The organism is Acidobacteriota bacterium (assembly GCA_016703965.1).
In the GTDB taxonomy this organism is placed as follows: domain Bacteria; phylum Acidobacteriota; class Blastocatellia; order Pyrinomonadales; family Pyrinomonadaceae; genus OLB17.
Genome location: JADJBB010000021.1, coordinates 1,038,090 through 1,095,760, shown reverse-complemented (window position 1 = coordinate 1,095,760; position 57,671 = coordinate 1,038,090). Strand labels below are relative to the sequence as shown.

Genomic DNA, 57,671 nt, shown 5'->3' with positions numbered 1-57,671 from the left:
CCGTAGTCGATTGCCGTCTTGCCCTCGGCCTTTTTGTGCCACGCATCGACGCCCGCAGTCATCGATTCCCCCTTCGTCTGCACCGCAAAATCAATGATCGTCGTCGTCCCCCCAAACGCCGCCGCCCGCGTCCCGGTAAAAAAATCGTCCGATGAGTGCGTCCCGCCAAACGGCAGCTCCATATGCGTATGCGGATCGATCCCGCCGGGAATAACGAGTTTGCCAGCGGCGTCGATGACAACATCCGCCTCCATATCCAGCCGCTTGCCGATAGTCGTCACAGTCTCGCCGTCAATAAAAATATCCGCGTGATAATCGTCAACAGCGGTGACGACTCGGCCGTTTTTTATTAGTGTTTTCATTGCATTAATCTGTTCCCAGCTCTATTTTAGTAATTTTTCATCGTAAGCTATTTTCCCGCCGATAAAAGTAAGTATACTGTGCGTTTTCGGAAGTTCAGGCACGGGAGCGGTGAAGATATCCTGTGAAAGTACAGATAGATCCGCCAGTTTCCCTCTAATCAAACTCCCTTTGTCTTTCTCGGCAAACTCGGCAAACGCCGCAACCTTTGTATATGCAACCACGGCTTGCTCGCGTGTAATTGCTTCGGTTGGCCTCGAAGGATGAATTGAGGAAAACATAATGTTCAGATATGGGTTCATCGGGCCATCTGAACCAAGTGCGAAATGCATTCCGCCATCAATGAGCGAGCGAGACTGCATGAAATCCATCTTGGGCGAATATCGGCTGTAGAGCATTTCGACAAACGACAAATGAGTGGGATTTTGCACAACGATCACGCCCAGCTTTCTGCCGCGTTCGATCAGATCGCCACTAACTCCGTCCCCGTGTTCGATTCGGACCCGCTTTTGGTTCCAATCAATTTTGATCTTTTCCATTGCATCAAAAACGGACGCGACGCATTGATCTCCGGAACAATGAAAGAGGATCTGTTGATTGAATTTCAGCGATTCCTTGAGCATTTTAGAGATCTCGGCTTCCGGAAAATTCATTTTACCTCTGGAACTAGGCATGTCCATGTAGGGCTGACGTGTAGCCGCACCGCGTTCGAAAGGCGTCCCATCCAAGATCCATTTAATGCCGCTTGTCTTAACTTTTGACTTTGGAAAATTGAGTTTTGACAACATCTGAAATTCAGACAAATCGCGCCTGTTTTCAAAAGTGAGGGCAAACGGAATGGCACGGACCCGAATTGGCAGATCAGCCTTGACCAATAGTTTCGCAAACCGGTCAATACTCAAAGTTGACATAACTTGCATCGAAGTAACGCCAAATCGAACAGCTTCGTCCGACATCTTTTTCAGTTCTGCGATGGCAATTTCATCCGAAACTTGCTCGGCCAAGACCCTTGCTGGTCGCCACTGAGCATATTCCCAAGATCTGCCATTAATTTTCTGCGAATTTGAAACCCGTTCAAAATATCCGCCCAGCACGTCGGGAGCGTCATCGGCAATTTTCAAAAGCGGCATAGCTTTTGAATTGACGATATCTCCGTGTCCGTAAAAAGCACCTAGTAAGATCGGATTGTCAGGCGAAATTTGGTCAAGAGCAAAACGGTCAGCCGTCTTTTCAGACAAAACCTTGTAACCGATAGTACCGAAGATCCATTTTCCCTTCGGCGCAGTTTTGACCGCCCTTTTTATGGCCTCGACAGTTTCCGCCCAAGTTGGCTCCATACTGTCAAATGTTAATTGAATGCCCTCAGGAAAAGGCGTGAAATGAAAATGCGCATCGTTGATCCCGGGAATGACAGTTTTGCCCTGCAGATCGATCAAACGAGTTTTGTTATCGGCGAGTCGTTTGATCTCATCATTTGATCCGACGGCCAGGATCCTTTCGCCGCGAATCGCAAGGGCTTCGACGGTCAATTGATTAGATTCAGCAGTAAATATTTTCCCATTAAACAAGATCAGTTCGGGCGAACCGCCCTGTGCGAATGCAAAAAGACCTGTCAGAAGTACAAGTGAGAGTGTCACAAAGATTTTCTTCATACTATTTCCTCAAATGGGCGTGATAATGGCGAACAGCCCGCTGGAAATCACGAACTAGCTCGCGGCGCCGGTAACATCATCCACCGACATATCAAGCCGCTTGCCGATAGTCGTCCACAGCAGTAACGACCGGGACATCTTTGATAAGTGTCGCTGGACAAACGGTGTCTATTTCTTCGCCCGTTCAATCAATGCCTTGAATTCACTTCCCGCCTTCCACTCGGGTCGTTTCGCTGCCTGGGCAATTTTGTATCCGGCGATCAGCAGCCATTGAGCATCTTCGGCTGCTCCGGAGAGGTCCCAGTCCGGCCCGATCTCATCCGACACCTTATGGTAATCCTTATCGGCGTACCCGTTCCATTTGTTCCCGCCAAAGTCTGCAGGCCGGCCTGTGTATTCGAAACCGCCAAATGCAAAAAACGCCGGAACACCGCCTCGCGCAAATTCGACGTTGTCCGAGCCAAAATACAGGCCGTTGTTATCCATCGACTCTTTGGGAAATGTTCGCCCCTGCAATTGAGCGGCCGCCTCGAAATACTCATCCAGCGTCGTGTACCCATAGCCGCTGCTGTTCACGTCCTTTGTCCGGCCCCAGACGTTGCCGCCGTCAAGATTGATATCAGCGATCGTTTTTGAGAGCGGATAGAGCGGATTCTGTACGTAATATCGTGAGCCGAGCCAGCCTTTTTCCTCAGCGGTGGTGGCAATGAACAGGATCGAGCGTTTCGGGGCCCGCGGGAGTCTGGCTAAGCCGCGAGCTATCGCCAGCATTTCTGCAGTGCCTATGGCATTGTCGATCGCACCGTTGTATATCTGATCGCCTTTTAGGTTCTTGTCCATGCCAAGATGATCCCAATGGGCCGTGTAGACCAGATATTCATCCTTCAGTCTTGGGTCCGAACCCTCGATCCGTGCAACGACGTTCTGGCTCTTTACCCGTCGAAGCTTACTGATCACGGAGATGTTAGCTCTGGCATTGGTCGAAACGGGTTTGAAGTCCTTTGTCTGGGCGGAACTTTGTAATGCGTCGAGGTCCTGGCCGGCAGCCGCAAACAACCGCCGGGCCGCACTGATCGTTACAAGCCCTGTCACCGCCAAAGCCTTATTCGCCGGCCCTCTCGGCTCTAAGGCGAACCCTCCGAGCAAGGCAAATGTCTTAAAGATCGAGTAATTAGGCGACTTTTCCGGATCAGTGATGAAAAGTACGGCTGCGGCTCCCTTCTCGGCAGCTAGCTCTTTCTTGTACTCCATGGTGGAGTAGAACGTTCTCAGATCACCCTTGAAAAAAGTGCTGTCCATTTTTGTGGGATCGTTCTTATCCTGGATCGACGGCTCGCCGCCAAGAAAAATAACAAGCTTATTCCGAACGTCAATCCCTTTGTAATCATCCCAGCCATATTCAGGGGCAACAATGCCGTATCCGCCAAATACAACCTCTGCGTCATTGATGGACACTTGTGGCTGCAGACGTGGAAACTCGTGAACAAAATCGTCCGGAAAGTTTAACGACGCCTTAATGCCCTTGGCGTCCAGTTCGATCCGCGGCTGCGTGCGATATCCGACAAGCGGCACGTTTTGGACGTAAGTCCCATCAGGATTTCCCGGCTTCAGACCGGCTCTTTTGAATTCGCTGACGAGATGATCGACGGTTAGCGCCTCGCCCGCTGTTCCAACGTTTCGGCCTTCGAATCTATCCGACGCGAGCACCTTAATGCTGTCAAAGATCCGGTCAGCACGAATGCTCTCCAGAGCAGGTTTGAGAGTGGTCAAAATGTCGCTTGAAACGCCTGATTCCTGACTCCTGACAGGCAAAATGCCAACGAGCAGCGAAACCAGAAGAACGACGACACGAGTTCGATTAGGGATCATAAACCTCCGCAATTTAATGCAACACCATCCTGTATCGACGTCAACATCCGTCAACATATCGAGCGTTTTACCGATAGTCCTGACGGTCTAACCATCAATGAAAATATCTGCGTGATTGTCGTCAACAGCGGTGACGACACGTCCGTTTTTTATTAGAGTTTTCACATCTTCTAGCGGTGGTTCAGTTATTCGTCGCCGAGGCCTCGACCGTTTTTAGCATTTTGTCGAGGTCGGCTCTATCCAACAGCTTTCCGTTAACCATGACGGCAGCGATCTTTCGTGTGTTTCTTATGTCCGAAAGTGGATCTGCGTCGAGCAGGATGATATCCGCAATTTTTCCCTTTTCGGTCGAGCCATTAGATCGCGTCAATCCAAGATATCTGGCTGGAACGATCGTCGCACTTTGCAACGCTTGGATCGGGGTCAGGCCAGCCCTGACAAACAATTCTAATTCGGAGTGCAATGCAAAACCCGGAACGACGTAAGGGTTATTATTGTCAGTTCCCGTCATGATCGGAACGCCCGCACGATACATTGTTCCGATCATATCGAGAAGCCAATTATATCGCTCCTTACGGGTTTTGAGATCATGATCTCTGTCGAGCTGCGGCGACTCGGACCATTCTTTCATCATACTCTTTGGCACGTATTTGAAGCTCGGATCATCAAGAAAGCCGGGCTCATCATAAAGAGCCATACCGCGGTGAAGTATCGCAGTCGGAACATGATAAGTACCATTTTTCGCGAAGCGTTTATAAAGCTCAAGACATTTCTTATCATCAAACGTCGCGACCATTTCCTCATAGACGGCTGGTGTCCATTCTTTGTTGCGTAACTCGACTTCCTTGCTTGTACATGTCTCGAGAATGCCGGTCAGATGTTCGATGCTTTTCTGTCCGGCATTGGAAACTTCCGCCGCACTCACCAGAAACGGGACGTGCCCGGCAAATGGAATGCCTAGCTTTTTCGATTCGTCAGCTATCGCGAAATAAGTCTCCGGCGTCAGGTTCCAATAGACCTTAATAAGTCCCGCCCCGGCAGCCTTCAGCGAACGAACGGCAGCTCGGGCTTCAGCAGCGTTTTTGACTCCCATCAAATTCGGCAAAAAAGTCGGAACACCGTCAACAATACTGCTGCTGACGAAGAGGCGGGGGCCTATCAGTTTCCCGGCTTCGATCTGCTTCTGCCATTGCTTTGCGAGCTTTATGTCGTCCGGGTCGCTGAACATATCGCGCGCCGCCGTAACGCCATTAGCAATTAAAAGCGGAAAATATACCTCATGGTTGTCCGTGCCGACCCGTGAGATGTTGTTGAACATATGCACATGCATATCCCACAACCCCGGGATCAGAAACTTGCCGGTCGCATCGACGATCTTCGAGCCTTTGGGGATCTTTGTGGTCCGGCTCTTGCCGACCGTAATTATTCGGTTTCCCGAAACTACGACCGTCATTTCCGTCTTTGACGGCCCGCCGTTTACATCGATCAGTGTTCCGTTCTTGAAAACGGTCGTATGCTTTTCCTTACTGGATTGCGCAAAAGTCGCAACCGGCATCGACGTCAATAGAAGTACCAAAATAAAATTCCGCATACTTTTCATTTATCTTTTTCAAGGAAGGGCCCCGGCAGCACCGCCGTTTCGTCCGACACAGCCCGTTTCTCAAAGCCGCACTTCGAACATGTAGTTTGTCCGTCGGCAACAAGAAGATCACATTCCGGGCAGTTCTTCATAAGCGATAGCCAAAGAGCAAAATAACCCAATTCCCTGAGCGGGAGATACACAATAGATCAATTTTGTTGGATAAATTTGACACTTATGATATCTTGAACGCATTAATTTGCGAAACAGGCATTTTCCCGATCATTCATAGAGCAATCATTTTTCATAATCGCTTTAAGTAAGGAGAATGCCGAAGATGAAAGGAACGTCTGCTTTAACTGTCGCAGTTTGCATTATCTGTTTTTTCATAGGATATCTGACTTATCTCGGGGCGACTCTTCTGGTCGATTTCATGATAGGCCGGATGGCACCGTGTGAAACCAGGATCGAAGCCTGTTCGCCGCCGGAATCGGGGCCAAGAAGCAACTGATCCCAGCTCACTGGTTATTTGCGCCGCTTGAATTCGCTGCCTAATTTCCACACCGGCCGTTCTGCGGCCTGGGCGACGTTAAATCCGGCGATCAACAGCCATTTTGCATCCTCTGCGGCCCCGGAAAGGTCCCAATCGAGCTTAACCTCATCCGATACCTGGTGATAGCGTTCTTGGGAATACGCCTCCCACTTCTTGTCGCCCCAGTCCTTAGGTCTCCCGATGTATTCCGAGCCGCTGAAGGGAAAGCACGCGGGGATTCCGACCTTCGCAAACTCGATCTGGTCCGACCCGAAGTACAGTCCGCCGTTGTCGATAGCCTCTTTTATGAATTTCCTGCCCTGGATCCGAGCAGCTTCGGCCAGGAACTCGTCTAGCGTTGAGAGGCCATAACCTGTTGTAATGAGATCTGCGGTCACACCCCAAACATTTCCGCCATCGAGGTTTATATTTGCGACCGTTTTCGCGACCGGGAACAAAGGGTGTTGAGCGTAATATCGCGAACCGAGAAAGCCCTTTTCTTCAGCCGTCACGGCGATAAGGAGAATCGACCGTTTCGGTTTACTTGCCAGTCTGGCAAATCCTCTTGCCACCTCCAATAACTGGGCGGTACCGACAGCATTGTCCTGGGCACCGTTATAGATCTGGTCGCCTTTCAGGTTCGTATCTTTCCCTAAATGATCCCAGTGGGCTGAGTAGATCACATATTCATTTTTTAGTTTCGGGTCAGAACCTTCGACCCGTGCGACGACATTATGGCTAATTACGGTTCTGATCTTACTTTTGACCGAGATATCAGCTTTCGCCTTTATCTGAACAAATGCTCGATCTGGACGTGACGCTGCCGTTTGTAGCTTGTCTAGATCTTGGCCCGCGAGTGCAAAGAGGCGGCGAGCAGCTCCGATCGTTATCAATCCCGAGATCAGCGGAGCGGAATTAATATTCGCCGGCTTCAGCCCAAAGCCTTCCATTTTTGCAAAAGTTTGAAAAAGAGAGTAGGTTTTCGACGCATCCGGATCGTAGACAACGAGCACGCCCGCAGCTCCTCTTTTTCCTGCAAGGTCGTATTTAGCTTCCCGGGTCGAGTAATACGTCCGCGTGTCGCCCTTAAAAAAGGCTGAGTCGGATTTCTTCGGATCGTTCCTGTCTGGCTGTGACGGTTCTCCGCTCAAAACGATGACCAGTTTGTTTCGAACATCAACGCCTTTGTAATCGTCCCACCCAAATTCCGGGGCAACTATCCCATACCCCGCAAATACCACGCCCGTATTTCTAACCAAAGCCGACCGTCGCAGCGAGGGAAAATCGTGCACAAACTCATCAAGGAACTTGAGCGACATCGTCTGCCCGCCGGCCTCGATCTCGATCTCAGGTGTCGTCTGAGATCCGATCAAAGGGACCTTCTGGACAAACGTACCGTCTGGATTTCCCGGCCTGACGCCGGAGCGTTTGAACTGGTCGACAAGATAATTAACCGTAAGCGTTTCACCGCGGGTTCCGGGCCCGCGGCCTTCAAATTCGTCGGAAGCGAGTTTTTTAATGTGCTCTAAAATCGTGTCCGCCCGAATCGCATCGAGAGCCGGCTGCAGCAGCTTAAGCTGTGTTTGATCAGCCGCGGTTTGCTGACCATGCGTATTGAGGCACGCCGACAAGATTGCGGCAACCAACATTAGCGTTTTAAGCCGTAGTATCATCGAAATACCTAACAAAGAGCAAGCCCCACATCCAAAGCCTCAACCAGGCGATCGACCGTTTCCGTCGTCGTATTTAACATCATGCCCGTTCGAATGACATTCCCGTAAAGTCCACCCTTGCCAATAAGAACGCCCTGGCGTTTGGTTTCTTCGAAGACCCTTAACACGGCTTCGGGATACGGCTCTTTGGTTTGACGGTCCTTGACAAGCTCGATCCCGAGCATCAGTCCCATTCCACGAACATCACCGATGACTTTGTGCTTTTCCTTTAGTTCGAGCATCCGGTTCATAAGGTAATCGCCGACCACACGGGCGTTGGTCCGGAGATCGTCTTCCTCGATAACTTTGATAACGGCGAGGCCGACAGCCGACGAAACCGGATTGCCGCCAAAGGTCGAAAATGTAAGGCCAGGAAACGCGTCCGCAACCTCCGGCGTCGCGATCGTCCAGCCGATCGGCACACCGTTGCCCATACCTTTTGCCGAAGTGATGATGTCCGGCTCGACGCCCCAATGCTCGATGCCGAACCACTTATCGCCCGTGCGGCCCCACGCCGCCTGCACTTCGTCTGATATGAATAGCCCGCCGTGGCTGCGTGCGATCTCGGCAACACGCGAGAAATATTCCTGCGGCGGGATGATAAATCCGCCGACGCCGAGGATCGTTTCGGCCATAAATGCCGCAATATTCCCGGTAGTGGTCGTGTTGATGATGTCCTCGACATCATCCGCGCACGCCACGCCGCATGACGGATATTCGAGCTTGAACGGGCAGCGGTAACAATAGGGCGCCGCGGCGTGAACGATCCCCGGCACCTGAGCCGCCACCGGCCGCCACGTCTTATGCCCGACCGAAGCCAAGGCCGTCGCCGACCGCCCGGCATAACTATGTCTAAGTACAATGATCTCGCTATTACCCGTCGCGAGCTTCGCAGCCAGGATCGCCGTATCATCAGCCTCGGTTCCGCTGTTCGAAAAGAACGATTTTTTTAAGTTGCCCGGCGTGATCTCGGCTAATTTCTCCGCGAGATCGCTCTGCGGCTGGTTAGCGTAGAGGGTCGAGGTGTGCGCTATCCGATCAACCTGGTCTTTCCACGCCTGATTTACTCGTGGATTCGCGTGGCCTATGCTGACCGTGAGTACGCCGCCAAAGCAATCCAAATACCGGTTGCCCTGATCATCCCAAACGTATTCGCCCTCGCCTTTTACCAGGGCGATCGGCTCCTGATAATAATTGGCAACAGCAGGAAACAGGAACTCTTTATGTTTACGAACGGCATCGGAGACCGTCGATCTCTGTTCTTGTGGATTCATAAGTTTAACTCTCTAACGAGGTGTTTTTATCATCGCGAACATCCCGGCCGCTTAACGCTCGCTGGGCGAATTTTTTAAGAAGCCGACAAACAGTCGTATATTAGTATCAAAACCGACTCTCAACAATGTTCGGCTGCCCTTGGACAACACATGGCTGAGTTTTCAGAGCGGGTATTTCTCTTTTCCGTGGCTAATGTCGCATTGGAAAACACCGCTGAGGACAAACTACTTAGCCCGAATCAGTTCCGCCTCCGCCGCTATAAAGCCAAAACTAGCCCATTGATTCCCTGCCGTGATCTTGCGAAAAATATTCATTGCCCGTACCTTGTCGCCGTTGTAGAGATACCAATTTCCGAGGCCGTAGCCGAGCGAGGCGTTTCCGAGCGTTTCGGCTTTTTCGCCCAGCGATTCTAACAGCATTTCTGGCTTCACTTCGTTGCGATAGAGCCGAAGAAGTTTGAGATAATCGTCGTTCTCTATAACCTCAAAATCTCCGTTGACCGGCTCGAGCAGGCGTCCGGCGTCCACCGGTTTTTGGCTGCGCCAATAGGCCATGTAGAGCCAGTGCGACATTGCGGCGAGCATATCGTTATTTTTCGAGACCTTCATTCCTTCCTTGTAAGCCTCGATCGCTTTTTTGAAATCGCCGTTAAGATAATACGCGAGCCCGAGGTGGTACCAGATGTTGGATTGCAGCGTGCTGGTCGGCGTGTTTTGGGCGTTTGGCATGCCGTCGGGCTCAACCTCATCGGGTTTGCCTTTGATGAGTTTTGCGGCTTTCTCGAAGTCACGAATGGCATCGTCAAAGCACCGCAGCGTTATATATCGGTGTCCGCGATGCCGGTAAAACCTGGCATCGTTAGGAAATTTTGGCAAGCTGATCGTCAGAGCATCGATGGCGTCTTTGTACCGGCCTAAATAACCCTTTCGGCGCGCGTACCAGATGATGTTATCGGCAGTCGGATCCGCCACCGCGTTTCGGGCGGCGATCTCGAGGTCTTGCGACATTTTCAGCTCAGCCTCTTTCGAAAGCTGCGGCCTGACCTCTTTGGCATTTTCGGAACATGTCTGCCCAAGACCGGTGGCCGCTGAAAGGCTCAGGAAAAGGAGGATCGATGCGGCGAATTTCATAACGCGATATTACATCACAACGGCGGTGACGGATACCCATCGTTTCAATTTTTGGGGCGCATTTTTCGTGCTGATCAGGTTGTCGGTTAAATTTGCATAAAAAGTGTGAATCGATTCACATTTTACAGAATATGCCCATTTTTCCGACTTGTTTTTAGCACAACAGCCGTGTTGGTCAAATGTGAATCCCCACTGTCGGGCCTAAAATGCCTAGATAGGTAGAGTAAAGTGCGAGATTGGTCAAACGTTTTCTCACCGAAATTCCTCCACCAAAAAAATGCGTCCGGCGCCGGCGATCCGGGTTGACACTTACCGCCGATTCTAACAAGATGTTGCCATGCTAAATCACATAAAGTTTCTCCTCCCAGAGGCTCTCGCCGCCGAAGTTGATGCGGCCGCAAATAGCTGGACCGCCGAAGACAAGATCGCCCGAATTTGGGCAAAAGACGCGACTGTATGGAGCAGCGATGACGAAGCAAAATGGCTCGGCTGGCTCACGATCGTTGGCGAAGAACTCGCCGCCACGCAGAAATATGCCGACCTGAAAAAGGACATCGAGGCAACCGGATTTTCGGACATCCTGCTGATGGGAATGGGAGGATCATCGCTGTGCCCTGAGGTTCTGGCGATGACCTTTGGCAAGGCGAATTTTCACATTCTCGACTCTACCGTGCCTGCACAGGTCAAAACGGTCGAGGATAAACTCGATCTCGCAAAAACATTGTTCATCGTCGCCAGCAAATCAGGTTCGACGCTTGAGCCGAACTGCTTCAAACAGTATTTCTTCGAACGAGTTTCTGAGAAGGTCGGAGCGGAAAATGCGGGAAAGCAATTCATCGCGATCACTGATCCCGGCTCAAAGATGGAACGGATAGCTAAAGACGATGGCTTTCGACACATTTTCTACGGCAAACCCGAGATCGGTGGGCGATTTTCGGCATTGTCTGCATTTGGAATGACGGCCGCGGCTTCGATGGGGCTTGATGTTGAATCCTTCTTGACAAGTTCCGCGAAGATGGTCGAAGCCTGCAAAACTGCCGATCCAAGCTCAAACCCAGGTGCGATCCTCGGCCTCATCCTTGGCATTTGCCACGCTCACGGCCGCGATAAGCTGACTATTTTCACCACACCCGAGATACACGATGTCGGAGCGTGGCTCGAACAGCTCGTTGCTGAATCGACAGGTAAAAATGGTGTTGCGATCATCCCGGTCGATCGCGAGAGCGTAATCGATGTTGGGTCATACGGCGACGACCGCGTTTTTGCGTTCCTGACCGTGACGGGAAATGACAGCCTTGACGAGCAATACTCTGCCTTGACTAACGCCGGGCATCCGGCGGTGCGGATCGAGCTGAATTCGATCGACGATCTCGGTCAGGAATTTTTCCGTTGGGAATTCGCGACCGCTGTCGCCGGTGCAGTCATGCAGATCAACCCATTCAACCAGCCTGACGTCGAATCCGCCAAGATCGAAGCCCGCAAGATCACTGACGAATACGAAAAAACCGGCTCGCTGCCGCCCGAAGAGCCGTTCTTTTCAGCCAATGGCATCGCACTGTTTTCGAGCGAAGAACACGTTGCAACACTCAACTCGACTGTTGATTTTCCATCGATCGAAAACTATCTGAACGCCCATATCGGCCAGATCGTCGCGAACGACTATTTCGCCCTGCTCGGCTACGTCGAAATGAATGCCGAAAACAAAAAGCTCCTCGCCGCGATCCGCAAAACCGTCCTCGAACGCACCCACGCCGCGACCTGCCTCGGCTTCGGCCCACGTTTTCTACACTCCACCGGACAAGCCTACAAAGGCGGCGGCAACAACGGCGTAGTTCTCCAGATCACATCCGACGACGCGTCAGACCTGCCCATTCCGGGACAGAAATATACCTTCGGAGTCGTCAAAGCCGCTCAAGCACGCGGCGATTTTCAGGTCTTGCTCGATCGCGGGCGACGAGCGTTGCGGGTGCATTTGGGTGACGATGTGGCAAGAGGCTTGAATGTACTCCTCAGTGCATTGAGTTAAGGGTTCCCATCTTTTCAGCTTGGCGGCTTGGCGGCTTGGCGGCTTGGCGGCTTGGCGGGAGACTTTCCCCGCAAAGTCGCAAAGTAAGCAAAGACTGCAAAGGCAGATTTGATGATCGTTCTTATTTCATGAAATTAAGAATGTCGAAAATCCAGATTTTCCTTGCCATCACACTCTTCGCCATCGGCGGCTACGCACAAGCCATTAAGATCAGCTCGATCCAGGCACGGCTTTTCTACGAGAATACTGGTGCCTTTTCAGAGAATGTGTTGACTGACAAAGGGTTCGACCTTTGGAACACGCCGTTCGACTGGGCCTTTTCGACTTTTGTGACCGTCGAGGTCGATGGCGTGCCGAAGTATTTGGAGAAGCCACGCCTGATCGAGTTGACGGCGAAATACATCCCGTTCGACACAGGCAATCGTTCAATAACCCTCAAACAAACCGAAAAGATCCGCAACGGGTCAGAGACCGGCAAGGCTTACACTGGTTTTTGGATAAAGAACGTTGGCTGCGAACCCGTATTTCTAACCGCTCGAATTTCGGGGCAGAAGCGAGTTATTAGAAATAAGATCAATTTTGGTTGCGGTGAATAGGAGCGAGTAATCCGAAAATCTCACGGAAACCCAGTCGCTATCGCTCCCGGTTCTAACCAGCAGTGCTACTGCACCCGCAGCAAATGCGTCTGTATCTGCTGTTGATTGATGCTTGTGTTCAATACACCCGACGTCACAGTTGCCGGGGCGATCGTGGTTTCGATGTGGGTTGTGCGGTCGGCGGAGGTTATTGGCTGAGAAAGCGATAGTTGGTAGTTTGCGGGTGAATTGCTTTGGTTCCAGACGCGGGCGACAATGCCGCGTGAGATGCCGTCTTCGGCGGGTTTGAGGCTCCAGAGCAGGACGTTTGGGTTTGTGATATTCAGGAACGAGAAACTGTTTGCGGGGTACGCACGGTTTTGCGTTCCGGTGCCTTCGATCATGCCGGCGACGAGCGGGTTTTGGTGTTCGAGCGAGAATTTCATCGCTGCCGTCTGATCAAACGCTCCGTGCGTCGAAAGGGCAAACCTTTGGAGAAAATATGAATCGCCGCCCTGATCCGGAATACCCAGGAACGCGTAATTGGTTTGTCCGCCGGCAAGAACATTGATCTGCGGCCTGGTCGTGTCCAGCGAATTGATCGCGCTGTCTCCATACCTCATGAAATAGTTATCCCAATTAGAGATGGTCACGCCGAAATTATTTGCAGCTCCGTCGCTGATATCAGCGAAATGGTTCATCGTGAGCCAATCGTATCGCGCGTTTCGCGGGGAATAGTGGCCGCCGTTCGCGAGCAGTTTGGCGCGGATGACAGCCCCGACCTCTTCATGCCACATATCGGGCGAATTGATGTCGAACGAATAATTCCAGGTCTTCACATCACTAAAATTCTCGGTGATCTCGTTGCTGATATCGACCCGGTTGATGCCTCGAAAGAGAGTGACCCGCGTGATGTGCTTAACCGGGCTTTCCGAGGTCGCAATCAGGGTGGTGCTCACAGGCCCAGAGCTTTCGACTTGTACGATCCCACTGCGGTCGCCGCCGAGGTCATTGATGACCTTCCCTTCGATCTCCCGAACGGTCTCTCTGTTACCTCGAACCTTGTCGATAAAGCTTGTGATGGCACCATCGGGTGCGAGAGTGATCCTGTAAAATTCGTTCTCGGCCGTCGCACCATTAACGGTCGCGGCTGGCGGATTGCCGACATCCATTCCCGCCCGGATCTCAAATACCTTATAGCCGGCAGACGGAATATCTGTCGCGAGAATTCTTAGAACCGTATTCGCTCCCTGCCTTATGACCTGTGACGGCACGTCGAGGCCGGTCGAGACATCAACGGCCCTCGCCTTTCTCGTGAACGGCCCGAGCGGCACGTCCGCAAGATCAGTCCGTGTCCAGCTCGACGGATTGAATACATAAAACCGCTGGCCTGTACCGCTTCGCGATATGCGGCGGCCGAGTTCATAACGGGCGTCTTTGTAGAGATCCTCAACGTATGAGGTAATGTTCTTTTCGACCGAGCGGCTCCAGTTCGCCCGTGTTTCCCGCGAGATCACCGGGCTGTCAGCGGTCCAGTCGTGCTCGAAGTAAAGCCCGAAATTCAGCATTGCCTCATCGCGAGCTGCCGTTCGCGATGTCATGAATGCCGGATCGTCAAGCGACACCAGAGTTGCCATCGCCTCAGCACTGCGAAGCTTTTCGGCAGCGCGTTTTACCCTAGCAGATACCTCAGCCATTGAGGCGACTAGAATGTCCCAATCATTCCCGAACGCAGCGGCGTATGTTTCAAGCCCGGTGCCGTGATTAGTCTCAAAATCACGAAAGAAATCTTCCTGATTTGAAACGATGATCCGACGATTGGGATTAGAATTTTGCTGGGCAACAGTGACAAATTCATCACTTGTGTATTGCAAATAATCCCAACCCCTGCCAAACGCACCGATGACCGGATATGGATATTTATTGCGAAATGTCGTGTTATTTTCGGCAAACAGGATCGATTGCATCGGGTCAAATGCTTCGGCATAACCGCCGAACATCTGGTTGTCGGTCAGCACCGACTGCCACTTCATCAACACTTTGCTGCCGTCGCGCCCGCCGGAGTAATAGATCTCACGGTCGCGGTTGTTCAGGCCCGGAACGTCGGAGGCACAATTGCACACGCCTTTCCAACTGTATTTCGCTCCCGAACCTGCCCATAACGACGTGAGCCCGAGCGGCATCGTCTGATTTTCCATAGCCATCGCCATCGGAAATTTCACATTGTGCCGGCGTTCTATCATGCCCGGGTAATACATTCCGCGTAGAACCGTCTCAGCCGGTGCTCCTCCCTGAACAAGGACTAGTGGATTCAGAGCCACACTCATGTGCCCGTCGCGGATCCGCGACAGGAACCGTTCGAACTGCTGAGGGGTGCGATTCTTTTCGTATTCCCACATCCACAGGCTGCCATCACAGTTCCAACGCATCTGCGTGTCTGACGGATTATTCTGTGTCGCATCCATTTTGTTGAGGTAATAATCGGACATCGTCAGGAACACCTGGCGATACGTAACATCATCCGCAACCCAGAAATAATCCGTGTGATCGTCAGGCGCGATATAAAAACGCTTTTGAGCCTGGATGGTCTGGAGCATTGCAAACAACCCAAGCAAAAATAACGAGAATCTCAATAGCTGTGATGAACGGACAATTACCATACGTGCCGGCGATGGGCGTTTAAACCCGTTGTAATAAAAGCGAATTAGCCAGTGAGTTCCAGCGGTATGTGCCTGAAAGCTCACAGTGGCGCAAGGTATTTATGTTTAGAGTCCCAAAACGGCTATAATAGTTCGAGCGTTCGAGCGTTAATCGAAGTACCTATGCAAAGCGAGAATTTCCTTCAATCCGACTTAACGCCACCGGAACTCCCCGCTGCTCGTTCAAGATCTAATAAAACAAAGGTACTTATCTGGATACAGGGCATTACGTTTTTGCTTGGTCTGGTTCTGCTGGCCGTCGTTATTTACGAGATCGGCTATCAAAAGATCCTCGACTCGCTTGCGAAAGTCGGCTGGGGCTTTGCCGCCGTGCTTGCTCTCAATGTAACACGTCATTTCTGCCGTGCGGCGAGTTTATATCTGGCGATCGAACCGGAACACCGCAATGGCAAGTACATGAGCGTCGTCGCAGCTCGATTTGGCGGCGAGGCAGTAAACTTTTTTTCGTTTGCGGGCCCGTTTTTAGGAGACGCGACCAAGGCAGTGCTCCTCAAGAAGCATCTGACGCTCACGCACGGAGCGTCGGCAGTGATCATTGATAATATTCTCTATTATCTAACAGTGATCCTGGTGATTCTCGCCGGTGTGGCGACGCTCGTCTCGGCGTTCGGTTCGGGCGGAAATGGGATCGAAAATGCCCTGATCCTGATCGTCGCATTCTCGGTCATCGGCTTTATCGGCCTCTCGCTCGCGATCAAATATCGCGTAACTCCGCTCACCTCTACGATCAAAGCTCTTGAAAAGCGAGGCATTGCACCTGGATTTTTGGCGCGAAAGCAACATCACATCCTGGCGGTCGAAAATAACGTTTTTCAGTTTTACCACAACCGAACGGCAGATTTCTTCAAGGTTTTCGGGATCAGTCTAGCGGTTCATGCCTTGAGCGTGGCGGAAGTATTCCTCGCGGTGAAATTCCTTGGCTACGACGCCTCAATATCGACCTCACTGATCATTGAAAGCCTGACAAAGGTCATCAATGTAGCATTTAGCTTCGTACCGGGAACTATCGGAGCTTACGAAGGCGGGAACGAATTCATCTTGCAAACGCTGGGTTATGCTACAGCCGTTGGTGTGTCTCTGGCTCTTGTCAGGCGCGGAGCGATCCTCTTTTCGACCACCGTCGGCCTCATCGTCTTGCTCTGGCGAGGAGCTGCTCGCGGATCAAAAATTATTGCGAAAGGCGACGACTAGGATCACTTCCCGGGAGCTGTAATTTCCTTTATAACTCGACCGGGAAAACGCCGGAAACCACGCTGCTTCAATTCAGCATTGGGCTGATTGTCATCATCTATCTTACCCATTAATTTCATCAGCGTCGGCATAAAGCTGAGGCTGTCGTACGGCTGTTCCACCGCGAGGCCGCGTGGAATTCCTGTATTCGCACCGCCTGCGATCATAAATGTCGAATTTGTAGATACGCGGAAAAATGAGCCGTGGTTGCCGCCGGGATTGAATCCGCGAACGTCAAAATTCCAATGATCGTTCGCGAGGATCAGCAGGTCTGCCTCGGTCAGATGACGCTGCCGCTGGCGAAATCGCCGGATCAGTTTTTCGTCGGCGGTGATCTCCTTGCCCTCGTCGCCAAAGACCGGATGCCGGTCGAGTTGTTCGTTAAGGCCGATGATCGCGTTGGAATATTGGGTCTTATGAGCGGCGTTGAGCCATTCAAGCTCAGTGTGCCATTCTCCAAGCCAGGCCGCACGTACCGAACGTGAAACTCCGAAATTTTCATCCTCAAAGTACTTAAGCGGAAACCCTGCAGCCCAGTCCTTCATCAGAAACGTGGTCTTACCTTGCGAGTCCTGCCTGAGGCGTGCGATCGGCACATAGCGGTAAGAACGCGATCCGTCATCCGCTTCTGACGCCAATAGCAATGCCTGCTTGTCCGGCCCGCCGAAAAGCCAGATCGGGTCCTCGGTCGGCTTTGTACCGTCCGGTATCGAATCCATTACTGAATCAAGCGGAACCCTGACCGCAACAAAATCTACCGGGCGATTGCTGACCGTGGGCTGAACGTTATTTCTGACCCGCTGGTTGTGGAGGAGTTCAAGATAATTGACCCTGGCGAAGCTGCGGTCAAGGTCAAGTTCTTTTTTCGAGTTCAGCGTCAGTCCCTCGGCTGCGACGCCAACGACGTAATTCTGGAGTTGGTTGATGGTGTTCGAATCTCCCATCGCTCCGGGCGGGATCACGTCTTCTACATCGATCTTCTTTGGATCAAACGCATCCCGCCGCAAGCCTGATAGAGCCCGGAGAGTCGAGACGTATTTGCGAAAATCTGATTCGGTCTCGATGGCTATTTGGGTAAGTGATGCCAGACGTCTGGATTTTTCATCAATGCCCCGAGCCGCCTCTTCCGGCGTGAATTTCTTTGGGATCGCCGCCACGATAGGCTTTTGAACCTCGATCCATCGTTGAAGCGCTTCGATCTCCTCTTCAACCTCATCAGCGGTTTGCCGCCACTCACCGCGATGTTCCTCGATAATATCGAAAAAGGCATCGGCGACAGCCTTTTTCATTTCGGGAGCCAGGCGGTTTTGTTTGAGCTGCTGCAAGAGAATGTGCAGGGTGTTCAGATCGCTGTTGCGAAGGTGGATCGACGAGCGCTCGTTCCCGTCAAAGTCCACAAGTGCTGTAGGATAATCGCTCGAGCGGCCTTTTAGATAGTACGAATCTTCGGAAGATGTCTTGATGAGAGGAACGAGCGGATAGATCCCCTTAACCGAGTAGTCGAGCATCAGGCGGCGTTTCGTTATTACATGGTGCCCGCCGCCTTGAGCACTGGCGAGCAGTTTGACGAGGTTGAACCCTTGGCTGTATACCTTTTCTTCCGAGTTGAAGCCATGATCGGAAATCAGGACAAGAGCAGTTTCTGACGCCCGGCCCGACGATTGGATCGCGACCCAGATCCGGCCGATCAGGCGGTCAAGATCCTTAAGTGCCGAGAGACGCGACTGAGGATCGTTGTTGTGGTGCGACACGTGGTCAAACGACACGTCATAGTAATCGTAATAGTCAATGTGATCTCGTTTTACGAGCTTCCCGAGAATATCGCGTTCCGCCTGATCAACGGTTACCTTGCGAAAATTCAGCCCGATGGTCCACTCGTCAATGAAATCACTGGGCGTTCCCGGGTAAAGCTTTACAAATCCGCTGGCAAGAACATCCCAGCTGTTCCCTCTCTGATAGAGCTGCTGACTGGTGTAGCGCTTCTCATAATCGAAGGCATCAGTAAGTACGGGTATCCCGAGCTGGTCCATCACCTCCATTGCCGGCATATCCACCTTCTTATTCAGGCCATAATTGATGTAGTAGGGTAGAAAGTTCAGGTAGTCATAGGCATGCAGGGTATAGCGGTCGTATTCAACATTTCCCTTTATCTGAAGGTGCTGGCCGGAATCGATCTGGCCCCACGATGGCCCTGACAGGCTCATGCCGCGGGTGTAAAAATTGGGAACGCGCGTCCCGCCATTGTAAAAAACCTCTTCGAACCACGGCAGTATCGATCTACCTGTCGAAGGATCGGTCTGTTTTGCGAAGCGGTCAACATAATAAGCCGGGAGCCCGTCGATCTTTACAACCACCAAACGCTTTACCCCTTGGGCGCTTGCAGAAAACACGAGCGCCGATAGGAGAAATAGAAAGAGAAGTGCTGAATTAGTTCTTGATCGAAACGTCATGTGTCCTGAGGGGATAATAAAGATCAGTTGGCAGCAATATTGGCGATCAACCGGGCATCACGGACCGACATACGCTGGCCCTCTTTCAAGGCAAGCCGCAAAAAGCGGGCCGAGGTGTCACGCCAACGCTCGGCGGTCGTGGCATTTTTGTAGATAGCGAGCAGCTCATTCTTAGCCGCGGAACTATTGATACGATAAAGGCTCATAAGGCAGAGCGTTTGTATATCGTCATTCTTGCTGATCGAAAAGATCTTAGCGAGGGCACGCGTTGTTTTGGCCTCGGCAGATGAACCGTTATGAGCAACAAAGGTGAGCGATCGTTTTATTTCCTCCGGCTTGCTGTCAATCTCCGGATCGGCAGAAGTGAAGGCTACCTCGCGCAAGAAGCGCTCGTGAAAATCAAGCTGCCGGCGAATATCGAGCTGAGCCATCATCTCGGGCGAATCCTTTTCACGATGAGTATAAAGCCCAAGCGAAAAGACGCGGCCTAACGCTATCAGCGCTCGGGTCTTGCCGCCGTGCTTCAACCTGGTCATTTCCTCGCGTCGATCGTCAGTTACCTTTTTCGCGAGGCCGGCCGGATCACTGGCAAAGGCCAGAAGATTTTCGTACTGAGCACGAGCAATTCGAGCCTCGACATCGCCGTCGTTCTGCATCGGATTCAATGTGGCCGATTCGATCCTTTCCGATATTTCGTCTTTCAGCTCCGGATCGAGTGAGTTGTCCAGAGCGACCAGCAGCTTAAGTTGTGAATAAGCGCGAAGGCGTGATGCCTGATTAAGATCTGCTCCCCGCCGCCCTGTCACGAAATCATAAATGAAACGGCCGAAAAAGAACGGAAGCCCTCCAAATTTCGAGAGCGACAGCACATTTCCGGTCAGATCGTTGAGCACGCGTCTCGTTATTTCACGAAATTTAGGGTTTCCGCTATCGCGAAAGTCGACCAGGATCACCGGAATTTTTGGATGATCAAGACCGTAGATGGCGAGTGGGATCATCGTCTTTGGATGAGCTCCCGGTGTTTCAGGAGCTACCTCGCGGTCTTCGGCGTCATACCATCGCACCTCCGAATAGCCCTTCCAATCCAACAAAGCACTATCCGTCCAGGGATTCTTGAAATTCAAAAAACGCTTGTCAAATTTTCTGCCTTTATTCGCCTGAAGATCAGATGCCGCAACCCAAACGATGGCATGACGAGCTGAACCATCAGACATCTCAAGTGGTTCAAAGTAAAGTCCTTGTGCCTCTGAATATTGTCTAAGAAGTTCCCAGTTATGACCACGATAGTCGCGTAAGAGTGTCGTTTCCTTGTTATAAACGCGGCCCAGGTTCTCGCTCTGCATGTGCCAGCCCAGCGGCTTTTCCGTAAGGAAGAACCGGGCCTGAATGTCTTTTAACTCTGCCTCCGTAAGGATCTTTGCTCCTTCGGTTTCCTGATAGAGCGAAAGCACCGCGGCGGCGGCCGCTATACCTGAACGCCGGTAATCGACCTTATTTTGATTGTACTGGAGGCCTGAAGCCTTGATACCGAGGCCGATGTCACCAAATAAAAGCCGTTTGAACACCGCCCAGAAGACCTGATTCCAAACCGCTTCATTGGTTTTGCTCAGATCAATTACCGGAGGCGGCGGTTCTGAACCGATCTTGTTCTTGTTTGAGGTCCGGGTATATAAGAAAGGGATATGAGCCCCGAGTTTCTGCCTGAACGTAGGCTCGGTATGCGTCAGCATCCATACGTAACGCAGCCTGTCGTTTTCAGGCTTGTCGTCTCCAAGAGTGTCGCGAAGTACACTCACGAGCGGAATATCGCTCACCGGCCCCTGCATCGGGCCATCGTAGTAAGTGCGGCGAGCGAAGATCGTTATCAGTTCGGATCCGCCCGCAACCGTCACCTTTTCTACTCTGAATCCTGTGTTCTCCTCAACGGGCTTATCCGGAACAATTGGTTCCAGAGGAGCGGTCGTTTGAGCAGCAGCGATCGTCGGGAGTGCTGAGAACCACAACGATAAGACAAGAAAGAGCACCGCCAATGGGCGAAATGCCTGTATCTCTAGTGCTGTTCTGATCAACTTCATCGCGGAAATTTACCCGACAAATATCTACTCTAACCATTCAGGAGGATGTTACAGTGCTGCAAAGCAGAATGTTTCGACGAATAGCGGTCTGATGCCAGTATAGCCCAAAACGTTCGATAAGGATTCAGGCTGACATTCGAGTGCGGTATATGGTCATCGCCTCGACGGCTGCGACGCCCATCCCATTTAACAGCAGAAGGTGTACGAAACCGCCCTTACCAAGCAGCACCAATACGAGCCAAATGCCTAATAGAACCGCTGCAATTATCTTCAACAAGACTCCAAACCGCTCCCCGATATGCCCCATCCGATCAGGCAAAACATCTAAAAATAATACCACGTAATTAACATCGATGTCATAAGTTTTGACAGCAGTCGTGCCAATCGGATAATCTTCAAACTCAGCTTTTGACTCGTCGTATTGACCGGATCCAGCGTTATTTATCTAACAGATCCGACTACCTTTGGAGCGTTATAAAAAGAAATTGTCTGAGCAACCTCTTCCTACCATGACTGCGGGTATCCGCCCCGAACAGTTCTCTGACGAACTTTTTTTCGCAAAAAATAAAAAGATCGCCGCACTGATCCTTGCATTTTTTATGTTGATCGGCTTTGGCCTCCGGGTTTATCAGCTCGGTGCTGAGAGCCTGGGCGAGGACGAGCTCAACAAACTTCAGACCGTTGCCGAGTATCGCCAGAACGGCCTTTCGGGAAAGAACGGAGAACATCCTTTCCTGATGAAAGGGGTTCAGACCGTCAGTATCACGGCCGCGGAAAAGCTCAGCCAGATCGCCGGCGTTCCAATTTCGGAAGAGGGCGCTTTGCGATTCCCCATTGCTCTCGTCGGCACTTTTTCCGCACTGTTGATCTTTCTGCTGGTATCGGAACTGTTCGGCCGGAGCATTGGCCTGGTCTCGGCGATATTTTGGACGCTCGAACCAATGGCTATCGGTTTTGACCGCATCGCAAAAGAAGACAGCTTCGTGCTGTTTTTCTTTTTATTGACGATGTTCTTTTGGGTTCGCGGCCAGACCAAAGCGGAGCGAGGAAGTACAAATTGGACCTGGTACGCCTGGGCGGCAGCCGCGAGTTTTGCGGGCCTGATGGCGTCAAAATATTACCCGCATTTGCTGTCGATCGTCGGTGCTTATTACATAATCTTCCAATATATTCCCGCTACTAAATGGCGAATGGAACCGGTTCGGTGGGTCAAGTTCATTACGGTCATGGGTATAGCGTTCCTTGTCCTGAATCCAACGATCGTACTGCCGGACACCTGGCGTGAAATGCTGAAATTTTCCAGCGAGAGCCGTATCGGGCATGACAGCTACGAATTCTGGGGTGATCTCTACACGAACAAAATGAGTGCCTGGCTCGCCGGGGTTCCGTGGACGTTCTATTACGTCTTTATGGCGGTCAAAACGACTCTACCGATCCTTGTACTTTTTTTGATCGGCCTCCCGTTCATGTTCCGCCGGAAACTCGGCGACGGCAGATTTCTGATCTTTTTCTGGGCATTCATGTGGTTTCTGCCGTTCACATTTCTGGGCGGAAAGTTTACGCGGTACTTCACTTTCGTCGAGCCGCTTCTGGCGATCGTCGCTGCCGTCGGCTTTTATTTTGCGGCGAAATGGCTGACGGAGAAGGTTTTGAGTAATTCTCAAGCGGCGGGCTTAGCCCAAGCCGTCCTGCTAGTCGGCGTCGTGGCGACGCAGCTTACAAACTCGCTCGCGGTGGCTCCGCATTTCAGGCTCTTTACCAACAAGATCGGCGGCGGAATGGCTGCGGCAGGTTCCTATTTTCCGCACGATGAATTCTACGACGCGGCCTCGATGGATGTGGTAACAGCGATCGCCGCCAACGCCCGGCCGAACGCCATCGTCGCCTGCGAGACGCCGACGGTCTTTGCACATTACGCGGAAAAGATAGGACGAAGTGATATCAATTTCGTATCGCTTTCCGATAAAACTGCGGTGCTGACGCTAAATACGGGAGATCTGGTGGTTCTGGTAGAAGGCAGGCGTTATTTCAGCAATACTCCGTTCGTCACGCTTCTGAACAGCTCGCCTGTGACGCCGATCGAGATCAAACTGAAAGGCATCAGAGCCGCCCGTATCTACAAACTTGACGCAGCTCAATCGGCCTCGATGCACGTGATCGCTAGGCAGTAACTAATCGTAATTCAGAGCTTCGACCGGATCGAGCCTGGCAGCTCGCATTCCGGGATAAAGAGCTCCCACGATACCGCTCGCAACCCCGATAACAACTATCGTGAGGACTACCCTCGGTTCAATTGCGACGGTAAGCGTGGACCATTTCCCAAGAGCAAGTTTTAATACATACGTTGCCGCGACACCGAAAACTACGCCGCCAATGCTGATGAGGATCGCTTCCTGCACGATCGTCCAGCCGATGCCGAAATTAGACATTCCGAGCGATTTCAGTACGCCGATCTGCCTTGTGCGTTCGGTAACGGTCGTGTACATGGTAAGCAAAATTATCAGCCCGCTGATCGCCGCCGCGACGCCGATGACGACGTTGAGAAATACGTTCAACGCCGGAACACCCTGCATATAAAGCTCTTCGAGTTCGCTCGTACGAACTGCCTGATTGCCCGGAAGCTTTTGCAAAAGAGCCGGTGCGACGACATCGGCCGAGAAGCCGTCCTTGAGCTTTATCAGAAATGCCGAGGCTCGCCCCTCAGCACCAAGTTGGGACTGCATCGTTGAAAGCGGGATCTTGATGCGAGCTCCGGCACTCGGTTCGTAGGTGCCGACAACGGTGAAATCTCGCTCGTAGATCTGAAATTTGTCGCCTATTTTCAGCTTCCGGCGTTCGAGCCACGCGGAATCTGACATCATTTCGTCGGCGCCGTCGGTAAACTTCCGGCCCTGAACGATCTGCAGACCGGCCATCGCGGCATATTCGTCAAAATTAATGCCGTCCAAAAGCCGATTGCCTGTCAAGCCGTCGGTCGCGGGAACACTTTTCTGAGCGAGCGGAATTGCGACCGCAACGCCTTCGACCTTCTCGATGTCCGGCTTCAAGCTGACCGGCAGCCGAAGCTCGGTTCCGCTCATTCCCCAACTCCCCTCTGCGACGAACATCAACTCGGCCCCGACGTTCTTGTCACGGTCGGCGCGTTCCCGCAGGCTGCCGTTCGCAAGGCCCACAGTAAAGACGATCAGCAGAATGCCGATGCCGATACCAATGACGCTCACGGCCGTTCGAGCCGGGCGATGAAGCATGTTTGAGAAGACGAGACTGTTCACTAAACTCTCCGCTTGGTATTAAAAAGCCAAGGGCGAATCTTAGCAAAATAAAGCTGTCTAGGCGAATTTTCTACACCAACTGGTGCGATTCAGGCATCAGGACGACCTCAGCCATGACGCCTTCGCCTTCCTGCGTAGCAGCAAAGAATGCTGCATTTGCTGCCGCATCGACCGTCAGCATTTTCGTGCGGTCGACACGCATCGTGATGTCATCCCAGAAGGTAGAATCGACGCCGCCCAAGTGCATTAGGCTAAAACGAATACCGAACCTCTTGTATTCCTGAGCAAGGCATTTGACCATGCCGGTCAACGCGTATTTCGCTGCACAATATCCAGCGGCCTGCATCATCGGAGCCTTGCCGAGAATGCCCGGAAAGGCCACGACACGGCCGAATTTCTGCTCGCTCATCTGCGGCAGAACCGCCTGAAATACGTTGAACGCCGATCGCACATTTGCATTTAACAGCGTATCTAGATCGGCTGCGGTCAGTTCTCCGAAAGGCTTCAGGATCCCTAAACCGGCGGCGTGGACAAGGTAGTCGATCGAGCCGAATTTGCCGATCGCAGCACTTACGACTTTGTCCACCTCATCTCTATCCGCAGCATCCGCCGCAACTGAAAGAACGTTGGGATTGCCCTCAGCGTTCAACTGAAATTCCAGCTCATGAAGGTCGCTTTCGGTCCTGGAGCTGACCACAATATTTGCCCCCGCATTCGAAAAAAGCCCGGCGACACGCCGGCCGATCCCTCTCCCGGCACCGAAAACCAAACAAGTCTTTCCATTTAGATCCATACAAAAAAGCACTCCTAAACTTTCGTCTAAGAATGCGTTTTCGTTTTTCGGTTACTTACAGATTCACCCGATAAATGTCCGGGATCGGTCATTTCACTGAGCCGCAGCGTAACATTATCCCAGATGTCTTCGAATTCGACTTCGCCAAGCCCGAATTTACGCAGGTCGTCATTCGCAAAAAAGTACTCAGGATCCTCGAATGAGATCCTTCCCTTTACGAACTGGTCAGCCGTCTGCAGCACATGCGCTAGTGCGACGCCGGCAGTCGAGGTGCTCGGATGATGATGATTGCGGATCATATGGCAGACGGCTCCCGGCAGCTTCCACGCAATGCCGGCAGCGGCACCGAGTTCGGCATGATCGAAGCCCAGCACACGTCGCTCGATCACCGAAATATCCCCCGAATCCTCACCTTGCTTGATCAGGTCCGTGTAGAACGGAGCGTCTGCCCGCAATAGGATCAGTTTGCCGACATCGTGTAACAGTCCGCAGCTAAAGGCATCCTCTGCACCGCGCATCTTCGCCATTTTGCAGATCTCGTTCGCGGTCAGCCCGGTTGCGAGTGAATGAACCCAGATCGTTCGCCCCGCAGGCGAATCCAGAACCTTTCTGCCGAACGCATCACTGACACCGCAGACAAGCAATTGCTCGGCTATCGCTCCGTTCCCGACAACGTTGACGGCTTCGGTGAGATTGGTGATCGTCCCATGCAGGGCATATATCGGCGAGTTTGCAAGGGCGAGTATACGAGAAGAGATCACCGGGTCAAGACTGATCGCCCCCGCGATTCGCTGCTGCGAGACGTTAAGATCTGCCATCAATGCCGAGATCCTCATCACGCTTGAGGGCATTGACGGTAGTCCGGTCTTAACTAAATTCTCTATCGAAAAAAATTCAAGATCGACACTTTTAAACATAACTTGCTCTTAAATAACGGATTGCCGTTCGAGCGCGGGAAGGGAACGCACTCTTCTTATCGGCAATAGAGCAAACTACATAAGCGGAAAATTACCTTTTATGTTAAAAATGTCGTTTTTTTAAGCGAAAGCTTCGAGATATTTCACGCCGGCTCCGGTATTGAATATAACGACCGATTCGCCCTCAACGATCCAGCCGTCAGCGATCAATTTTCTCAGTGCCGGGAGACACGCAGCTCCTTCAGGTGCGGTAAAAATACCCTCAGCGGCACCGATCTCACGAACGGCGGCGACAAGTTCCTCATCGGTGACCGAAATAGCGGTTCCATGTGACGCCCGTACGGCATCGAGGATAAGAAAATCGCCGATCGCCTTCGGCACGCGAAGGCCCGAAGCAACCGTCGCAGCGTTTTCAAATTCCTCTGCAAACCGCTCGCCGTTCTCAAAAGCACGCACGATCGGCGCACATGTTTCTGATTGAACAGAGACCATTCGAGGGCGTTTCGAACCGATCCAACCCATATGTTCCATCTCGTCAAAGGCCTTCCACATACCGATGAGCCCAGTTCCCCCGCCGGTCGGATACATGATCACGTCCGGCAGATTCCAATCCATCTGCTCCGCGATCTCATAGCCCATTGTCTTCTTGCCCTCAACCCGATACGGCTCTTTGAGAGTCGAAACATCGAACCAGCCTTCCGCCTCTTTTCGCTTGGCAACGATCGCACCGCAATCGGTAATAAGGCCGTCCACTAGCGTGACATTCGCACCGGTTTGCTCGCATTCGACGATATTTGCCCTTGGCGTGTCGGCCGGCATGAAAATGTTTGCCTCGATACCGGCTTTTGCCGCATAAGCGGCAAGAGCACCGGCAGCATTTCCAGCCGATGGAACGGCAGCTTTCGTAACGCCCAACTCCTTAGCCATCGAGATCGCCGCGGTCATTCCGCGTGCCTTAAAGCTCTGCGTCGGATTCTGGCCCTCGTCTTTGATGTAGAGTTCGAGTTTGATCGGCAGCTTTGCCGCGAGTGAATCGGTCCTAAAAAGCGGCGTCCAGCCTTCGCCGAGCGACACGGTATTCTCGGCTCGCTCGACGGGCAAAACCTCGCGATAACGCCAAAGCGACGGCTCTCGCGTCTTGAGAGCTTCCTTTGTCAGGGTCTGTGCCGCTTTTTCGAGATCGTAGCAAACTAGCAGCGGCTTTCCGCATTCGACGCAAAGATTCTGTAGCACATTCGCCTCATGCCGCGATCCGCACAGGGCACATTCGAGATGGGTAACATTCATAGTTTTCGTAAGTCAAACTCGACGCATGGCCTCAACCGGGTCGAGCCTTGAAGCTTGCAGAGCCGGATAGATCCCTGCGATTAAGCCTACCACTACCGACGCTCCAAATCCTGCCGCGAGAGCCCAAAAAGGGACGGCAGCCGGGAAACTAATGATAGTTCTAACGGCAAATGCCAGAATAAGCCCAACCGCGATTCCGATCAGCCCGCCGAGGCTGGTAAGCACGATCGCTTCAACCAGAAACTGTCTCAGGATCACGTTCCGAGTCGCACCGAGCGCTCGCCGGATCCCGATCTCCTCCGTCCTTTCCTTGACCGACACGAACATAATATTCGTAACACCAACTCCGCCGACGAACAGGCTCGCCAACGCGATCGGAACCACTATAACGCCCAATCCATTGATCACATCGTTGACCAGCTCAAAAACCTGCTCTGACCGGTTAACGCCAAAATTGTTCTCATCCGAAGACTTGAGCCCGCGCCGCTTTCTAAGCAGATAGGTAACTTCGTCCGTAACCTCATCAACCTTGCCGTTCGGTGCTCTAACCGCGATCAGCGTCCCTTCGATCTCGGGGTAGAATTTCATCGAGGTTTCGAAAGGGATATACACCGTCCGCTCGTCCAACTCATCGCTGCCGATCACGCCCTCTCCGGTCGAACGTCCAAGGACGCCGACTACGCGAAATAGTTTCCCGTCTATCTTTACATCCTCACCCACTGGATCTATTTCTTCGAAGATCTGTTTAGCGATCCCATACCCTATAACGGCAACAGAAGCACGCGCACGCCGCTCCGCTTCTGTAAAGAAACGCCCGTTTTCGAGAGGTACATTTATTACCTGCGGGTAGTTTTCCCATACGCCCAGTATCAACGGATTTATACCCTCGCGTGAACGGGCCGTAACTTTGGGTATATCTGCCGAAGGGCCGTAACTGCCTCGAACCTTTTGAGGCGAAACTGCTTGCGGTGATTCGAGTTCGGAAACCGCGATCGCATCATTGAGCGTGAAGTCCTTCCGCTGGCGCTCCTCAGCCGTCAATTGCTGGAGCGAAGGGCCAATTCGCGGCTCTTTTGTAAAATAAATTACGTTTGGCGAGCTTTTGTCTGAGACTTCCTGAACCCTTTGCGACAGACCGGTAAGTACCGCACCGACCAGGGCTACCACGGCCGTGCCGACAATGACGCCGGTGAGAGTCAGCCCCGAGCGCAGCTTATTGTTCCGGATCGAGTCCAGAACGGTCAGCCACGTATCTTTTATGCTCTGAATGTTCACTTAATATCGCGTGATCTTTTACTCCGACCGCAATGCCTCGATAGGATCCAGCCTTGCGGCTTGCCTCGCAGGAACCGCCCCAAAAAAGATCCCAACGACGCACGAAACTCCGATCGCCGCCGCAACCGCCCAAAGCGGCACCCCTAGCGAAAGCCCGGTTGCAAAAGAAAGCAGTGAAACAAGGCCCGCAGCCACCGCTACGCCGAAAACGCCTCCGATCACGGTCAGCGTCGTTGTCTCGATCAAAAACTGGATCAGCACATCGCGGCGGCGAGCTCCGACTGCCATTCTTATACCGATCTCCCTCGTCCTTTCCGTAACGGACGACAACATCATGTTCATCACGACTATGCCGCCGACGAAAAGCGATATGCCGGTCAGAGGATAAACTATCATTCCAACAAGCCCGGTCAAGGACGCGGAAAATGCCTGAACGCTTTTCGCCGTCACAAAACTAAAATTATCTTCCTTGTCTGTCCCGATCAATTTGCGGCGGATCCGCATCGCCACCCTGACCTGCTCCTCGACATCGCTAAGCGAAAGCCTATCTTTATCTCTCGCCTTAGCGAGAATGGCAATTGAGCGACCTGGCACCAAAAACCCGAGCAAATGTGCCAAGCGGGATCTGAACGAACCCATCCTGCGAGGAACCAAAGGCAGATCCCCGCGGCGATGCGACGCCGACGACCTGATAACGAACCTGGCCGAGGCGGATATCCGCACCGATCGCTCCGGTTGTCGGGAACAGCTCATCGACCAGGTCTTGGCCTATTACACAAACGTTACTTCGATATCTGTCATCCGTAGCAGTTAGTCCACGGCCGTAGGCGATATCAACATTCGAAAGCTCAGTGATATTCGGGGTTACGCCCTGAACGAGTACGCCGACCAAAGTCTTTTCATTTCGGCGGACCGGAAGCGAGGAATCAACCTGGGCACCAAATTCGATCTTTTCGCCGAGCCGTTCGTTCAAGAATTCAAGATCGTCGGTAAAAATATCCGGCCGCTTCGCCTGAGCCTCAACGAACGCCTGCCCGTCGGAACCAAAATCTTGAAACGATGCTTTTTCGACCCGCAGAACATCGGGAGCAAATCCCGCCGTCGCCGCCACTACGAATGCCTGAGCCCCCTGAAGCAAAGCCGCCACAATAACCACCACGGCTACGCCGACCACAATGCCCACAACGGTTAAAGCTGAGCGCGTTCCATTGCCGCGGATCGAGTCCAACGCAAGGAAGAATGACTCTCGAAACAAGTTAAATCTTGCGGTCAAAGACAATTGCACAACTTTCTCCGGCTGAGAGAGCAGGACAGCTACGATCGCAAGAGCAAGGCGAATTAAGCAAAACAACTGGCCCCAGAACAACCGTTATTATTTCGTCCCGAATATCGATTTCGAGCTTTTTCGATCAATGGATTCGCTCGTCGCTCGATCGATTCGAGACTCTCTGGATGTTTTTCCTCGGACAGTGCACGGTCCGCTGTTGATCAGCGTCTTATGAACTCTTTGACCAGATTTATCAGAGCTTTAGTGCCAAGAGAGATCGTGCCGCTTCGAACACCGTCCTTCCAGGTGTAACGCGGCGGGTACCAGGTTTCCTTTGATATGATGCCGGCGGAATAGGTTCCGACAAGACGCGGGATGCCGACAGTTCGCTTTCCATCCGGCTTTCGGGCGGTAACGGTAGAAAGCAGGGCGTTTTTGATCCGGTCGCTGACCCCGCGTTTCTCGCTTCTGTAGTAATTGCTGTCGAGTTTGAGGGCTTCGTCGAGGCTGTAGGTGATCGTATTCTTGATCAGATTCCTGCCAAAATTGGAGGCCAACCGCTTGCCGAATCCTTTCGATTTTCCACCCCATTCCTCGGGATCGTTTCTCGCCGTCGCGAAACCAGCACCTGCAACCATGCCAGCCCAGGCTCCAGGACCAACCGTATCTTTGACGTAATTTTGGAATCTCTTTTCCGCACTAGGCCTGACGTAAGGTGTCTGGCCATTTACGCAAATAACTGACATTCCTATCGCAGCCGATGCAAGCACAAGGGAGACCAAAAATGCATTTCTCTTCATGACCTTCTTTTTCGTCTTTTTTTAGCTAACGGATTCGCTCGCCGAGCATCGGTTTGAGAGCTTTATAAACGTTTTCGGTCATGATCTTTTCGCCCTCGGCGTTCGGATGGATACCATCCGCCTGATTAAGTTCTTTGACCGTAGCTACATTATCGAGCAGAAATGGAAGAAACTCAACCTTATGTTCGGCCGCAAGATCGGGGAAGGCTTTAAGGAAATCACGCTGATATTGCGCTCCCATCGTTGGCGGCGCAAGCATTCCGCAAAGCAGTATCTTGATGTTCTTTGCCTTTGCCTTGCGAATTATCTTGTCGAGGTTATCTTTCATCTTCTCGACCGGAACACCGCGCAGCAGGTCGTTCGCCCCGAGTTCGAGGATGAGGATCTTGGCGTTGTCCTGTTCGAGAACCCAATCCGCCCGCTCAAGTCCGCCGAGGCTCGTATCACCCGAAACACCCGCGTTTACAACCTCGTAATCGAATCCGTCGGCCTTCAGTTTCTCTTGGAGCAGATACGGATAAGATTCTTTTTCCGCCAAACCGAATCCGGCGGTAAGGCTGTCGCCGAAAGCGATTATCTTGGGCCGATCCGATACGGCTTTCGGGGTCGAGACAGCTTTCGCCGCTCGGTTCGAAGAATTTTGTCCGGGCTTTGCCGCCGCACAGCCTAAACCGAGAGCCACCAAAAAGGTGAAACTAATGATCAATAAATTTCGCATTAAAGAACGCATGATAGTTTGCTATAACGACGAGACACCTAAATATGATGCAAAAATTATTGGAACTTGTTCGGGTATTTTTCGCAAGCTAAGATGAAGACAGGTTTTTCAACGCAAAGACGCAAAGGAGCAAAGACGCAAAGCTAAGGAAACTAAAGAGATGACATTTGCACCTATTATAGAGCCTTTGCAACTTTGCTCCTTTGCGTCTTTGCGTTAAATCGCTCTTTTCTTCTTATGATCCAGCTCAAGAATGTCATCAAAACCGTCCGCTCAGGCACCGAGGATCTGACCATTCTCAATGATGTATCGTTCGACATCCCGGACGGCCAGTTCGTCGCGGTCACTGGTGCGTCCGGCAGCGGTAAATCGACCTTGCTCGGTCTGATCGCCGGCCTCGATGCTCCGAGTTCCGGCCAGATATTCATTGATGATGACGAAGTCACAGCGATGACCGAAGACGGCCTCGCGAAGATCCGCAGTGAAAAGATCGGCTTCATTTTCCAGTCGTTCCACCTGATCCCGAGCCTCACGGCGTACGAAAACATCCTGATCCCAATGGAAATACTTTGCCTGAGCGGCGTTCGTGAACGCGCCTCAGCCCTCCTCGATCAGGTAGATCTGACCAACCGCGGCCACCATTACCCGGCCGAACTCTCCGGCGGCGAACAACAGCGGATCGCTATCGCTCGAGCATTCGCCAATTCGCCAAAGATCCTGCTCGCCGACGAACCGACCGGAAATCTCGATTCAAAGAACGGCCAGCATATTTTCGAACTGATGACCGATCTACATAAAAAGAATAACGTTACGCTCATTTTGGTAACGCACGACGGTGCTCTTGCAGCGAAAGCTCAGCGGCAGATCATTCTTGCTGACGGCCGGGTCGTGAACGATGAGTTGAACGGTGATTTCAAATGAAATTTATCTTCAACCTAAGCCGACGCGAGATCCGCTCATCATGGCAGCGACTGCTGTTCTTTTTTCTCTGCATCGCTTTGGGTGTCGGGTCGGTGGTCGCTTTGCGGTCGCTGATACAGAATCTGACCAAGGTCGTCGGGAATGACGCTCGGGCGTTGATGACCGCAGATCTTGAAGTCACGTCAACCAACGATTTTTCACCAACCGACGTTTCTAGGATCGAGGAGGTTATAAAACGCTTCCCCACGGTCGAGGCTCGAAACGAGACGATCACGACCGCTTCGATGGCACGGCCCGCGGATCCCGCGAATACATCGCTTGAGTTCATTGAACTAAAAGGCGTTGAACCGCCGTTTCCACTGGTTGGTAAATTCGAACTGTCGGATGGTAAGCCGTTCGATTTCAAGCTGCTCGAAAACAAAGGCGCCGTCGTCGCCCGGATCTTGCTAGAGGAACTTAAGGTAAAGGTCGGCGACAAGCTGAAGATCGGCGAGAGCGAGTTTGAGATCAGAGCAACATTTGACGAGGAACCGGGCGGATCGAGCGGTTTCCGGCTAGGGTCGCGTATTTTTGTCGAGAAAAAGGCGTTCGACGACGCCGGCATCACGAGAAACACAAGCCGAGTTCGCCGCCGCATCCTCTACCGCACGTCCGAAAATCCGACGGAGTTGGTGAAAGAGCTGCGAACAGCCCTGACCGGCACGACCGTGCAGGTCAATTCGTACCGCGAACAGCAGGAGAATCTGAGCGAGCAATTCGAGAGGACGGAGAATTATCTGTCGCTCACCGGTCTTCTCATTCTCGTCCTCGGCGGCGTTGGCGTGTGGAATGTCGCCCGTGCCTTTGTCGAACAGAAGCGAAAAACGGTCGCTGTTCTAAAATGTCTTGGTGCGAGCGGAACGAAGATAATCACCGTCTATCTGCTCCAGATCCTGACGCTCGGGCTCGTCGGCAGCCTTTTCGGCGCTGTGCTCGCCCAGGGCGGCCTGTGGATCGCAAAATGGCGTTTTGCCGATGCTCTGCCTGAGAAGATGAGCTATGCGGTCGGTTTCTCGACCGCCATTCAGGGGATGATCCTCGGCATTCTGATCTCGCTGCTGTTCTCGGCTTTGCCGCTGCTGCAGATCCGCACGATAAAGCCCAAGCTGCTGCTCCGTGACGAGAACAACGTCAATATCTCGAAGCTCGATTGGACGAAGTGGTCGTTCGGGCTCGTGTGTCTTCTCGGATTGCTCGGCCTGGCGATCTGGCAGGCGGGATCGATCCGCGTCGGAGCGTTCTTCCTCGGCGGATTGGCAGCAACGGGCTTAGTTTTATATGTTTCGGCGGCGGTTCTTACGTGGCTCCTGAAAAAGTTCAAAAGCCTCGGCTCGTTCTCAGTTCGCCAGGCGGTGAATTCGCTCTATCGTCCGGGAAATCAGACGAGAATAATCCTGCTGGCCGTTGGGCTCGGAGCATTCGTTGTCATTACCGTTCAGATCATGCAGACGAATCTCGTTCGCGAGTTCGATTTTTCACGAAACCGTCGCCTGCCGAGCCTGATATTTGTTGATATTCAAAAAAGCCAGATCGCCGACCTCGCTCAGATGATCGAGCAGCGTACCGGCGAGAAACCGGAGCAGACCGCGACCGTTAGAGCACGCATCTCTTTCGTGAACGGCGAACCGATCGACTATCAACAGCGTGAAGTGCGTCAGCAGCAAGGCCAGATCGGCCGTGAGTTCGCCATAACCTATCGCGAAAATTTCGAAGAGAACGAAACCATTATCGACGGAGAATGGTGGCAAAAGAGCAAAGACCCCGACCTGCCGGAGGTCTCGGTCGAGGAAGGAATGGCCCAAACGCTTAAGATCGAGCCGGGCGATTCGATCACCTTCGACATCTCGGGCCGCAAGATCACAGCTCTTGTTTCGAATATCAGAAAGATCGACGTCCGCAATGCCCGAACCGCGTTCGTCTTTGTCTTCAAACCCGGAAGCCTCGAAAAGGCACCGCAGAGCTTTGCCGTAACAACCCTGAACCACGTTCCGGCAACCGACCGTCAGCGTTTGCAGCGTGACATTCTGGACAAGTTTCCGAACGTTCAAATATTCGACGTCGCAGACATCATCGCGGCGGTCAACCGGTTGGTGAATAACTTTGTGATCGCAATATCTTTCGTGGGCAGCTTCGTACTGCTTAGCGGCATTCTGATCCTGATCGGCTCGGTCGCTCTGACCAAATCGCAGCGGATCTATGAGAACGCGATCTTAAAAACGCTCGGAGCAAAACGGCGAACGCTGGCAACGATCCTGTTTGCCGAATACGGCATGCTCGGACTGCTGGCCGGAATTATCGCCAGCGGCTTCGGCGTTACGCTTTCGTATTTGGTCTCGAAATATCTAATGCGGATCGACTGGGAATTTGAGCCGACGATCGCTGTGCTCGGCGTGGTAGTGACGGCGCTTCTGGTTACTCTGGTCGGTGTTGCGGCTAGTTTTGATGTCTTATTCCGAAAACCGCTCGGAACATTGCGCTCGCAATGATCCTTGTTTTCGCAGACCTTCGACCAATCTCCCAAAAACCTCTACCAAACTCGCTGCGCACGCTCAAAAACCACCTTTTTTCCTCTACCAATCGATCTCGGGGATCCAGCCGGAATTTCAAAACCCGAGCGAACGCAAACTCAGTGTTTATCTGCCTTTTGAGTGGTCAGTCTAAAAAAGTGTGAATCGATTCACACTTTTAATGGGGCATTTTTTGGTAAAAATAGGCGAAAAGTCGAAAAACACGAAATTCACCAAAAATTAGATGCAAGATGTTCCACTAGTCGCCATTTGGATCGAACGGATGATCGACCAGCACGGCACGCAAATTCACCTGTCCGAAGAGAGTTTCAAGGTAAGCCCCAAACCGGTGAAGGATAGGCACGAGATCCTTGTTCTGCTGCGTTATTAGAATTTCCTCGACGAAGCGTTCGACGGTCTCGGTATCTTTATAAAAGAGGAATTTCACCGTTCCCTTCATGAACTCTCGAAGTTCCGACTGCATCTTCTCGACCTGCGGCTTTTCGGGGTTTGATTCGGCGGCCTGGACGACCTTCACGGCATCCCAAAGCTCACGCCGTAAGGCAATAGATTGTTCGAGTTTGATCCGGAATCTAGGGAACAGCTCAAAGATGTCCGTTTCCGGATCGATGATCCGGGCGAAGCTCGCGAGGATCTGCTGAAAGCCTTCTTTTAAGAGCGAGTGGGCGGTTTCCATCCTGGCATAGATCGATGGCGAAGGCCGCATGCGGGCGATGCCGGATAGTTCCTGCGAATAGACCTTCTTAAGCTCAATAGACGCGGTGTACGATGCCGCGTCGAGCGAAGAGAACAGTTCCGCCTCTTCGTTAGGAAAGCGCTCGAGGCGATTGTTTATATAGCTTGTCAGCTCAAAGATCTGCTCATTGATCCGTGAGAAGATAAGAAGTGCCGGCTTGAGCGGTTCGTCGGCATCGAGCATTCGGCCGATAACACCAAGCCATTTAAGGATCATGCCGAAGCGAGGCAAGACCAAAGCAAGTTCGGCATGCTCGGAACTTAAAAACCCGTTGTTCATCGACAGCTCTTTAAGAGCGTCGGGCAGATATTCCCTACCTTCCGCTTCGGCAAATTTGATGAGCTTTGACATGGCCGGAACTGAAGAGAACCTATGCGAAAGCAGGTTGCTCCAAGCCTTCCATTCACCCGAGCCGAGTTTATTCGAATGGATAAATCCCTCGGAGAGTAGCATAGTATCGCGAAGTACGGAAGCGAGTTCGCGAAGGTCTCCAAATGTTTGGTTCCGGCCGTTAGTGCTTATCAATCTCGAATTCAGCATCGTGCATCGCTGCAAAGCTGAATGGACGAGACGAAATTCCTTGCTCGAATCAGCCACCTGCCGTTCATCGCGCTGGTCCGAAAAAGAGTGGTGTCCCGACGCGAGAAAACTCTCAAGGCCGGAAAGCCATATTCCAAGCTCAACAGCGATCGCAACTTCGCCTGCAGACGGTTTAGTGCTCGACGAGCGAACGGCTTCGTCGAGGTCATTGTCTGAGCGAACTTCCACTTGATCTTCTACAAACACAGCTGACAAAAGGGGATTTCCTATCCTGAGTAGGTACGACTGGGACACGGCGGGAAAACCGCTACTACATTTATACCTTTTATCGAACAGGGTTGGCAATAAAAAAGTGGTGAAGGCAGCGAAGCTCCCGTATTTGCGCACGCGGTTTTTGGAAGGTAGCCTAAACTACAGATAAATTGAGCCGCCAATTGCTCGATGCGTACCGGAAATGGACCGTAAATTACTAATAGCAACAAATAATCAGGGCAAGGTAGCCGAGCTGCAAGACCTGATCGCCGATTTCCCTATCGAACTACTCAGCCTGGCCGATTTTCCCGCCGTAGTAGAAGTCGATGAAACCGGATCGACATTTGCCGAGAATGCAGAGCTCAAGGCCGCAGGCTATGCTCGGCAAACGTCCAGTTTCGCCCTGGCGGACGATTCCGGCCTTGAGGTCGATGCTCTCGATGGCCGTCCGGGCGTACTATCAGCCCGCTATGGCGGCGAGGCCACGACTTTTGCTGAGAAAATATCGATGTTGATCGATGAAATGAAGGCTGCGGAATCTGACGAACGGCGAGCGAGATTCGTCTGCTCGATCTCGATCGCTGATACGAAAGGCACCATTTTGTTCACCGCCGACGGCGTTTGCAAAGGCCGGATCGCCGATTCGCCGCGCGGCGCGGGCGGTTTTGGTTACGATCCGCTGTTCATTCCGGATGGCTTCGCTCAGACATTTGGCGAACTCGACCGCTCCACAAAGCAGACGATAAGCCACCGGTCGAGGGCTTTTCAACAAATAATCCCATTTTTACGGCATTTTAAGCTGGGGTGACTTGACCTTGACCTTTCCGTTGCTTAGAATTCCAACCTTGGAATCGTCTTTTAGTTGAGACAGAACGGGGCATAGCACAGCCTGGTAGTGCGCTCGCTTTGGGAGCGAGAGGTCGCAAGTTCGAATCCTGCTGCCCCGACCAATCTTTTTTTGTTCTTTTGATGATTGGTTTTTCCCCGCGATTTTTGCCTAAACTGCTTTAGAGCAAATGATTTACTGAAAAGTATATATACATTCACAACCAAAACTGGAGGTTACTTAAACTATGGCTCGTATGACACAGACTGAAATTATCAGCAGCTTGGCTGAATCGACCGGTGCGAAAAAATCGGATGTTAAAGCTCTTTTTGACGCTCTTGCATCGCTCGCAACCGAGGAAGTAAAGAAGAACGGCGAATTCACGCTGCCTGGATTCGGCAAACTGAAAAAGACCGCTCGCAAGGCTCGCGAAGGACGTAACCCGGCTACGGGAGCAGTCATCAAGATCCCTGCGAAGACAACTGTCAAGTTCACGATCGGCAAGGCTATGAAAGACGCTGTTGCATAAACACAGCATCGTGTGACTCATTTTTATTTAACCGGCAAATCTTGTGGTTTGCCGGTTTTCTTTTTTTTGAACTTTTCTCGCCGTGAGCCAAAAAAAGTAGTGACATTGCAATATTTTTTTGTTACGATGACGTTACAGTTGAGATGAAAGCCGAGGGTATTGAATTTTTTCAGCGACTTTGTGGCTGGAAGTCTTGACTAATTTATGCCGGAAGAGCATTTTGTTTCACGCTTTTTCGTTCGGGTCGTGTCAACGCGACATTGCGACCTATTCCCGAGAGGGTAAAAATTGAAACAAGGAGAATAAACGTGGCAGCAGCTAGACCAATGACCTTGCAAGACAGAGTTTTGCAAATTGACCATATACAGGCACGTCGGTTTTCAAAACTGACGGGTGACGCGGTGGAGATCGCCGCAGAGGGCATCATAAGACATCTAAGAGCATGTGCTCGTATGGATGTTAATCCTGATGCCTCGGCAGTACGTGAGATCATCGACGATGCCCTCAACGGCAGACGAGTTTTTGCCGAAACCTCGAATGACCTATTAGCCGCTTAGTTTTAATATTTTTTTTAGTAATACCAGTTTAGGACCGTCCGTTTGGACGGTCTTTTTTTCGTCTATTTTAGGTTGAGGCGATACAAGACATATTTTCCAAATTGCTCTCGGTCTGTCCTCGAATACCATCTGTCCACATTCGCAAGATACGGATCAAGCTCGACCGGCAACACGAGATAGTCAAGCCGCGGAACACCCTCGCCTCTTGCATCGAATTTTGCAGCATATTCGGCGTATTTTCGCGCCTCGCTATCGATCTCGCCGAAAGTGAGAGGTTTATAGGCGGAATTCAGCCTGTCGGTATGCCGGCCCCAGCCGAACAACGAGATCATCGAGACAAAATCGTCACCCTTCTTCATTCCGTCCGCTAACTGTTTTTCGCCCACACCTTGATATAAAAGCTGCTGATAATACCGCTCCTTGCTTTCCTGCCAGTCAACACCCGGGAAAACGTGCTGATGCCGCGCCCAAAGAACCGACTGCGGGGCGATCGTCGGCAGATCGTCCCCCTCGGCAATACCCAGGTGGAGAACGATGCGTTTGTGTTTATCAGGATCGTTCGCAGCTAGTTCGGTCAGCCGTTTGCCGACCGGATAGGCCTCGTCACGGATAACATTTACATCATCCAAAACCCGCACCGTGTAATGACACTCGACAAATCCCCACCCAGCAGCGACAAAAGCAACCGCCGCCATTGCGAGCTTCGCCGGTGTCTTATGCAGTCCTTCGACGGTTCGCCATATCAGACCGAAGGTAACGACGACGGCGAGCCCCGCTACATAATTCCCGATAAACACCTGATAGTGTATCGGCTGCAGCGATTGGCCGGTGATCACCTGCTGGTTAAACACGATGGCCGGCGTTAGAGCGAGCGAGATCGCGAATAGCGTTCCGCGATCCCGCAGAACCAACATTTTTGTTGCGACTCCGATCGCGATCACCGCAAGGACCACAAATCCGATCAATTCCGGTACACGCGTCAGATCCAACGCACGCGTCAGTACCAGCAACTGAACATCATCCATCGTGTGGGAGCGATTCGCTAACAGCCATGCGTAAGGTACCAAAGCCGACAAACACCCAACGCCAAGCACGACCAATCTACGCAGATCGCCCCAAATCCCATCCGGCCTGGCAATTATCCAACACACTCCTAAACATCCAAGCCACGCAGCTGCCGTCGTCCAGACGTAGAAATAGGAGAAGACGATGTAGGCGAACGCTAGAACAGCAAAGGAGATCGCAAGAAAAGGAGAAGAGGCGACGGTCTCAACCTTATTTTCATTTTCGTGCTTTTCGTGTGTCTCGTGGGCAACCATCTTCCAAACAAGCCCGACCAACATAAAGAACGCCGGAAAAGCCATCGCCGGTATATATCGGCGAAAACCTGGAAAATAAGGATACGAATAGCTCGTCCCCAGTATCTCACCGATCGCCCCCTCGCCGGCAAAGAGCGCACCGCCGGCCAGCACGATCAGACTTCCCGCCATTGCAAAGATCGAGTCGCCCGTTATCATTCCAAGCAGCCAGAATATCGCAAGAGCCGTCAGAAATGCCGCTACCGCACCCGAGATCGTCATCGCCCAAGGTGCACCGATGCCTAGGATGCGGGCGGGAACCGCGATCGTCATCGGCCCGGCAAATTGTATAGAGAAGAGCGATTCCTGCTGCGGAGTTTCCGGTGAATCGTCTCGGCCGGTGTAGGGATCGTTCTTACGCGGCCGCCCGTCGATCAGAGCTTTGAGGTATGAACCATACGCTACCTCGTCAATATCGTTGTACGCATAATGCCCGTTCCAGTCGGCACCACGCATGTACACCATCTTCATCTGCGGATACAGAGAAAACACCGCCAAGAAAAGACCCGCAATTATGCCGAAACGCCATCTAAGCTTCATAAATGAACTGTCAGATTAGCATAACGCCGAATTTCGCTCATCTTTTACAGAACTTTACATAACCTAGCAAAAAACTGACATCCAAAAGTCGAAAAGATTCGTAATCTTAATTGTACGCGGAATTCGGGCGAGTTTTATTAGCCGAAATTTATATATTCGATCAAGTGGGGAATTTTCGCGGGACAAGAAAATTAATAAACAAACGGAGAAATTATCATGTTCAATCTTAAAGCAAAATCCTTATTGGCAACAGCAGTACTTTTCCTCGGCGGCGTAGTCGCTGCTAACGCTCAGATCAGCAACGGTTCTATCATCACGGTCAGCGTTCCAAATTCATTTGTAGTTAAAGACTCAACCTTCGAAGCCGGCGTTTACACCATCGAACGCACCCCGAACACCTCAGATTCGCCATCGCTCCTTATCCTTCGCGGTAACGGCGAAGCGATCATCTTCGATACGGTCGTTTCGAGCTCGGACGAAGTTTCGGCAACCACCCAGCTCGTATTCGACACTGTCGGAGATACAAATTTCCTCTCAGAAATCCTCGTAAAAGGGTCGGCCTCGAAGAATGAGCTTATGAAGACGAAAGCTCAGAAGAAAGTAATGAGCGAAAGCTCGTCGGTCAGAAACTATCTGACCATCACAAACACAGGTTTCTAGTGGGAGCAATTTTTCTCAATTGATCCTCCTCCTTAGGTGCAGCTTGCCGGCTGCACCCTTTTTTTGTTTACCGTCCGTATATCTTGTCCTCGATCACGGCGACATCGCGGCCGGTTTTGCCAGAAATTCGCGGCTCGCGGTCGTTAATGATCGCGTCCGCAAAATCCTCGATCAGCGGCGAATGAAAATTCGCGGATGGCGGATGCATCTCGATTCTGGTTTCGTAACCCTTCACGATCTTTATCTCGCCGCTGTTGAGCGAGGCGATATGGATAGATCCAGCGGTGCCGAAGATATCTAGAGTGTCCTGCGATTCCTGCGCCGCATGCGTGACCACAAGCGAAGCACAAGTTCCCGATTCAAATTGCATCAACGCAGCCGAGGTGTCCTCGACCTCGCGGTCGTACGCGACATTTGCATTAATGCTCTCAACACGGCTCGCCTTCCCGAAAAGATTCAGCAAGATCTCCAGCCTGTGACAGCCAAAATCCATCATCGGCCCGCCGCCGCTTTTCGCTTTTTCGACAAACCAACGCCGCGGATGTTCAGGTCCGGGATTGAACGCTTCAAAACTATTTATCTGAGCAAAAACGGGCTTTCCGATCTCGTCATCGCGAAATGCCCGGCGAATTCGCTCGACGACCGGATAAAATCGCCGGTAGTAGGCAATGCCGAGCTTTACATTATTTACCTCACAAGCCGCTATCGCACGGTCGCATTCGGTGGCGTCCATCGCCATCGGTTTTTCGCATAAAACATGCTTTCCGGCTTCGGCGGCCGCGATCGTGTGTTTGGCGTGCAGATGTACAGGCGATGCGATATAAACCGCATTGATCTCGTCGTCACCGAGCATTTCCCGATAGTCCGCATACCATTTCGGGATGCCAAACTCAGCAGCGAAGGCCGCCGCCATATCGGCTTTTCCGCGAGCGATCGCTACTACCTCCGAGTTAAGTACTTCCTGCATCGCGGGCACAATGCGTTTTCGCACAATATCGCCTGCTCCGATGATTCCCCAGCTTATCTTTCTCATATTTACTTCCCTTAATTCTATCCCAAAATACTCCGAGGCACGCGCAAGTTTTATGTATCGCGAACCTGTTAAACTATGTTAGTATTTGAGTGAGGCGATTTCCTGTTCGCCGATATCTCCCTGTTCCCCCGATCTCACGGTTCGGATCCCGAAGTAATGCCCGAAAATTTCATAGATCTTCGCACGTTATCGTTTGCACTAATGCTGGTCACCGGTCTCATGGCCAGCGTTATGTACTTCGTCCTGCGCGCTCAGAAGACATATACCGGGACGGGATTCTGGGTACTATCAAATCTTGCCGGAACATTGGGCTTCCTTTGCCTGGGCTTGCGTGGATTTGCACCTGACCTGCTGACGGTGGTTCTTGGGAATATGCTGGCAGTCGGAACAACGGCACTCGCTCTCGAAGGCAATCGAAGTTTTCTTCAGTTAAAACGCAAGAGCGTCATTCCGGTCACGATCATGGCTGGATACGCGATCACTCTGATTTATCAAACCTACGTAAGTGTGAGCGTTACGAACCGGATAGTTACCGCCTCGATAGTTTCGTCGGTACTAACCTTTCTCAGCTACCGAGCCTTCACCGAAAAACCGGGATTGATGACGAATGTCGTTTACCGCACGGTAGCACTCACATTCCTTCTATTCTCGGGGTTTATGTTCCTAAGGATGGTCGCGTCAATGACGTTTCCGCTTTTCAGTCATCTTTACACACCTGAATGGATCCAGACCGTCTCATTCATGATATTTCTCGTGTTCGCGACCGTTTGGACACTGAACTACGTCGTACTCAACAGCGAGAGGCTCAACGAGGAATTGCGTGCCAAGGAAAACGAACTCCTCGAGCGTGCAACTACCGATTTCCTGACCGGCGTCAGCAATAAGCGAGCATTTGACGAATTCGCTTCTGCGGAGATCAAGCGCAGCCGCCGGTACAATATTCCAACCTGCCTCGTCCTGCTCGACCTTGATCATTTCAAGAAGGTGAATGACACGTTTGGACACTCCGTCGGCGACAAGGTCCTGACTGAGATCGGCATACTTCTGAAACGAATGACACGGCAGCACGACCTGATCGCCCGCATCGGCGGCGAGGAATTTGGCCTGCTGCTCACGCACACCGACATCGAAAGCGGCCACGCCGTCGCCGAAGCTTTCCGCCGCGAGATCCAGAATCTCGAGATCAAGCACGCCGCTATCAACCTCAGCGTTACTTCGAGTTTCGGCGTTGCCGAGCTCCGCGAATCAGACACGCTCGAATCGCTGCTGGAACGTGCCGATACACACCTTTACAAAGCCAAAGACAATGGCCGGAACCGAGTGAGTTCGGAAGCCAAGAGCGGCAGCAAGAAGGGCCTTCGACTTCTTTCGCAGGCCTAAAATTTAGACTAGGGAATAAATTATCCTTAGCGAACGTCATCCGGAGAGTTTACAATCACTTCTAGGGTGAGGACTTTCGATATGACTATGCAGGGCATTTTGTTTTTTGCGGTCTCGATCTTTGCGATGGCGTGTTCGAACGCAACCCCGGTGGGCGGATTTGAGAATACTGTTTTTGAAACACAGGATAAACAGATAAAATTCCGCGTCGAAACGGTCGCGAGCGGCCTCGAAGTACCTTGGGGCATCGCGTGGCTGCCAAACAAAGATCTCATCTTCACAGAACGAAAAGGCCGCGTGCGCATCATCGAATCCGGAAAACTGCGTGCGGAACCAATTTTCACAGTTCCCGATGTCGAACCGAGTGGCGAGAGCGGTTTGATGGATATCTCGCTCCATCCCGACTTCGCCAAGAACAACTTCATCTATCTCGCCTACTCCTATAATAACGACGGCAAACGCGTTAAGGTCGTCCGGTATAAGTTTGCGAGCAACGCATTCACTGAGCCGAAAGTCATCATCGACAATATTCCCGGAGCCCCGAATCACGCCGGAATGCGAGCCCGCTTCGGCCCGGACGGCAAGCTATATGTCACAACCGGCGATTCGACCGACTGGAATCTAGCTCAAAAGCTCGATTCCCTCGCGGGTAAAACGTTAAGGCTAAACGACGACGGAACTGTGCCGCAGGATAATCCGTTCGTTGGCCAAAAAGACGCGCGTTCCGAGATCTGGTCATACGGCCATCGGAATGCGCAGGGGCTCGCGTGGCAGACCGGTTCAGGCTTGATGTTCCAAACAGAACACGGCCCAAGCTTTTTCGAAGGCAAGGGCTCAGGCGGCGACGAGGTCAATATTGTCGAAAAAGGAAAGAATCTAGGCTGGTCCGAGATCCATCACACGGAAAAACGCGAGGGCATGGTCTCACCGCTGCTCGAATATTCCCCGGCGTGTGCACCGGGAAGCGGGATGTTCTACAACGGTTCCGCGTTACCAGCGTTCAAAGGGAATTTCTTCTTCGGCTGTCTAAAAAGTGCTCGCATAATCCGCGTCACGCTCGACGGCCGTAATTTCGTCGCTCAGGAAAATCTCCTCGACGGCACATTCGGCCGCATCCGCGAAATGGAAGAAGGCCCGGACGGTTACATCTACTTCTCAACCTCAAACCTGGACGGTCGAGGCTCGCCCTCAAAAGATGATGACCGGATCATGCGGATCGTCCCGAACTAACACTGTCAGAACCGCCTGCGTCAGCGGGCGGAACGAACACAACAAACAAGCTCTCGATAAGCCAAGTTCTAGCCCGCCCGCTTACGCAGGCGGTTCTGACTCGAGCATTTTCTTCGCTTCCAGAAGCTCAGCCTTGTGCTCGTCGGTCATCACCGGGTATTTCAAGTCGAGCGATTCGAGTTTCTTAACAATGATCTCTGAGATAGCGAGCCGCGTGAACCACTTTTTATCAGCCGGGATGATATACCATGGCGCTTTTTCCGTCGATGTCGCTTCCATCGCCTCGGTGTAGCATTTCATGTATTCGCTCCACATTCCGCGTTCTTTGACATCGCCGATCGAGAATTTCCAGTTTTTGTCTTCCTCCTCGATCCGCGACAGGAATCTCGCCTTTTGCTCGTCCCGCGAAACATTAAGGAAAAATTTTATGACCTGCGTTCCGTTCTCAACAAGATGGTTTTCCCAATCGCGGATGTGTTTGAAACGCTTATTCCAGATGTCTTTGTCGTTCAGCGTCTCGTCCGGCAATTGTTGAAATTGCAGGATCTGCGGATGAACCCGCACAACCAGAACCTCTTCGTAGTGTGAGCGGTTAAAAATGCCGATCATTCCTCTCGCCGGCAGGTTTTTCTGACAACGCCACAGGAAATCATGGTCGAGTTCCTCGCTCGACGGCTGTTTGAATGAAACGATATGGCATCCTTGCGGATTGACACCGGTCATAACGTGCTCGATCGCCCCGTCCTTTCCAGCCGCATCCATCGCCTGAATAATAATGAGCAGCGAATATTTGTCCTGGGCATACAAAACGTCCTGCAATTCGCGCATCCGTGCGACATTTTTCTCGAGGTCTTTCACCGCTTGTTTTTTATCGGTATAATCGCCGGTGAAGTCGGTGGGATGTTTTTTGAGGTTAACTTTGGAACCTTCGGCAACGCGGAATTTTTCTATATTCATTTTTCTCAATAGCTTATTGCTGACAGATTTTTCAGCTTTAAGCTATCAGTTTTCAGCTTTTTTGAACAGACCAAACGTTAATTCAAAGATATGAGAAAGCTACTGTTTTTTACGATCCTGTTGTTGCCGATCTACACGCTTAGCCAATCGAGGCTCGTCGACCAGCGCATTTCGCTAAAAAATGGAAGATCGTTCACGATAAAGATCGCCGAGGGCTACGAAATGATCCCGGCAATGGAAGGCCTGAAACGCGTGCGTTTTTTTGCCAAAGCCCCCGACGGCCGCATCTTCGTGACTGACATGTACAACCTCGCTGACAATACCCGTGGTACTGTTTACATACTTGACGGCTGGAATGCGGAAACGGGCAAATTCAGCAAGCTTATTCCGTACTTGACCAAGCTCCGAAACCCGAACAGCGTGCAATTCTATCGCGACGCAAATGGCCAGGAATGGTTCTATCTTGCTGAAACTCATCAGCTAACTCGCAGAAAATTCACACTCGGCGAAACAAAACCGACCGACACAAAACCCGAGGTCCTCGCAACCTTCCCCGACTACGGCCTCTCTTACAAGTACGGCGGTTGGCATCTGACGCGGACGATCTCGTTCTCACCGGACGGACGTCTCTATGTCTCGGTCGGTTCAAGCTGTAATTCGTGTGTTGAGAAGGAAAAGATCCGCGCAAGTATCATCTCAATGAACCCCGACGGCACTGATCAACGAGAGTTCGCTAAAGGCCTGAGAAACGCCGTCGGCCTGCGGGCGATCGGCAAATATGTCTTCGCGACCAACCAGGGCAGTGACCACCTCGGTATGCAAAAGCCTGACGAGACATTCTACGCGCTAAAAGAAGGTGCCGATTACGGCTGGCCGTATTGCCACTCGTCGAACGGCAAGATCTTTGCTGACCCGAAGATCAAACGCTCGAGCGGCTGCACAAATGTCACCGCTCCGTACGCATTTTTCCCCTCGCGTTCGTCCGCACTCGGATTCGACTATTTCGACGACGCCGACGCTGATCCGCTCGTCAAAAACGCCTTCCTGGTCTCACTTCACGGCTCGACCGACAAGAACATGGGTCACGGCTACAAGGTCGTCATCATGCGTAAGGGCGAAAAGCTGCAAGACCTGATCACCGGATTTCTCCAAAACGGCAAGGTCATGGGCCGCCCGTGCGACATCATGAAGCTCGATGCCAATTCTTTTCTGCTCACAGATGATTTTACGGGTATCGTGTATGTCGTTAGAAAGAAAGGCTGAATCCTTGTCAGTAGAGTCTTGTAACAGAAACTGTTACGATTACGTTTGCTGAGGACGCTTAGCGAGATTGGGGCTCTATGAACATCGGCATCACAGTCTATCCAACCTACGGCGGCAGCGGGATCGTCGGCTCCGAACTCGGCCGCGACCTCGCGGAACGCGGGCATAATGTGCATTTCATCTCGTCGGTTCTCCCGACGAGGCTCACCGAGTTGAACGAACGTATTCACTTTCACGAAGTCGAAATGATGTCGTACGCACTGTTCGAACATCAGCCATACGATCTAGCCCTCGCGACCAAAATGGCCACCGTCGCCCGAGCAGAAAAGTTAGACCTACTCCACGTTCATTACGCGATACCGCACTCGATCTCTGCGATCCTCGCCCGCGAATCGATCAAGCAAAAACGCTACGTGCCGGTTATAACGACGCTTCACGGAACGGACATCACGCTGGTTGGAGCCGACCGCAGCTATCTGCCGATCACACGTTACGGTCTACAGCAATCGGACGGCGTGACCGCCGTTTCGAAATTTCTAAAACAGGCTACGATCGAGACCTTTGATTTTGATGAAATCGAAGTAATTCCGAATTTTATTTGCGAGAAGCACTACATGCGGCTGCCCGATTCGCCGTTGCGTTCAGAACTCGCGCCCAACGGCGAACGCTTGCTCGTTCACGTATCGAATTTTCGCCATGTAAAACGTCCAAATGACTGCGTCGAGATACTTGCCAAAGTCCGAGCCGCGGGGCAGAATGCGAGGCTTATTCTGGTCGGTGATGGCCCAGAGTTATCAGCGGTTCGTTATAGGGCCGAACAGCTTGGCGTCATAGAAAACACGGTCTTTGTCGGCAAACAGGCGAATATCGCCGATTATCTCGGCATCGCGGATGTCTTCCTTCTGCCTTCCGAACTAGAATCCTTCGGGCTCGCAGCCCTAGAAGCTCAGGCGTGCGAGGTACCAGTCATTGCCACCCGAATCGGCGGCATTCCTGAGGTGGTTAACGATGGAGAATCGGGCTTCCTGAGCGATGTCGGCGACGTTGAAAAGATGAGCGTGGATACGCTGAAACTGCTAAGCGATGAAGATCTGCGACGGGCCTTCGGCGAACGAGGACGTGAACTCGCCGTTCAGCGATATTCGACATCTAAGATCATCCCGCAATACATCGCTTTCTACGAAAAGATCGTCAACAAAGCGAAAGCAGCAGCCGCGTAAAGAAGTGAAACCAACGGATTAACGCAATTGTCGAAGATTTATCCGGGTAAATCTGCGTTAATCCGTTGTTATCAACCTATTCCATCTATGCTAAAACGCTACATGCACAATCAGGAACGCGAGCACGCAATGCGTGACGATAACCGGATTGTGCGTGAATTCGCATGGGGCACGGAATACATCACCGATCACCCAAACGGCGACGACCCGCGAAAGCTGTTCAGCCAATACTCAAAAAACACCGTCGAGAACAGCGAAAATTTTTTCATCAATCCGGAAATTTCAGATTTCAAATTTGAAATTTCGAATGGTGAAAACAAGCTCACATGGACAAGCGGCATCAAAACGGTCTCCCCCGAGAACAACACCGCCTACGCTCGATATTTCCCGCACGCGACGAACAAAAAGGCAGCAGTCCTGGTTCTGCCGCATTGGAATGCAAAAGCTGGAACGTATTACGATCTCTGCAAAATATTCAACAAGGTCGGCTTTTCCGCCCTCAGATTGACGCTTCCCTATCACGAAGAGCGCATGCCGCCGGAGCTCGAACGTGCCGATTATCTCGTCGCTCCAAATGTCGGCCGCACGCTTCAATCGCTTCGTCAGGCAGTTGTGGATACGCGTTCGGCCGTGCGTTGGTTGAAGCGGCAAGGCTACGAAAAGATCGGCATCGTCGGCACCAGCATTGGTTCGTGCGTTGGCTTTTTTGCGTTTACGCACGATCTCGATATCGATACGGCGGTCTTTAACCACGTTTCCGGCTATCCCGCCGACGTCGTCTGGCACGGCCTCTCGACCTATCACGTGAAAGAAGGCATCGGCGACAACGTGACCCTCGAAGAACTCCGCGAATATTGGCTGCCCATCTCGCCCATGGCCTACATGGACCGCCTCGCCAAACTACCGCCGCGTCCCCAACGCTACATCTACACCCTCTACGACCTAAGCTTCCCCGTCGACCTCTCACGCGACACGATCAACGCCCTAAAACAGCACAAGATCAAACACAGCTCCGTAACGATTCCCTGCGGACACTACACGCTAGGCGTAAAACCGTGGGTCTATTACGACGGCTATAAGATAGTGTCGTTTTTGCGGAAGCATTTGAAGTAGGACTGCACTGCCAGCCATCGGATAGATATCAAATAACATCTCTTCTATATGACATCGCAAAGGTCTGCGTCGAGAAACATCTGGCATAGCGATAAATTTTGGTGTAGAATCAGCGATTAATATGAGGATTTTCAGGCATGAACTTAATTTTCTGCCAGTTGCCATTATGATGTTCGTCATAGGCATATCAGTAGACTTTTATTTAAGAGAAAATGTTGGTCAACCCTGTTTCGGTTGTACAAATATTACCTGCCGAATAGTCACGTTAGCTGATAATCCGCAGTTGTTCCTTCACGATCCAATCGGTGTTACGAAGGAAGTTCTAAACGGAGAGTTTTAACTCCACACCAACTCCAACACTAAAATAGTCATCAAAACAGTGCTAAAATCGTGACACCTTTTTCTGAATGAGCGCGGTTCCTGAGAAGCACAAAAATACGGTTCGCGAGGCGATAGAGCATTTGATCTCTCGCGCCGGTAATTCGCGTTCTCTGACGGGTGACGATATCGCGGGGCGGGTTGAGGCGACGGTTGAGAAGTATTTGCTGCGGGACAATCCCGGTGCCGCTCATGTTGAGATCGAGGATTTTGTGCATGAGATCAGGGCTGATGACCTGTGTTTGATCGTGGCTTGCGAAAAGGGCGATGAGAAGGCTTGGGAAGATCTGGTTGCGAATTTTGATTCGACGGTTAAGTCTGCCGCACGCAAGATCTCGTCGAATAACGAGGACGCTGAGGATCTCGCAAGTTCGATTTGGGCAGAGCTTTACGGGCTTCGTGTCGATGCGGACGGCAATAAGAAGAGCAAGCTGGCGTATTATTCGGGACGCGGAAGCCTAGCCGGTTGGCTGCGGGCGGTGGTTTCGCAATTGGCCGTAGATCAGTTTAGAAAGCAGTCCAAATTTGTTCAGATCGAGGAAGACCGCGAGTTTGAGAATCTGGCAAACGAGGCTTCGAATGGCGACGGGCCGCATTTTGGTTCGCATATTGAGAATCCTGAGGAGCTTTATAGCGAAGGCCGCACGACGGCCGACGTTTCCGCAGCCTTGAGTTCGGCAATTGCAGGACTTGAAGCCGAAGATCGATTGATCCTTAAGCTCTACTATTTCGACAGCCTGAAATTAAAAGACATCGCCGCGACCTTCGGCTATCACGAAGCAACAGCGAGCCGAAAACTCACACGCGTTCAAAGCGAGATCCGCAAAGGCGTTGAAAAAAGCCTGAAAACGCAGCACGGTTGGACTGACATTGAGGTCAAACGTCACCTCTCTGAGACCGCAGCGAGCCTCGGCATTAATCTCGAAACGATGTTCGCCGCATTACTGTTACTGGCGATCGTGCAAGATATTGTAGGTAGCGGCGTTCTATAGACGGGTTACGAAAACCGTAGCCACAGAGGACACAGAGATCACTGAGATAAATGGTGATGTTGAATGAAAGTCATGGTTCTTACAAACAATACTTCGATTTACTCTGTACTCTCTGTGAACTCTGTGGCTAATTTTTAAGATGGAACTGGAATTCGACAAAGAAATGGATGCGATCCTCCGCCGTGCGCGGGATGGTCGCGGTGTGCTCGTGGGCGATGAACCGCCTGAGAAAACGAAGCACGTCGACGCCGATTCCATCGCGGCGTTTGTCGAGAACGCTCTGCCGACCAAGACGCGAACGCTTTATATGGAGCATTTCGCCGATTGCGACCGCTGTCGCCGGATCCTTTCCCAATCAATGCTTTTTGCTTCCGAAGCGGACGTAAAAGCCGCTTCCGTCGTTTCGGCGCCCGTTGTCGCGGTGGCGATCCCTTGGTATCAAAAGCTTTTCCGCACGCCAAACCTGGCGATAGCGATGGGGGCTCTTGTACTCGTATTCGGCGGATTTTTCGCCTTCACGGTGATCCAAAATCGACAGTCTGAGCAAAACGCGAGCGTTGCACAGGTCAACGACAGCGAACGTCAGAAAAGCGGACCTTATGCGAGCGATGAATCAGCAAACAAAGCCGTTGCTGCTGCCAATACTGCCCCGGCTATGACCAACACTGCGGCAAATGCCGCCGCACTTCCGGCCCAAAATGCTGTTCCTGATCCGCTCGTAACGCCTGGCGAACTCCCAGCTGATAAGCGATCGATTACCCTAGCCAAACCAGGTTCAGTCTCAACCACCGGCGAATCGCCCGACAACGGCGTTGTGTCCCGCGACGAAGACAAACTGGCAGAGGAAGCACGGCCGATGACCAAAGCCGCTCCGCCACCGCCAGCCCCGACAATACTCGGCGGTGCAGTCGCGAGTGAACGCGAAAGCAAGAAAGAGGTCGACGATAGGCTAAAAAATAAGGATGACGCCAGCGTTCCAGAGCCAGTCATGCGAAAGCAAGCGGAAGTTCCACGCGGACGCGACCTGCCGCCGCAGCCGTCAAAGAGCGGCCCGGTTCGATCAGGCCCGATCAATACGCAGACGAATCAGATCCAGAATCAAACTTACGACATGCCCGTCACGCGGTCGGTTGGTGGGAAGACGTTCAACAACCGCAACGGCGCATGGTACGATTCCGCCTATAAAAATCAGGCGACCATGAACTTCCGCCGCGGCACCGACGAATACAAAAAACTCGACAGCGGCCTCCGAAACATCGCCGACACGATCGGCGGAACCGTTGTCTTGGTCTGGAAGGGCAAGGCTTACCGTGTCCAATAAATCTGTCGCTACTTAAAGAATCACGTTAAACTATCAGCATGAAAGCACTAGTTCTACTTTTATGCATCCTGTACCTTTACGCGGCTATTTCCCTTGCTCAGCCTGCTTGGCAATCTAATCTCGATTCGAAGATCCGCTTTTACCAGACAACCGATTTCGGCATTATCCTCGCCGGAACGGAGCGAAGCCTCTACTCTATTGACGGACAGACGGGCGAACGTATTTGGAGGCAATCGACCGGGAATATCAATGCGACATCTGTCACGCCGGTGCCGGATACTGATCTTATTCTGTTTTCACGCGACGAAGGCAAAAACTCACGGCTTGAGGCCGTCGATATGCTTACGGGCTCACGTATCTGGCAGAGTGACAAGGTCAAAGGCGATGTGATGCAGCTCGCGGTCGATCCGGAGAATGATCTGATCGCGGTAGTTCTCGTGAGAGACCCGCGCGGGAAGGCAGACGACAATTTTAAGAAAAAGCCAACCGTTCAAGTATTGCAGCTCTCAACCGGCGACGAACTGTGGAAACGCGAACTCGATACCAGCATCGAAATGATGCCGACGCGTTTTGGCGAGAATCTGGGCGATATCGACTACACGCTCGACAATTACCGCGCTCCTCTGCTCCTTGATGGTCGGCTCTTTCTGTTCTACGAAGGCTCAACCTCGTTCGACGCCCGCACGGGAAAGGAGAAGGAACGCGAGAAATTCAAGATCAACGAAGACGGCCTCGCCCTGACCGAGGCCGATCCGGTTTTTGACGACCAACACGTCTACGTCTCGGGCAAAGGTAAGATCCGTGCGGTCAACCGCCGCACTGGAAAACAGGACTGGGAAGCGGACGATCTCGGCATTTGTGCGGAGATGGCTCTAGTCGGAAATGTGCTTTATGTACGAACGGGCGGCCAGTTCACGCAGCTAAAGGACGGCGAACTAAAAGAAAAAGGCCCGTTCGGTGTGACCGCTATCAATACCACCAACGGTAAAACGCTCTGGCGTTACAAAGGTGCTGACAAAGGGCTGACAAATTTTGTTTTCGCCGACCTAAACACCATCCTGATCGCCGACAAAGACGACCTCATAACGCTCGACGCCCGTAGCGGAACACGCACGGCAAAACGCGACCACAAAACCGAGAAAGCACAATTTGTCCTCATAAACGAAGGCGGCCAAGCGGTCGTTGGGGGTAGAAACGAGATCGCAGCTTTTCGCGTCGGCTCAGACTCGAAAACGCCGGAATTATGGCGTGTTCGTCACACGGCTCCGGCACGCGGAACATTTCGGATCATCGCCGGGATCGTATCCCGAGCCGCGGCGTTATATTTCCGCTACGGCGGCATCGCGACTTCAGCGATCGGTTTTGCGAGAACAGGTTTAAGTATCGCGACGGCGGCAAATTCGTTTCGCTGGTCTGGTTTGCAGACGCGGTTCGGGTCGGTAAACTTGTCAACGCTCGCGGGAAACGCGGCTAGAAATTATGCGATGCGGCGGGTCTACGCCTACGGGTCTCTCGGTCGAATCCAAAATCTCAGCCGTTTCGGCAGCCTTAATGTAACGGTTCCAAACGCCACTGACATCCGCGGTCAGATCATCGGGCGAGCGGTAGACCGTGTGACGCCTTCGCGAGGAGCGGTTAGCGAGAGCATCTTCGACCGCATAGATCCGGCACGGCAGCTCGACCGGTTCTCCGATTACCTTCTCCGCCGCAAACGCCTCGCCGAGCTGCGTTCGAACCACATGTATTTCTACACCGACCTTCCGCGTCCCTACGAAAAAAGAGGCCTCATTGGGGTCAATGTTCATACGGGCCGGGATGCAAGGTTTGCACTCGTCTCAGTGCCTGACGCGCAATTCGTGACTGACGAAGCTGTCGGTTTGCTTTATTCGGCAAACGGAAATAATTTGCAGGCGTTTGATTTTGTAGATCGGTAAAAAGAACCTTAACCGCAGATAAACACAGATTCATGCAGATGTTTCTTTATCTATGTCGATCCGTGTTAATCTGTGGTCAATTCTATCTTAACGTCAAAATAACATGAAAACGAAAATACTTGTATTTCTAGCGCTATGTCTCTGTCTTTCAGCCGTTCCTGCTTTTGCTCAAAAGCAAAAGCCGGATCCTGAGATCCAGAAGATGCTCAAGGAAGTTTCGGCCAAGAATATCGAGGCCACGATCCGCAAACTCGTGTCGTTCGGCACGCGAAACACGCTCTCGGATCAAACCAGCAAGGAGCGCGGCATCGGAGCCGCTCGCGATTGGATCCTTTCCGAGTTTCGCAAGATCAGTGTCGAATGCGGCATGTGTCTCGACCCGCAAATGCAGACGTTTCTGCAACCAAAGGCCGCTCGAGTGCCCGAGCCGACTAATCTATCAAACGTTTTTGCTGTATTGACCGGAACGACCGATCCTAGTCGAATTTATGTCGTTTCCGGCCATTATGATTCGATGTGTACGTCACCGACCGATGCAAAATGCGATGCTCCGGGGGCTAATGACGACGCGTCAGGCACAGCAGTTTCGCTAGAACTTGCCCGCGTGATGTCGAAGCGAAAATTCGACGCGACGATCATTTTCATGGCAGTTCCCGGCGAAGAGCAAGGATTGCTTGGTGCAACACATTACGCCGACGAAGCCAAGAGACTCAAGATGAATATCGAAGCGATGTTCACCAACGACATCGTCGGCGGCGTCACCTCACAAAAGAATTCACAATTCCGCAAAAAGGTCCGAGTTTTCAGCGAAGGTGTGCCGACGAACGAGACCGAGCAGGAAGCCAACACGCGGCGCAGCGTCGGCGGCGAGAACGATTCGACCTCGCGCCAACTCGCACGCTACATCAAAGAGCAGGCAGATCGCAACCTGAAGGATTTTGGCGTTTGGATGATCTACCGCCGCGATCGCTACGGCCGCGGCGGCGATCATCAGCCGTTTTTGGCAAATGGCTTCCCAGCCGTTCGCTTTACCGAATCTGACGAGGACTACACGCACCAGCATCAAAACGTACGTACCGAAAACGGCGTTTTCTACGGCGACACGCCGGAATATGTCGATTTCGAATACACCGCAAATGTTGCTCGCGTTAATCTAATAGCTCTGGCAAGCCTCGCAAACGCACCGGCGAAACCAAAAAACGTCGGCATCATAACCGGCGGCCTCAACAACGATACCGTCCTGAAATGGGACGCCGGAAAGGACGTCGATCTCGCCGGTTACGAACTCGTCTGGAGAGACACGACTGCCGCCGAATGGACCAATTCGCTGCCCATCGGAAACGTCACGACCTATACAGCGAAAGGAATGTCGAAGGATAATTTCTTCTTCGGCATCCGAGCCGTCGACAAAGCGGGAAATAAAAGTCCGGTCGTTTACCCACGCCCGGCTCAGGCTCCGCGACCTGCAGCGACAACGGCTCCGACGCCTGCGAAATAGCCGCTAAATGAGTTATCGGAAGCCGCGAGAATATTTTCGCGGCTTTTTTATTTTTGATGTCCGTTATCGTGAGCTTCGTTCGTCTATTAGATCGATGGCCTACAAACAGCCTTTAAAGACCGAATTAAAAAGGGAGAAATTTATGCCGCAATACATGCTGATACTTCACGAAGAACCGATGGACTATTCACAAATGTCGCCCGAGGATATCGAGGCCGTGATCCGCGAATACATCGAGTGGTCACAAGCCGTCGAGGCAAAAGGGAAATACGTCGGCGGACAAAAACTGAAAGACGATGGCGGACGCCAGCTGAATGGCTTCGGGTCGGAGTTTCGAGTAACCGACGGGCCATACGCTGAGGCGAAAGAGATAATCGGTGGATTTTTCACCATTTCGGCGACCGATTATAACGAGGCTGTGGAGTTGGCAGCCGACTGCCCACATCTCAAATTCGGCGGACGTATCGAATTACATGAGATACAGCCGACCGACTGAAAACAAAGAACCAAGCGAGACTGACGCGGTAGCTTGCTTTGGTTGCCGCCCAAGTCTTAGATCTCATGCTTGATGAAAACTACAATACAAACGATACCGTCGGCCATCTTTTCCGAGATCATGCCGGAATGATGGTCGCGTCGCTCTGCCGCTCGTTCGGGTTCGACAAGATCGATACGGTCGAGGACGCGGTACAGGACGCCTTGATCGCGGCGATGAAAACGTGGCCGTATTCCGGAGTTCCTGAGAATCAATTCGGGTGGCTTTTGCGTACCGCAAAGAATCGCTGCATCGACATTCTCCGGCGAAATAATCGCTCGACGTCGATCGACGAGGATATCCAAAACATAGTTGATACAGATGCGCTCTATTTCGCCAACGAGATCAGCGAAGATCAGTTGCGGATGATCTTTGCTTGCTGCCATCCCGAAATATCACCCGACAGCCGAGTTGCTTTGACACTTAAGATCGTTGGCGGCTTCAGCGTCGCCGAGATCGCAAATGCGTTTCTATCGAATACCGAGTCGGTCACCAGACTTATCTCGAGAGCAAAAGCGAAACTACGCGATTTTGGCCTTCGTATGGAAATGCCCGGGCCGAACGAGCTTCCTGCCCGGCTCGACAGTGTTCTGAAAAGCCTGTACTTAATGTTCAACGAGGGGTACAGTGCATCAACCGGCGAAGCTCTGATCCGCAAAGATCTTGTTTTCGAAGCGATCCGACTCGCGTCTTTGCTTGCATCCCATCCTGTTACCACTTCGCCGACAGTCGATGCTCTGGCGGCGTTGTTCTATTTTCAGGCGGCCCGGATGCCCGCGCGGTCCGATCACAACGGCGAATTACTCATCCTTGCCGAGCAAGATCGCGAAATGTGGGACAAACGCCTGATCTCACGCGGCACTCATCATCTTCGGCTCTCCGCGAGCGGCGACACTATCTCGGACTATCACCTTGAAGCAGAGATCGCCGCCATCTACACGCTCGCTGCGGAATACAGGTCCACCGATTGGCAACGCATACTCTCTGCATACGACAAACTGCAAAACCGACAGTTCTCGGCGGTACGTGAATTGAATAAGATCATCGTCATCGGCGAGACCGACGGTCCGGAAGCGGCATATTCACTGCTCCTTGAGCTCGAAGCGAAACTGTCCCAATATAATCTGTTCTTCATCACAAAAGCCCACTACCAAGCTCTGCTCGATAGACCGGAACTCGCAGCAGCATCACTCAAAATGGCTGAAAGCTTGACCACCAACGAATCTGTTCGGCGTTTTATAGCAACAAAACTTCGAGTTCTCAAATAGAAGATCGTTCAACCCTGGGCGGTGCCGATAATCTTATGGTTTCGCCTTCCTATGCTCGGGTTGCGCAGCCGACCGGTCATCGCCACACATTTAAGGCACGAGCAGACAGCCTCGGTGATTCATTTAGGCATCATAATATGGTAAAAATAAAGCTTACGACGAATTTGTGACATTGCGTTCTGGGCCAATACAGCAAGGTTTTTAATGAAGAAGTTATATTTTATTTTCGCGTTGTCGGCCGTCTTTACTGCCTGGATCAGCCTTGGGTTTACAACCAACGCTCAGAATGATGATGAGAAGAAATCCGAGCGCGTTACTGCTTCGACCACGCTCGTTCTGAGTCAAGTCGCTGGGGGTGGCGGGAGTGGAAGCGGCACGTATCTTTTCGATTACGTCGAGATAAAAAATGTATCCGGAAGCACGCAATCGCTGAACGGGCTATCCCTTTATTACGGCTCAGCGACGGGAAATTTCGCCAGCTCTACTAGCAATGCGTTCGCCCTACCTAACGTATCGCTAAATCCGGGACAATATTACCTTGTGCAACTC

The 57,671-nt window shown here is 52.1% G+C and carries 46 protein-coding genes and 1 tRNA gene (2 of these 47 cut by a window edge); 23 read left to right on the top strand and 24 right to left on the bottom strand.

Features of this window, described 5'->3' with window-relative positions; all coding sequences use genetic code 11:
* The 7 genes from hydA to IPG22_12340 all read right to left on the bottom strand — a co-directional run.
* A protein-coding gene (gene hydA, locus IPG22_12370) for a dihydropyrimidinase (protein MBK6589080.1) crosses the window boundary here: on the bottom strand, positions 1-362 show its start. 1,018 nt of this gene lie to the left of the window's left edge; 362 of the gene's 1,380 nt are visible here — the first part of the coding sequence; it begins with the start codon at positions 360-362; its stop codon lies beyond the left edge, outside the window.
* A 21-nt stretch (positions 363-383) separates the two neighbouring features.
* Positions 384-2,012, bottom strand: a complete 1,629-nt coding sequence (locus IPG22_12365; protein ID MBK6589079.1) for an amidohydrolase — start codon at positions 2,010-2,012, stop codon at positions 384-386.
* Between the two features lie 168 nt (positions 2,013-2,180).
* Positions 2,181-3,881, bottom strand: coding sequence for a M28 family peptidase (locus tag IPG22_12360; GenBank protein ID MBK6589078.1), 1,701 nt, complete (start codon positions 3,879-3,881; stop codon positions 2,181-2,183).
* Between the two features lie 181 nt (positions 3,882-4,062).
* Positions 4,063-5,472 (bottom strand): amidohydrolase family protein, encoded by a 1,410-nt coding sequence (locus IPG22_12355; protein ID MBK6589077.1) that lies wholly within the window; start codon positions 5,470-5,472, stop codon positions 4,063-4,065.
* A 513-nt stretch (positions 5,473-5,985) separates the two neighbouring features.
* Entirely contained in the window at positions 5,986-7,641 is a 1,656-nt protein-coding gene (locus IPG22_12350; protein MBK6589076.1) for a M28 family peptidase, read from the bottom strand.
* Between the two features lie 32 nt (positions 7,642-7,673).
* Positions 7,674-8,978 (bottom strand): aspartate aminotransferase family protein, encoded by a 1,305-nt coding sequence (locus tag IPG22_12345; GenBank protein MBK6589075.1) that lies wholly within the window; start codon positions 8,976-8,978, stop codon positions 7,674-7,676.
* Between the two features lie 225 nt (positions 8,979-9,203).
* Positions 9,204-10,109, bottom strand: coding sequence for a tetratricopeptide repeat protein (locus IPG22_12340; GenBank protein ID MBK6589074.1), 906 nt, complete (start codon positions 10,107-10,109; stop codon positions 9,204-9,206).
* Between the two features lie 337 nt (positions 10,110-10,446).
* Between IPG22_12340 and IPG22_12335 the strand changes: the two genes are divergently transcribed.
* Positions 10,447-12,135, top strand: a complete 1,689-nt coding sequence (locus IPG22_12335) for a bifunctional transaldolase/phosoglucose isomerase (protein MBK6589073.1) — start codon at positions 10,447-10,449, stop codon at positions 12,133-12,135.
* 140 nt (positions 12,136-12,275) lie between these two features.
* Positions 12,276-12,731: a hypothetical protein gene (locus IPG22_12330; protein MBK6589072.1), complete on the top strand. Its 456-nt coding sequence runs from the start codon at positions 12,276-12,278 to the stop codon at positions 12,729-12,731.
* Between the two features lie 65 nt (positions 12,732-12,796).
* Here IPG22_12330 and IPG22_12325 read toward each other — a convergent pair whose 3' ends face one another.
* A complete protein-coding gene (locus tag IPG22_12325) occupies positions 12,797-15,307 on the bottom strand; it encodes a glycoside hydrolase (protein ID MBK6589071.1) in 2,511 nt (836 codons plus the stop codon).
* Positions 15,308-15,532: 225 nt separating this feature from the next.
* On the opposite strand from IPG22_12325, the gene IPG22_12320 reads away from it, so the two are divergent.
* Positions 15,533-16,621 carry a flippase-like domain-containing protein gene (locus IPG22_12320; protein MBK6589070.1) on the top strand — a complete coding sequence of 363 codons (1,089 nt, stop codon included), beginning with the start codon at positions 15,533-15,535 and terminating at the stop codon, positions 16,619-16,621.
* Between the two features lie 2 nt (positions 16,622-16,623).
* On the opposite strand, the gene IPG22_12315 is transcribed toward IPG22_12320, so the two are convergent.
* From IPG22_12315 to IPG22_12305, 3 genes are all read right to left on the bottom strand, one after another.
* Complete coding sequence (locus IPG22_12315) at positions 16,624-19,050, bottom strand: alkaline phosphatase family protein (protein MBK6589069.1); 2,427 nt, start codon at positions 19,048-19,050, stop codon at positions 16,624-16,626.
* A gap of 83 nt (positions 19,051-19,133) precedes the next feature.
* Complete coding sequence (locus IPG22_12310; protein ID MBK6589068.1) at positions 19,134-21,185, bottom strand: hypothetical protein; 2,052 nt, start codon at positions 21,183-21,185, stop codon at positions 19,134-19,136.
* Between the two features lie 124 nt (positions 21,186-21,309).
* A complete protein-coding gene (locus IPG22_12305; protein ID MBK6589067.1) occupies positions 21,310-21,459 on the bottom strand; it encodes a hypothetical protein in 150 nt (49 codons plus the stop codon).
* A 211-nt stretch (positions 21,460-21,670) separates the two neighbouring features.
* Here IPG22_12305 and IPG22_12300 point away from each other — a divergent pair, with 211 nt between their 5' ends.
* Positions 21,671-23,356, top strand: coding sequence for a glycosyltransferase family 39 protein (locus IPG22_12300; GenBank protein MBK6589066.1), 1,686 nt, complete (start codon positions 21,671-21,673; stop codon positions 23,354-23,356).
* On the opposite strand, the gene IPG22_12295 is transcribed toward IPG22_12300, so the two are convergent.
* The 9 genes from IPG22_12295 to IPG22_12255 all read right to left on the bottom strand — a co-directional run bounded on the left by IPG22_12295 (position 23,357) and on the right by IPG22_12255 (position 31,514).
* Positions 23,357-24,457, bottom strand: a complete 1,101-nt coding sequence (locus IPG22_12295) for an ABC transporter permease (protein MBK6589065.1) — start codon at positions 24,455-24,457, stop codon at positions 23,357-23,359.
* A gap of 70 nt (positions 24,458-24,527) precedes the next feature.
* Complete coding sequence (locus IPG22_12290; protein ID MBK6589064.1) at positions 24,528-25,250, bottom strand: SDR family oxidoreductase; 723 nt, start codon at positions 25,248-25,250, stop codon at positions 24,528-24,530.
* A 26-nt stretch (positions 25,251-25,276) separates the two neighbouring features.
* Entirely contained in the window at positions 25,277-26,167 is an 891-nt protein-coding gene (locus tag IPG22_12285) for an HDOD domain-containing protein (protein MBK6589063.1), read from the bottom strand.
* A 120-nt stretch (positions 26,168-26,287) separates the two neighbouring features.
* The gene (locus IPG22_12280; GenBank protein MBK6589062.1) at positions 26,288-27,454 is read right to left on the bottom strand and encodes a threonine synthase; all 1,167 of its coding nucleotides are present in this window, start codon (positions 27,452-27,454) and stop codon (positions 26,288-26,290) included.
* A 12-nt stretch (positions 27,455-27,466) separates the two neighbouring features.
* Positions 27,467-28,729: an ABC transporter permease gene (locus tag IPG22_12275; GenBank protein MBK6589061.1), complete on the bottom strand. Its 1,263-nt coding sequence runs from the start codon at positions 28,727-28,729 to the stop codon at positions 27,467-27,469.
* Between the two features lie 18 nt (positions 28,730-28,747).
* Positions 28,748-29,323, bottom strand: a complete 576-nt coding sequence (locus tag IPG22_12270; GenBank protein MBK6589060.1) for an FtsX-like permease family protein — start codon at positions 29,321-29,323, stop codon at positions 28,748-28,750.
* The gene (locus IPG22_12265) at positions 29,292-30,014 is read right to left on the bottom strand and encodes an ABC transporter permease (GenBank protein ID MBK6589059.1); all 723 of its coding nucleotides are present in this window, start codon (positions 30,012-30,014) and stop codon (positions 29,292-29,294) included. Before IPG22_12265 ends, IPG22_12270 begins: the two co-directional genes overlap by 32 nt.
* A gap of 203 nt (positions 30,015-30,217) precedes the next feature.
* A complete protein-coding gene (locus tag IPG22_12260) occupies positions 30,218-30,796 on the bottom strand; it encodes a hypothetical protein (protein ID MBK6589058.1) in 579 nt (192 codons plus the stop codon).
* A 25-nt stretch (positions 30,797-30,821) separates the two neighbouring features.
* Positions 30,822-31,514, bottom strand: coding sequence for an arylesterase (locus tag IPG22_12255; GenBank protein ID MBK6589057.1), 693 nt, complete (start codon positions 31,512-31,514; stop codon positions 30,822-30,824).
* A gap of 237 nt (positions 31,515-31,751) precedes the next feature.
* On the opposite strand from IPG22_12255, the gene IPG22_12250 reads away from it, so the two are divergent.
* Together IPG22_12250 and IPG22_12245 are read left to right on the top strand one after the other, a co-directional pair.
* Entirely contained in the window at positions 31,752-32,435 is a 684-nt protein-coding gene (locus IPG22_12250; protein MBK6589056.1) for an ABC transporter ATP-binding protein, read from the top strand.
* Positions 32,432-34,960, top strand: a complete 2,529-nt coding sequence (locus tag IPG22_12245; GenBank protein ID MBK6589055.1) for an ABC transporter permease — start codon at positions 32,432-32,434, stop codon at positions 34,958-34,960. The genes IPG22_12250 and IPG22_12245 overlap by 4 nt, the downstream gene beginning before the upstream one ends.
* A 280-nt stretch (positions 34,961-35,240) precedes the next feature.
* Here the strand turns inward: IPG22_12245 and IPG22_12240 are convergent, their stop codons facing one another.
* Positions 35,241-36,506: a hypothetical protein gene (locus IPG22_12240; protein MBK6589054.1), complete on the bottom strand. Its 1,266-nt coding sequence runs from the start codon at positions 36,504-36,506 to the stop codon at positions 35,241-35,243.
* A gap of 226 nt (positions 36,507-36,732) precedes the next feature.
* Between IPG22_12240 and rdgB the strand changes: the two genes are divergently transcribed.
* The 4 genes from rdgB to IPG22_12220 all read left to right on the top strand — a co-directional run bounded on the left by rdgB (position 36,733) and on the right by IPG22_12220 (position 38,442).
* Positions 36,733-37,338 (top strand): RdgB/HAM1 family non-canonical purine NTP pyrophosphatase, encoded by a 606-nt coding sequence (gene rdgB / locus IPG22_12235; protein MBK6589053.1) that lies wholly within the window; start codon positions 36,733-36,735, stop codon positions 37,336-37,338.
* Positions 37,339-37,403: 65 nt separating this feature from the next.
* A tRNA-Pro gene (locus IPG22_12230) sits at positions 37,404-37,480 on the top strand.
* A gap of 123 nt (positions 37,481-37,603) precedes the next feature.
* Entirely contained in the window at positions 37,604-37,885 is a 282-nt protein-coding gene (locus IPG22_12225; GenBank protein MBK6589052.1) for an HU family DNA-binding protein, read from the top strand.
* A gap of 308 nt (positions 37,886-38,193) precedes the next feature.
* The gene (locus IPG22_12220; protein MBK6589051.1) at positions 38,194-38,442 is read left to right on the top strand and encodes a hypothetical protein; all 249 of its coding nucleotides are present in this window, start codon (positions 38,194-38,196) and stop codon (positions 38,440-38,442) included.
* Between the two features lie 62 nt (positions 38,443-38,504).
* Here the strand turns inward: IPG22_12220 and IPG22_12215 are convergent, their stop codons facing one another.
* Positions 38,505-40,340 (bottom strand): hypothetical protein, encoded by a 1,836-nt coding sequence (locus IPG22_12215; protein MBK6589050.1) that lies wholly within the window; start codon positions 40,338-40,340, stop codon positions 38,505-38,507.
* A 216-nt stretch (positions 40,341-40,556) separates the two neighbouring features.
* On the opposite strand from IPG22_12215, the gene IPG22_12210 reads away from it, so the two are divergent.
* Positions 40,557-41,000 carry a hypothetical protein gene (locus tag IPG22_12210; GenBank protein MBK6589049.1) on the top strand — a complete coding sequence of 148 codons (444 nt, stop codon included), beginning with the start codon at positions 40,557-40,559 and terminating at the stop codon, positions 40,998-41,000.
* 67 nt (positions 41,001-41,067) lie between these two features.
* On the opposite strand, the gene IPG22_12205 is transcribed toward IPG22_12210, so the two are convergent.
* Positions 41,068-42,033 (bottom strand): Gfo/Idh/MocA family oxidoreductase, encoded by a 966-nt coding sequence (locus tag IPG22_12205; protein ID MBK6589048.1) that lies wholly within the window; start codon positions 42,031-42,033, stop codon positions 41,068-41,070.
* Between the two features lie 156 nt (positions 42,034-42,189).
* Between IPG22_12205 and IPG22_12200 the strand changes: the two genes are divergently transcribed.
* Positions 42,190-43,413 carry a GGDEF domain-containing protein gene (locus tag IPG22_12200; protein MBK6589047.1) on the top strand — a complete coding sequence of 408 codons (1,224 nt, stop codon included), beginning with the start codon at positions 42,190-42,192 and terminating at the stop codon, positions 43,411-43,413.
* 81 nt (positions 43,414-43,494) lie between these two features.
* Positions 43,495-44,643, top strand: a complete 1,149-nt coding sequence (locus tag IPG22_12195) for a PQQ-dependent sugar dehydrogenase (GenBank protein MBK6589046.1) — start codon at positions 43,495-43,497, stop codon at positions 44,641-44,643.
* A gap of 81 nt (positions 44,644-44,724) precedes the next feature.
* Here IPG22_12195 and IPG22_12190 read toward each other — a convergent pair whose 3' ends face one another.
* The gene (locus IPG22_12190) at positions 44,725-45,600 is read right to left on the bottom strand and encodes a polyphosphate kinase 2 family protein (GenBank protein MBK6589045.1); all 876 of its coding nucleotides are present in this window, start codon (positions 45,598-45,600) and stop codon (positions 44,725-44,727) included.
* 90 nt (positions 45,601-45,690) lie between these two features.
* Here IPG22_12190 and IPG22_12185 point away from each other — a divergent pair, with 90 nt between their 5' ends.
* From IPG22_12185 to IPG22_12140, 10 genes are all read left to right on the top strand, one after another.
* Positions 45,691-46,863 carry a PQQ-dependent sugar dehydrogenase gene (locus IPG22_12185; GenBank protein MBK6589044.1) on the top strand — a complete coding sequence of 391 codons (1,173 nt, stop codon included), beginning with the start codon at positions 45,691-45,693 and terminating at the stop codon, positions 46,861-46,863.
* A gap of 77 nt (positions 46,864-46,940) precedes the next feature.
* The gene (gene bshA, locus IPG22_12180) at positions 46,941-48,083 is read left to right on the top strand and encodes an N-acetyl-alpha-D-glucosaminyl L-malate synthase BshA (GenBank protein MBK6589043.1); all 1,143 of its coding nucleotides are present in this window, start codon (positions 46,941-46,943) and stop codon (positions 48,081-48,083) included.
* Positions 48,084-48,170: 87 nt separating this feature from the next.
* Positions 48,171-49,196 carry a hypothetical protein gene (locus tag IPG22_12175; GenBank protein MBK6589042.1) on the top strand — a complete coding sequence of 342 codons (1,026 nt, stop codon included), beginning with the start codon at positions 48,171-48,173 and terminating at the stop codon, positions 49,194-49,196.
* A gap of 407 nt (positions 49,197-49,603) precedes the next feature.
* On the top strand, positions 49,604-50,566 hold the full coding sequence (locus IPG22_12170) for a sigma-70 family RNA polymerase sigma factor (protein ID MBK6589041.1): 963 nt from the start codon (positions 49,604-49,606) through the stop codon (positions 50,564-50,566).
* A 139-nt stretch (positions 50,567-50,705) separates the two neighbouring features.
* A complete protein-coding gene (locus tag IPG22_12165; protein MBK6589040.1) occupies positions 50,706-51,887 on the top strand; it encodes a hypothetical protein in 1,182 nt (393 codons plus the stop codon).
* A 38-nt stretch (positions 51,888-51,925) separates the two neighbouring features.
* Positions 51,926-53,821: a PQQ-binding-like beta-propeller repeat protein gene (locus tag IPG22_12160; GenBank protein MBK6589039.1), complete on the top strand. Its 1,896-nt coding sequence runs from the start codon at positions 51,926-51,928 to the stop codon at positions 53,819-53,821.
* Between the two features lie 103 nt (positions 53,822-53,924).
* Entirely contained in the window at positions 53,925-55,319 is a 1,395-nt protein-coding gene (locus IPG22_12155; GenBank protein ID MBK6589038.1) for a M28 family metallopeptidase, read from the top strand.
* A gap of 142 nt (positions 55,320-55,461) precedes the next feature.
* The gene (locus tag IPG22_12150; GenBank protein ID MBK6589037.1) at positions 55,462-55,815 is read left to right on the top strand and encodes a transcription initiation protein; all 354 of its coding nucleotides are present in this window, start codon (positions 55,462-55,464) and stop codon (positions 55,813-55,815) included.
* Between the two features lie 65 nt (positions 55,816-55,880).
* The gene (locus IPG22_12145) at positions 55,881-57,122 is read left to right on the top strand and encodes a sigma-70 family RNA polymerase sigma factor (protein MBK6589036.1); all 1,242 of its coding nucleotides are present in this window, start codon (positions 55,881-55,883) and stop codon (positions 57,120-57,122) included.
* A gap of 204 nt (positions 57,123-57,326) precedes the next feature.
* A protein-coding gene (locus tag IPG22_12140) for a DNA/RNA non-specific endonuclease (protein ID MBK6589035.1) crosses the window boundary here: on the top strand, positions 57,327-57,671 show its start. The gene runs 2,082 nt beyond the window's last position; only the first 345 of its 2,427 coding nucleotides appear in the window; it begins with the start codon at positions 57,327-57,329; its stop codon lies off the right edge, out of view.

Bases quoted from the DNA above. Each gene is read 5' to 3' on its own strand.
- IPG22_12290 (MBK6589064.1), bottom strand. From the start codon at position 25,250: ATGGATCTAAATGGAAAGACTTGTTTGGTTTTCGGTGCCGGGAGAGGG.
- IPG22_12175 (MBK6589042.1), top strand. From the start codon at position 48,171: ATGCTAAAACGCTACATGCACAATCAGGAACGCGAGCACGCAATGCGT.
- IPG22_12260 (MBK6589058.1), bottom strand. From the start codon at position 30,796: ATGAAGAGAAATGCATTTTTGGTCTCCCTTGTGCTTGCATCGGCTGCG.
- IPG22_12280 (MBK6589062.1), bottom strand. From the start codon at position 27,454: ATGAATGTTACCCATCTCGAATGTGCCCTGTGCGGATCGCGGCATGAG.
- IPG22_12145 (MBK6589036.1), top strand. From the start codon at position 55,881: ATGCTTGATGAAAACTACAATACAAACGATACCGTCGGCCATCTTTTC.
- IPG22_12325 (MBK6589071.1), bottom strand. From the start codon at position 15,307: ATGCTCCAGACCATCCAGGCTCAAAAGCGTTTTTATATCGCGCCTGAC.
- IPG22_12360 (MBK6589078.1), bottom strand. From the start codon at position 3,881: ATGATCCCTAATCGAACTCGTGTCGTCGTTCTTCTGGTTTCGCTGCTC.
- rdgB (MBK6589053.1), top strand. From the start codon at position 36,733: ATGGACCGTAAATTACTAATAGCAACAAATAATCAGGGCAAGGTAGCC.
- IPG22_12340 (MBK6589074.1), bottom strand. From the start codon at position 10,109: ATGAAATTCGCCGCATCGATCCTCCTTTTCCTGAGCCTTTCAGCGGCC.
- IPG22_12215 (MBK6589050.1), bottom strand. From the start codon at position 40,340: ATGAAGCTTAGATGGCGTTTCGGCATAATTGCGGGTCTTTTCTTGGCG.
- IPG22_12245 (MBK6589055.1), top strand. From the start codon at position 32,432: ATGAAATTTATCTTCAACCTAAGCCGACGCGAGATCCGCTCATCATGG.
- IPG22_12335 (MBK6589073.1), top strand. From the start codon at position 10,447: ATGCTAAATCACATAAAGTTTCTCCTCCCAGAGGCTCTCGCCGCCGAA.
- IPG22_12185 (MBK6589044.1), top strand. From the start codon at position 45,691: ATGAGAAAGCTACTGTTTTTTACGATCCTGTTGTTGCCGATCTACACG.
- IPG22_12160 (MBK6589039.1), top strand. From the start codon at position 51,926: ATGAAAGCACTAGTTCTACTTTTATGCATCCTGTACCTTTACGCGGCT.
- IPG22_12345 (MBK6589075.1), bottom strand. From the start codon at position 8,978: ATGAATCCACAAGAACAGAGATCGACGGTCTCCGATGCCGTTCGTAAA.
- IPG22_12155 (MBK6589038.1), top strand. From the start codon at position 53,925: ATGAAAACGAAAATACTTGTATTTCTAGCGCTATGTCTCTGTCTTTCA.
- IPG22_12210 (MBK6589049.1), top strand. From the start codon at position 40,557: ATGTTCAATCTTAAAGCAAAATCCTTATTGGCAACAGCAGTACTTTTC.
- IPG22_12165 (MBK6589040.1), top strand. From the start codon at position 50,706: ATGGAACTGGAATTCGACAAAGAAATGGATGCGATCCTCCGCCGTGCG.
- IPG22_12150 (MBK6589037.1), top strand. From the start codon at position 55,462: ATGCCGCAATACATGCTGATACTTCACGAAGAACCGATGGACTATTCA.
- IPG22_12355 (MBK6589077.1), bottom strand. From the start codon at position 5,472: ATGCGGAATTTTATTTTGGTACTTCTATTGACGTCGATGCCGGTTGCG.
- IPG22_12225 (MBK6589052.1), top strand. From the start codon at position 37,604: ATGGCTCGTATGACACAGACTGAAATTATCAGCAGCTTGGCTGAATCG.
- bshA (MBK6589043.1), top strand. From the start codon at position 46,941: ATGAACATCGGCATCACAGTCTATCCAACCTACGGCGGCAGCGGGATC.
- IPG22_12255 (MBK6589057.1), bottom strand. From the start codon at position 31,514: ATGCGAAATTTATTGATCATTAGTTTCACCTTTTTGGTGGCTCTCGGT.
- IPG22_12330 (MBK6589072.1), top strand. From the start codon at position 12,276: ATGTCGAAAATCCAGATTTTCCTTGCCATCACACTCTTCGCCATCGGC.
- IPG22_12205 (MBK6589048.1), bottom strand. From the start codon at position 42,033: ATGAGAAAGATAAGCTGGGGAATCATCGGAGCAGGCGATATTGTGCGA.
- IPG22_12170 (MBK6589041.1), top strand. From the start codon at position 49,604: ATGAGCGCGGTTCCTGAGAAGCACAAAAATACGGTTCGCGAGGCGATA.
- IPG22_12200 (MBK6589047.1), top strand. From the start codon at position 42,190: ATGCCCGAAAATTTCATAGATCTTCGCACGTTATCGTTTGCACTAATG.
- IPG22_12310 (MBK6589068.1), bottom strand. From the start codon at position 21,185: ATGAAGTTGATCAGAACAGCACTAGAGATACAGGCATTTCGCCCATTG.
- IPG22_12195 (MBK6589046.1), top strand. From the start codon at position 43,495: ATGACTATGCAGGGCATTTTGTTTTTTGCGGTCTCGATCTTTGCGATG.
- IPG22_12320 (MBK6589070.1), top strand. From the start codon at position 15,533: ATGCAAAGCGAGAATTTCCTTCAATCCGACTTAACGCCACCGGAACTC.
- IPG22_12285 (MBK6589063.1), bottom strand. From the start codon at position 26,167: ATGTTTAAAAGTGTCGATCTTGAATTTTTTTCGATAGAGAATTTAGTT.
- IPG22_12365 (MBK6589079.1), bottom strand. From the start codon at position 2,012: ATGAAGAAAATCTTTGTGACACTCTCACTTGTACTTCTGACAGGTCTT.
- IPG22_12190 (MBK6589045.1), bottom strand. From the start codon at position 45,600: ATGAATATAGAAAAATTCCGCGTTGCCGAAGGTTCCAAAGTTAACCTC.
- IPG22_12250 (MBK6589056.1), top strand. From the start codon at position 31,752: ATGATCCAGCTCAAGAATGTCATCAAAACCGTCCGCTCAGGCACCGAG.
- IPG22_12350 (MBK6589076.1), bottom strand. From the start codon at position 7,641: ATGTTGGTTGCCGCAATCTTGTCGGCGTGCCTCAATACGCATGGTCAG.